The following is a 56396-nucleotide window of genomic DNA, read 5'->3' on the forward strand; positions in this document are numbered from 1 at the left end:
TGTCTCTTTGAAGGGAGTCTCCGCGCCAGTGCCGCTGATGCTGATCACCGGCCAACGTGAAGTCGATTACCGCGTGGATGTGCGCGTGGTCGGCGGGAACATCGCGCAGAAGCTTGCGGCGAGCGGAAGCGCCGGGAGCGCTGTTACGACCACGATGCTGGAGTTCATCACAGGTGCCATCCCGAAGGGCGCAAGCGCGCTGCAGACCGACAGTGCCGATGTCCAGGCCTGGTCTTACAAGGGCGCGTACTACGTCAGGACACCCTTGACGCTGTTATCGCCGGCCTATCGCAACCCGGGCAAGAGTCCCGACGGCACGAGCTACTACGAAATTCCGCCGACGCCAGTAGTAGTGGTCTCCGTCGGCGGCAGTCCGAAGCATGTAAAGATCGAGGCGCCGTGATGGCTGAGCAGCAGAGTGACATCAAACTGAGGGCCGGCAACATCGCCAGCGCGCTCAAGCACGGGCCGACCCGCCTGATCTTCATCGGCAGCATTGTTCTGTGCCTGGTCGTGGTCGTGCTTGCCTTCAGCTTCATGGGAGGCGGAAAGCCATCGGCGAGCGGGGACGTGGTGTTGGAGACGATCCCCGAGCCTACGGCTCAAAGTGGCCAACCAGGCCAAGCTCCGGTCAACACGCAGGCCTACGACGCGCTCGCGCAACAGAGCGACCTCATGGCGCTCAAGCAGGCACAGCAGACAGGCGGTACCGCGATGCCGATGCCGCGCCCTGGGCAGGCGCCTGCGGAGAGCAAGGGCGAGGTCACCATCGACGGAACGGGTGTGAACATGCAGGGCTCGCAAGAGACCGCCGCGCCAACTGCCACGGCCCAGGCCCAAAGCGCTGAAACCACAGCCAGGCTCCAGCAGCACGAAGCACAGGTCCAAGAGCGCTACAAGACCATGTCGGAGCAGTACAACAAGCTCGTCGCGCACTGGATCAGCGAGCAGACACCCAAGAGCGTTGCCGTCCCGCAGCAACGTGAGGAGGCGCAGACGTCCGCTGCGCCGACGGGTGGCACGGTTGCGAGCTCCGATTCGCCCGGGGCGGCCGCTGCGGCTGCAGGCGCTGTGAGCAACCCGATCGTGCGAGCGAACGATACCTACCTCGCGGTCACGCTCGGAGATGCCACCACCGATGACCGACTGCCCCTGGTGCGCGCGAAGCTGCTCAGTGGTCCCGCAAAGGGCAGCGTCCTGCGTGGGACGATTGAATCCAGCGAGTACGCCCCGGGTGGCTTTATCCATTTCACGAGTCTTACGCCGCCGGAAACGGCCGCGAAGCGCGACGCAGTGGAAATCGATGCAGTCGCGATCGATCCGACGACCTCGCGCGCGAGCGTCGGGAACGTAAACAAGCACACGGCATCGAAGATGGCGGCCCTGTTCTTCTCGTCAGTACTGAGTGGCGTAAGCGAGGCGCTTATCGCCGGCGGACAAGAGGAGAACGTGGTCACGAATGGACAGACGGTCGTGGTCCAGAAGGACGCATTCAGTGATCGGCAGTTGGCCCTCGTCGGGCTCGGCAAGGTTGGCACCAATGCGACTCAGATGTTGCAGCCGACCATCAACCGCAAAGCCACGGCAAGCATTTCGCAGCAGACCCAGATCGGGTTGCTCTTCTTGAGCGACGTTCCCGCTTCAGCATTCGGAAACTAGGGCCAGATCATGAACAACTTCAACCACGATGACGCCCTCCCAGGCGACGACTTCAACGACGAGCAGACGGTCTTCACCCGTGAGGGGCAGGCGCCCGGGGTACCCGCGCCGGCCGAATCGGACGGAAAGGCCAACCTAGCGAAGTACTTGATGATCGGCTTCGTGGTGGTGATCGTCGCCTTCCTGGGTTGGTTCGGCTACAAGCTGATGCACCGCGGTGGCGGTGCAGCGGACACGCTCTCCATCCCCGTACAGGACCAGTCCGCCCTGCCGATGACGGGTGCCCCGGTCCCCACGGGCAATCCCTACGACGCGCAGGCTATCGCTCAGGTCCCCAATTCGCAGGTCACCGGGCCCTCAGCACCGCCCGGCCCGTCAGCCGCTACTCCGCAACAAGCGGAACAGCAGCAGCAAGCGTCACCAGCTGTGCCGGCGCAGTCGGACCATCCCGACCAGGTGCGCACGACGATGGAGGTGGACCAGACCGCGGCCCCGTCAGGAACGGCGGAGCCAGCTGTGGCACCTGCGACGACGGTGGCCGTGTCACCGCCGAGCGGACAGACAGCGCCGTCGAGCACCGCGCGTCCGGAGTCGCAGGACGAACTGCAACAGCTCAGGGTGAGAGTGCAGGAGCTCGAAAAGCGAGTTGCCTCGCTTGCGGCGGCGGGTGGCCCCGCCCGAAGCAGCGCACCGCGCGAGGGGCGTCAAGCCGTGCGCCAGGCCGCGACCACTCCCCGGGCCAAGCCGAAGGACGGGACGGCCTCCGCACGCGTGGCCGCGGCACCAGCATCCAAGACCGAGTCTGTGGCGCCGACAGGTATCCAGTTGAAGGCTGTTCTCGAAGGTCGTGCCTGGCTGCAGCTGAAGAGCGGTGAGACGGTCTCCGTCGCACCGGGAGACGCCATTCCCGGCGCCGGCACTGTGTCGGCGATCGACGTGGAACGCAACGAAGTTCGGCTCAGCAACGGTTCTGCGCTCCGATAAGGCTCCGACGTGAATGATTTCTCTCAGATGTTGGGCAACTTTCAGGAAGTTGCGCCCTACGTCAGCGTTCTGATCCAGACCATCGCGAGCTTTCTCGGCGTGGTGTTCATCGCTCAAGGACTCTTCAAGTTCAGACAGCACAACGTGCGCGGCGAAGCACACCTCGGCTCCGCCTTCCTCTACGTCCTGTCGGGGGTCGCCTTGGTCAACCTGGCTTTGTCGACGAATGCCGCTTTCGGGCTCCTGTACGGGAACTCCGGTGCATCCGTTCAGCACCTGGTCGCCTACAAGCCGACTGCATCGATGCCCACCCAGGGCGCGATGTTGATGAAGGTGATCGTGCTGCTGCTCCAGGTTTATGGGCTGTTCTACACGGTCACTGGATGGGTGCAGCTACGCAAGCTCCACGATAACCGGTCGGGCGGAGAAGTCTCCTTCAAGTCGACGATGTTCCGAATCCTCGGTGGCGCCGCCCTTCTGAACGTCGTGCTCACCGTGAACACCCTCGCCAAACTGCTGGGTTTTGGCCGAGTTCTTTAACCAGCAAACCTTCACGTAACCAAGGAGATAGTGATGAACCGCATCAATCGCAACTGGCTCGGCACGGCAGCTCTGCTGCTGATCCTGGCGACCCTGATCACCCCGTTCGGCGCGTTGGCGCAGGACCAACTGTCGGGTGCTCCGGATCTGAAGCAGATTGCCCAGAATGGAACTGAAACCGCGAACGGCCTCTTCAACCTGATCCAGGCGCTGGTGTGCCTTGTAGGGTTTCTCATCGTGTGCTTCGGTGTGTACGGCTTCTATCGCGTGACGAAGGAAAAAGGGCAGGGCCAGGCATCCATTCCCCTCGCGCTCACCGGCTGCGTCGTGGGTGTCTTGATGGTGATGTTGCCGCTGACCGTGGGCTCGCTCGGCAAGAGTCTGTTCGGCGACCAAGCCGGCCGGCCGCAGCGCATCAACATCACGCCGCAGTAATACCGACGATGCGGGACATCCTGCTCTCTGTCGCACGTGCCTCCCAGCGGCTGGTCCCAGCCGCTGGGCATGGCTCGCGCAAAGACAAAGATCACGCAGCTTCGAGAGAAGCCATGCTCGGCCAGGCGCGCTTCGTGCGGCGCTGTGCGTTCTGTGATTTCCAGTTCGGTGGCGTTGCAGACGAATGCGAAGTGCACCATCTGGACGGCGACCATGCGAACAACAGCCCGGACAACCTCTCGCTCGCGTGCGTGCTTTGCCATGCGCCACATCACCTCGACCTGGTCAGCCGGCGCTGGCCCGACGACCCGGGCCGACTGATCTACCTGCCCGAACTGACCCAGCTGGAGCTCAGTTCACTCATGCAGGCGATTGCATTCGCATGTGCCGTCGGATCCCAGGAGATGAAGCCGGGGGAGGTCCTCACTGTCGCCGAGCAGTCTGGGCAGGAGATCTACCCCCACGTCGTCTATGCGCGTCTACTGGCGAGAGCGGCGCAGGTGGAGGGGACGAAGAATGGCGAGACACAGCGGCAGCAACTCTCTTCCCCGGCCGTCATGGCGCGAGTGCTGCAGTCGATGAGTGAGGCCGACTACGCAGCGCGGGCTCAGCTTCTGGCAGGTGTCCGATACCTTGCCCCGCTCGACCCAATCATTCAGCTGGCCAGGTCCTGGCCGGTCGATGGAAGTGCCTTCAAGAACCTGGATATGGGGAGCTGGCGTGCGATCGCTGCGGCGGCCGGAGTCGTGAATGGGCGCTAGATACTTCGGCGCGGTCCGGTTCGATATCGACGACCCGAACGCTGGCGGATGGGCGTCCGTGGAGGGCGGGGAAGCCTTCCGAATTGCCAACGCCGGCAGCCTTGATAGCTCTACCGTCTGGTGGACGAATCTGTCTTTCGACAGCATGTGGAAGGCGAATATCCACCGCATGCCGAACTTGAAGCGGACGAACTACATGCACTCGTGGCGTCGCGGCGACGGGCAAGATGCATTCTGCGAATCCTGGGGGCTGGTCCATCGGCGATACACCGAGAAATCCATCTCGGAGGCGCTGAGCGCGATCTTCGCGCAGGTCATGCGGGTCGCGGCGAGGCGCTACAAGATAGACCTGGGACAGCGCGAGGTTTTTCCGTACGACACCTTGGCCGACGAAATCCGTTCGCGGCTCCTGCCCGTCGCTGACCCGACGTTGGGGACGGAGGCGGACAGCGCCATCGGGGAGTCGCATCTGTACTACAACACCTGCATGACGCCTCACCACCGCACGGAAGACTACGTGGATGTGTGCTTCGCCAAGCCCGCGGTCGCCTATGCGAGGGAGATGACGCGGACCATCATCCCGAGCGACCAGGTCGAGTACCGTGACAGTGCTAGCCTCCCCGCGTTCGGGCAACGCCTGGACTGGGTTCTGAATGATGCTCGGCCGATCCTCGCGAGAGTATCGGTGTCGGACGTCCACCCTGACTTCGCGAATCTCATCTCGTATGGCAACGGCGGGAGGGCAGGGACGAATCGGAACTGGCTGACGCAGCCAGAGATACTCTTGCTGTCGAACTTTGCCCGTGTGGAGATCGAGTCCGCCTACGTGTTTTCCGAGTATCGGCAGATGCCGCCGCAATGCGTGCTGCCGGGCGATATCACAGATCTGCAGGCAATGACCCCGAACACCCAGATTCTCGCGACCAATCACTGGATCGGCCTATGCCGCGAGAACCCGTACCGGCTCGAACCTGGCAAAAGCAGTGAGCGCCGAACGTCGCCACGCGCCGCCTGGCTGACCTCGGTTGACCGTTTCCAGATGTTCACGAGTGCGCTAAGCCTGCACCAAGCCGGCTTCACGATCTGCTATTACGGCGCCGGCTGCGTGGTGGCTCGTGTTCCCAAGTTCAATTATCGCGATGCCTACGAGGTTGCGGTCGCTGCTGGCCTGCTTGCCCCGACCACGATGAGCGAGGACATCGACGTCCAGGAGGACCTGCAGAATGTCGGCTGACGACCAAGCACTGCATGCGCTGGAAGTGGTGCTGCGCGATTCTCGAAACATGGGAGTGATCATGGCTCTGGGGCGGCTGAGCGTGATGCCGCGGACGCAGGACGAGCTGCAGACCACCATCCGTGACATGGAGGTGGTCCGGTCGTTCATTCAGGACCGAGTGCCGGCGGGTCTTCTGGACGCCGCAACTAGGGTATTCACGGAGCACGCGGCCCGCGTGCGCGAGCAGTTCAGCGCTGCGGCAAGCAGCTGAGGGATAGGAATGAAGATTGTCGAGAAAATCGCCGACGTCGCTGAGGGCGCACTGGCCTACCTCAGCAGCTCGGTGAAGCAAAGCGTGGCGGACTATCTGGACATCGAATACACGGAGGACGAGACCACGTTCGTTCTGAAGGACGGGTCTCGTATGACGCTCCTGAGGGTGAATGGCTCTCGCCGCATGATCGGTGTCGAGGAGTTCCGGGAGATCGATGGCCGACTGACGACGTCGCTGCAGGCCTTCATGCGTGGCGGCGGTCATGCCGTGTCGTGCATCTTCGAGTCCGACCCGGACCTGGTCGAGCGAGAGGTACGGGAAGCCCAGAAGCCAATGCGGGATACCGCGGCCCGCATCGGCCTGAACCTCGAAGATCTTTTCGAGGAGGACGTGCTGATGCTGAAGGAATCCTGCAGCGCAGAGCGCTGTTGGATCGCCCTGTACACACGCCCATCGGCGTTCACCGCCGCAGAGCTCAAGCGTGACGTGTCCGCTCGTATGGAGCTGCTGAAAGAGAACCCCATACCGAGCCTGGAGGACGCTCCGAATCTCTTTCGGGTTATCGCCGGCCTCAAGAGCCGCCACGACTCCTTCGTCTCGTCCTTCATGCAGGAGCTTGCGTCTGCTGAAATCTCTCTCGTCCAACTGGAGGTCCACGACGCGTGCAGGGACATGCGGATGTCGCTGGACCGGGAGTTCACGTCGGGAGAATGGCGGCCGAGCCTTCCCGGGGACAAGATTCCCGTTCGCGAGCAACGACGTAACCCGGCAGACATGTCTGGTGCCCTGTGGCCGCGCCTGGACCGGCAGCTCGCACCGCGCGATATCCATGAGGACAACTCTACGAGCTGTACCGTCGGTGGGCTCTCCTACAAGCCGATGTATATCTTCATGCACCAGTCCGGTAACGAGACGGTGCCATTCCAAGCGCTGTTTCGCCGGGTCAGGGAAACGCGGGCACCTTGGCGGATCAAGTTCCAGATCGAGTCCGGCGGGCTGAATGCACTGGGCTTCAAGCGCATGATTACCGCAATCATCGGTTTCACAAATCCCGAGAACGGATTGATGCGCGCCGCTGCGGACAGGATCGAGCATCTTGTACGGGAGCAGAACGAGCTCGACGTGAAGCTTCGGGTCGATCTGACGTCCTGGGCACCGGCTGGTAACAAGAAGCTGCTGGAGGATCGAACCTCCAAGCTTGCGCGCGCCGTCCAAGCCTGGGGCGGGACAGACGTCAGAGAACTGTCCGGAGATCCTGTGCAGGCACTGGTCGCGACTACGCCAGGCCTGAGCTTGAATAGCCCTGCGACCGTCGCGTGCGCGGTGCTGGCCGACGTGACGCAGATGCTGAGCTTCTATCGCCCGGCTTCGCCGTGGGAGTTCGGTGCCCTGATGTTCAACTCACCGGACGGCAAGCTGTTCCCGTTTCAGCCGTCGTCGTCGGTTCAGTCAAACTGGATCAACACGGTGATAGCTGAACCACGCGCGGGCAAGTCCGTTCTGGTAAACGCGATGAACCTTGCGTTCACGCTATCGCCGGGCCTGACGGATCTTCCCTACATCGCGATCATCGATATTGGGCGATCGAGCTCCGGGTTCACCTCTCTCATTCGAGAGGCAGCGCCGGAGCAGTCGAAACACAAAGTCGTGCAGTTCCGCATGCGCATGCGCGCCGAGGATTCGGTGAATCCCTTCGATACGCAGCTGGGTTGCCGGCGGCCGTTGCCGCACGAGGAAGCGCTCGCCGTCAACTTCACTACGCTGCTGATGACGCCCCCGGGTGAATCGCATCCTGCAGACGGTATGCCTGGACTTTGCGCGGGCGTGATCGAGTACGCTTACAAGCACTTTGCCGATAACGCCCAGCCGCGCCGGTACAGTCCTCAGACGGAGGGCGCCGAGCAGGTCGACCGTGCAATCCTCGCGCACGGCCTCCACGTCGACCGGAACACGACCTGGTGGGAGGTGGTTGATCAGCTCTTTGCGCGCGGCGACATCCACGCGGCGTCGCTCGCCCAGCGCTACGCGGTCCCGACCTTGACTGACTTGGCGGCCATCAGCCGCGAGCGACAGTTCGCCGACCTGTACGGCCAAAAGCTGACGAGCTCCGGTGAGCCCCTGCTCACTGCGTTCGCGCGAATGCTGTCCGAGTCGATACGGCGATATCCAGTGCTGTCTCGCCCGACCGCATTCGACGTGGGCGATGCGAGGATCGTATCAATCGATCTTGACGAGGTCGCCAAGCAAGGCAGTGCGGTGGCGGATCATCAAACCAACGTGTGCTACATGCTGGCCAGACACGCCGCCGCGCGGAATTTTTACCTTCGCGAGGAGCATATCGATTCGTTTCCACCGGAATACAAGGGATATCACGAGAAGCGGATCCGTGAGATTCGCCAGAATCGTAAGCATCTGTGCTTTGACGAAGTGCACCGTACCTCCAAGGCGGTGGCGACCCAGAACCAGATCGAACTGGACGCCCGAGAGGGCGGAAAGTGGGGTGTCATGCTTACCTTGATCTCCCACCGTCCACACGACTTCCCTGACGCAGTCCTGTCGTTCTCGACGGGAAACTTTGTGCTGTCTCCCACCGACGAAGATGCGGCGCAACTGATGCGCGACAAGTGGCAGGCGTCGGCGACGGTTCAGTATGCAGCGAAGAAGCACATTCGGCCGCCGACTGCGAAGGATGGTTCGACGATGGTGGCGATCTTCAAGACCAAGAGCGGACCGTGCACCCAGCTGCTGAACCTCAAGATGGGAGGAATTCGGCTCTGGGCCTTCTCGACGTCGAACGAAGATTCGTACGTGCGCGATGTCCTGTACTCGCAGATCGGTGGCCAGGAGACTCGTCGTTTGCTGGCGGCGCTCTATCCCGCAGGCACGGTGTTGCCCGAGATCGAACGGCGCAAGCTCGCGCTGCAGAATCGGGGCGTGATGGTCGACAGCGAGAAGGAGGAAGGCGTGATCAATGAACTGATTCGCGAGATCAAGAGCAAGTATGACGCCGCGAGGTTGAAGGGCGTCGTTTTCGAGGGGAGCCGTGATGCGTAACGTAACGAAGGCAGCCGTCACCGGCGCTATGTGGTTTGCGGGCTTGTTGGGAGCTGCCAACGCTCAAGTCGTGAACCGGTTGGGCGCCGACGCACCCCAGCAGGCCGCGGCGGCTGGGCGGCTTCAGGCACCTCGAAGTGGCCTCAGGCCGCCGGTCACTGAGTACGCGCCGATGACGCCACCGGCAGCAAGCGTGCCTACGGTCGTATCGCCGGAGCAGGATGAGATCGCCGCTCAACTGGCATTCCTGCCGAACGAGACAAACGATGAGTACACGGCGCGCATGAAGGTGCGCTATGAGCAGGTCAAGAAGGAGGCCGACCGTATCAATGCCGAGCACGCCGCCAGGATGAGATCGCTCGTACAGGCGTGGCGTCAATAGTCTAGGAGCCGTGGGGTGTGGCCGATTTCTACGCCGGCCGAGTCGAGATCCACGCCAACTCGGCGCAGCCACATGACGTCGAGCTGGAACCGCACGCCGGATCTCTTGGCGTTGAGCTCCAGGGCGGCTCGGATTGCGGCTGCCGCCTCCCCTGGTGTGGTGCGGTTGATGTGGCAGTACCAGGCCAAGGGGCGGGCGACCTGGCCGTTGGCCAGCGCCCTGCCGATGTGCTTCACGCGATGGCAGTCTGGGCACAGGGCAACCAGCCCGTCCAGCCGCTGCAGTCTCAGGCGGTCGTCGAACGTCCAGACCTCGTGGCATTCCACAGGGTGCCTGGGCCCGACCCCGCCGCAGACAGAGCAGCGGTGCTGTGAGGCCGCGGCCGTGGAAGTCTGCAGACGATCCCACGTGAAAGCGGAGACGTTGCTGCGAACGTTCTTGTACCAGCACGAAGACGGTACGAGCTCGATCGTGAGGGGGAGGGGGCGGGTAACGGTCATTGACTTGCTTCGGCGCTCGCTAACGTGCACTATTATTGTTAGATAAAAGGCGTGTAAATGACAACGAAAGTGGCACATGACGAGGCCGAGATTGCAGTCCGCCGCCGCATGGCAGCGGCTTTAGGCTTCGTTGTTGGGACGCAGAGGTGGCAGGGCATCTCGCTGCAGAAGGTCGCTGTCGAGGCCGAAACGCACAGGAGCAACTTGTCCTCGTTTATCCGAAGTCATGGTAGCCGGCGAAACATTTCGGACGTCAAGTTGCGCGCCGTTCTGTTCGCGCTAGGGCTCCATTGGGACCTTACCTTGACGAGATCTCTGCACCGTTGGGATTTGGGGACGGAGCAGGACCTGGTCGACGGCTTGGCGGTCTTGTTGGACGTTATGGGCGATTTCTCGGTTCGGGTCATAACCACTGCCGGTCGCCGTGAGTCTTTCTTTCTGCTGATCGCGGATGGGGGAGCCGTCGCCATGTTGCGCGCAGCAGGAACGGTTGTCGCGGAGGTCGCGGATCTGCTGGGGGTCGGTGGGCGCCTGGACGAAAGCGAGAGAGCAGATTCGGAGGCCGTGCAGCGGATCTGGCTTACTCCAGATGTTGCGGTTGCGGAAGAAATGGTGCGCGGCCTGATGGCGTCGCCTGGTGAAACGAGAAAGGGTGACCGGCGGCGTGTGGAGCCAGAACGGTTATACGAGAGCAGGCAATCGGGCGCGACGGCCTAATCGGGCGGCGGCGAAGAGCTGATGTGATGGTGATGGGGTCAAAAGACTAGGAGCATTCGATGTCGAAGACGAAGATTTCAGTGAGCGGACTGGCTCACCTGCTGGCGAAGCTGTTGGGATACGACATCTACACCTTGTCGCGGGCGGCGAACATTCCGCGCGCCAACGTAGCGTCGTGGCTCGGCGGCAACATCCGTGGCCTGCGCGTGAACACGATTGTCGAGCTCATGGGCATGCTCGGCCTTCGTCTGGATGCGGGCGCATGGCGGCTTGATCCTGACCGTGTGCATTTCTGGCGCATCCAGCTCGGTGCGTTCACGAAAGCGGACGAGGCGTTGGCCGCAGTCGAGCTTCTGTCACGCTTGCTCGGAGCCAACTCCGCCGTCACCCAGGTGTTGCCGCCGAAGGGCGTACGGGTTGGCGGAGGTCTCTCGCGCACGGACTACTACATGATCGGTGGCGAAGACTGCCGTGTCGCCATATCGGTGACGCAACCTTTCTTTCGGAAGGTGCGGATCACGCCTGAGGTCGCAAAGGGCGCGGTTTGGCGGGACGACAATCGGCATCACACCATGTCCGTCCCGGCGTCCCATTGGCGGCAGCTGGTAGCGCGTGATATGACGGTGAAGGAGTTCGACCAGGCGTTCGAGCAGAGCACCGGTGCAATGGACTGGAGCGACCTTGCACTGGCCGCCCGCCAGTTCAACCTCACGCCGGAAGATTTGCTCAGCTGGGTGCGCGACCGCTACGAGCCGGACCTGGGCAGCCAAGCGGCGGCTGAAGACGTGGACGTGGGGTCGTCGCGCAACGTGATCCTGCTCGGGCGCGATTCGACGCCCCGCCGTGCGGGTTCCTACGGATGAGTGCGGCGCAGGCGAGTTGCACCGTGCAACTTACCGATCGCGCAGACGGCGGCGGCGACGGCGCTATCTCCTTCGACGCTGTCGGTTGTGCCGCACCGGCACCGGCGCCGGCAGAGCCGGTGGCTGGGCCAGCGTATGTCGCCGCTGAGCTGATGCGGCTCCGCGCTGACCCCGTGCGCTGCCGCAACATCGGTTTTGCTCTCAGGCTCGCTGACGAGGTGTCGCCTTCTCCTGCCGCCGCGCATACGGCGCTGCTGGTGCTGCGCGATCTGGTGCTCGAGCTTGCAGGGCAAAGGACCGTCGAGCAGCAGCAGCGGCACATCTCAACTTGGCGTTGACATGCTTACATCCACGGCATCTAAGGGCATGGAGCGGCAGCGACTCAACACCGTCGAGTTTCAGGTGCTGCGATCTATTGCGCGGTCCCCCTGGGAAACTCGTGGCGGGTGGATTCAGTGGCGAGTGCGGCGGAAGTGGGTCGGTCGCGACGTGCGCGGCGATCCGTTGCCCGATGCAGTATGGAGCGCGGCCTACGGCCTCGTGACAAAGGGGTTAGTCAGGGTCACCACAGTCCGCTGCTGTCCGGACTGCCACAACGAGCGAGAGGAGCTGGTTGTGAGCGAGCGCGGTCGAGCGCTTCTGGAGCGCGCGAACGTGGCACATTTGCCTGGAGAGGTGGCAATGCTGGCGCCATCGGCACAGGTCGTGCGGGAGCCAGCGCAAGCCTGGTGGCACAGAGCTGTTGCCCTGTTCACCTGGTCTGCGAGGCGAGGGCCGCGAGGTTCTGCCAGCGACAACCAGTGCTCGTAGTCGCCGGGTCGGTTGGATAAGATCGAGCTCCATAACGGAAATGGGAGCTCAGGATGTTTGAATTGGAAGGTTACACGGCAAAGCAGCTGGCCAAGCTCATTGCCCAAGTCGAAAAGCGGCAGCTCCTGCTGGCCAACAGGCCCAAAGCCGCCGCCATGCGCGCGAAGATCGACGAGTACGTTCGCAGCCACGGCTACACGATCGCTGAGCTCTACGGCAGCCGGAGCGAGCGTTCTGTAGCCAGCAGAATCAAGCGCAAGCCGACGGGGGGCAAGGCAGATGTCGGCGGCAGGCGCCGCCCTGGTCCAGTTACTGCCAAGTACCGCAATCCGAAGAACCCACAAGAGACGTGGAGCGGCCGGGGTAGCCAGCCGCGATGGCTCGCTCGCGAAGTCGCCATGGGGAAGCCGGTGCGCGCGTTCCTCATCGCCGACAGGTAACGCAAGAATACGCGGAAATACCAGAAAATACGCGCATATAGCCACTATGGACGGTAAACAGGGCTTGGATATATCCAAACGAAAGTGGTAGATTGACCCCGAGCCCATACGGGTCTCGGGCCGCTACTGAAGCAGTGCGGTCCTCCTTCGACACTTCTGGAGATCGCAATGTCCGCACTTCGTTCCCTGCGTGAGTCCAACGCCCCGAAGGGCGGTGGCCGTACGCCCAACACCTTCGCCGCCGTCCTGCAGGTGTCCACCGCCGTCCTGGAGAAGGCCGGTGACAAGGAAATCCTCAAGCTCACCGGTACCGTCCTCAACGAGGTGCCGGGCGCCGGCCGCGATCTGCCGGTGGCGGTGGAATTCCGCGGTGACGATGCCGACCGTGCCGTGAGCAACTTCGTCAAGGGCCACGGCGGCAGCCGAAAGATCTTCGACAAGGCCGAGAACGCCTCGGGCTCGGTCCTGACCCTGGAATCGTGCTACCTGACCGAGCAGGTTGTCGATGACCGCATGGTGATCAGTTCGCGCTGGGTGAATACGCTGCAGAAGGCCAACGAGGCCACGCATTCGGACCGCAGCTTCCTCGAAGGCGTGATGGCGACTTCGCCGCGGGTCAGCTTCGAGAATCCCGATTTCCGCCCCGGCAACGAAGAGCCGCGCACCATCACCATCCCGGTATCCCAGGAGAAGTTCACCGCCCGCGTCGAGACCGAGCACGGCACCTTCTCCCGCGAGTTCGATCGCGCGTGGGGTATCGAGCGCCTGAACCGCCTTCCGAAGGACGCCAAGCCCTCTGTGTTCATCGACACGGTCGAGCCGAACAACGCCAAGCTCGTCACCTCCGAAGAAGAGCTCCGCGCGGCGCTGACGGAGCAGCTGGGCCGTGGCACGCGTTCGCTGGTGCTGCTGCGCGTGACCGATGGTGAAGAGGTCATCGATCGCCTGGTGTACGGCCAGTACAAGAAGGAAGGCGACCAGTACCTGCCGGATCCGGAAGCCACCATCGAGCAGCTGTTCCAGAACAACGTCTTCCGTGACATCGCGAACGACGATCTGCTGGCCGGCCTGGCCGATGGCACGCTGAAGATCGACGCAGTGCCGGGCTACCGTCTCGGTTACGCGGGCAACCCGCTGAAGGACGACAACGCAGCGTACAAGCTGGTGTCCGACCTGAAGGCCAACAAGGTGACCCGCTACGAGATCATGTTCGGCAAGGAGCCGAACCGCTTCGCCAGCGTGGTGCTGCCGGGCGTGGCGCGCAACGACACCATCGCCGGCTTCTCGCCGATCAATGTGATCGCAGACCGCCCGGGTCGCCATGCGGCGCACGAGATCGCCACGGCTCACATCGACCCCAAGGCACCTGCGGCGGCGGCCGCTGAGCCGGAAGAAGAGCCGGCCGAAAGCCCGGCGCCGTAAGCCCGGCCGCCGCAGTAGACGACTCAGCCGCCTCCGGGCGGCTGAATCGTATTGAGCCCACGAACTTCATGAGATCTCCGATGGATGCGAACACGCCCGTCCGCTGGGTGCTGCTGGACCCCGAACAACCGCGGCTGCGCCTGGTAGGCGCTCAGTTTCCCTCCGGCTCGCGCAAGCTGGTGCTGCTTGGCGGCGAGTCGCTTGCCCCCGCCGCGCGCAGCGTTCTCGCCCAGCTGGGCTTCTACCAATCCCCGCGCGGCTTGCTTCTGCGCGATGACCTGAAATTCACCTTGGGGGAGTTGCGACGCGCCTTCCCGGCGGCCAAGCCAGTGGAGGTCCCGGTCGGCCACGTCGTAAGGGCATTGCCCCGCCGATCGAACGCGGGCGATCCGGTTAATAGTGGGGACCTGCAGATAAGCAACATCATCGGCGCCGTCCGTGAGCTCGGCCGCAACGCGGCAGGCGAACAGGTGTTCGAGAGCGAACTGGGGAGGTTCGCTCGCCGCGACAACGAGGTGGTCGCGCGGGAGGATGAACTGGACGGAAAGGCCGGCGCTTCCAGATTCCTGCGTGCCACGTCCGCGGACGACCTGGCCAAGTGCGCAGACGGATTCGTCTTGGACATGCGGCGTGGCAAGCCAATGCGCTATGCAGATCTCCGGCGGTGGGCGGCTGTTGTCAATAGCGCGACTGAGCAACAGGTCGAAACGACCCCGATGCTGCGTGAGTGGCAGGAGGCGGTGGAGGCGGCTTTGGTCAGGGCGCTGGGAGCACATGGGAACGCAGATGTTGCGGCCTTCGAGCTCGCAAAGCGCCTGGAGGAAAGGCAGCCGCCATTCAAGGCACGCACGGCCAACTCCATCATCAATCAACAGTACTCCACGACTTTGCCCCTGGCCGTAGCAGTCCAGCATATCGCCGGCGATCAGCACGGGAAGTTCGTGTTGGAGCCCACGATCGGCAACGCATCGCTGGTCTCGCTGGTCCGGGGCGCCAGTATCCATTCGTTGGATATCGACCCCGCTCGGGTCGCAACCGTGCAGCGGGACCGGCCTGACATCCATGTGGCCGTAGGCGATTTTCTAGCGGATCCGCCATCGGCGCCGACCGCCGACGGTAAGTACGACACGGTGCTGTGCAATCCCCCGTTCGGCGGGTTGGCTCGCCCGCTCATGGTCGACGGGCTCCGCGTCGGCAGACTCGATCACCACGTCCTGATCAAGTCTCTCCGCATGCGGCGGGATGACGGACTTGCCGTGTACATCATCGGCGGAGACAACGCCGTTGACAGCCGAGCAGGGGAGGTCCGCGGCGGATCTCGGCATCTATTCAACTGGCTGGCTGATCACTACCAGGTTGACGCAGTTGAGGTGGACGGCGGCCTGTATGCGAAACAGGGGGCAGGGTTTCCGGTTCGTCTGGTAGTGATCGGTCGCAAGGTGCCGAACGGCACGCCGATCCCGGACAGGCTCGATGTCCTGCAGGACCACGAATCGGTGATCGCGTGGGCACGCCAGATGCGCGAGCGTTACGCGCCGGTACCGCCCGCGCCGCTAGAAGCGGCACCAGAGGACCAGGCCGGCCCCTTCTTCGACGCCGCGCACCTGGACCTGCCCCCCGCGCAGGCAGTGACCGCAGATCCGGCCGCAAAACTTTCGTTCGATGCGATGGACCTCGACTTGCCGCGAGACCCGGAAGGGGCGGGCGGGCCCGTCCCGCTGGAGGAGGTGCAGACGGCGCCTGGTCCGATGCCGCCGGCACCCGCCGGGCATGAGGGCCCGGCGAATGTATCGGCGGTTGACGAGAACAGCTATCAGTCGCCGTACATCGCCCAGTCACGCGTCGGCGAGGCCTCGGCGATGATTCCGCGCAATTTGCAGACCGCGACGCGCTCGGCTTTGGAGCGCATCGTGGCAGAACACGGTGACATTGACGAGTTCGTGGCGAGAAATCTCCACTGGCGCGTGGAAGAAATGCGGGAGAACGAGTATCTGTCGCCCGAGCAGGTCGATGCGGTGGCTCTTTGCATCTATGCCGAGCAGTATGGCCGCGGCTGCCTGGAGGGCGACCAGACGGGGCTGGGGAAGGGACGGGTCATGGCGGCGATGGCGCGCTACGCAGCCCTCCGAGGGCGACAGACCGTGTTCCTTACGGAAACACCCACGCTGTTCACCGACTTCTGGCGCGACGTGCAGGACATTGGCTCGGCCGAGCTCTTCAAACCCCTGATCGTCAACGACGGCGTCCCTGTATATGACCCCAAATCTGGGGAGACCCTGGTGCCGGCGACACCCCGGTCGATCCTGCAGCGAGCTCTGGCCGATGACGCAATTCCGGACGAGTTCAATCTGGTGCTGGCGACCTACAGCCAGTTCAACCGCAGTGCCAGCATATCTGCCAAAGCGCGATGGATAGCAGGCGCTGCTCGGGAGTCGCAGCTGCTGCTGGACGAGGCCCACAACGCGGCCGGGGACTCCAACACGGGGCGGAACATTGCAGCCGCGATCGAAGCGTGTAGGGCAGTGACCTATAGCTCCGCCACGTCGATGAAGGGAGCGAAGAACGTTCTGATCTACAGCGCCCTGTTTCCGCAGTCGGTCGATGTCGCCGGTCTGCCTGAAACCCTTCAGACCGGTGGCGAAGTTCTGCAAGAAGTGCTGTCGGGCATGATGGCGCGCGATGGCGTCTTCATCCGCCGTGAACACGATCTCAGCGCACTCACGTTCGAGACGGTCACCGATACCCCGCGGCTGCAACGGAACATCGAGCTCTCCGACAAGCTGGCGGAAATCCTCGAACTGATGAACTTCGTCTCGGGCGATATCAACGTGATGGTCAGCGAGCGGAACAAGGAGATCGAGAAGCTGCGGGAGCAGATTCCCGAGCAGGAGCGTAAAGGCGCTCGAATGGGTGCAATCTCCATGAACTTTGGCTCACGCCTGTTTGCGATCTATCGACAGTTTCAGATGGCAATCAAGACGGACCTTGCCGTGGACCGCGCCATCGCGGCACTGGAAGGCGGGAAGAAGCCGGTCATCGTGTTGGAGAACACGATGGAGTCATTGCTGCGGGACGTCATCACCAACAGTCGCGCAGACGGATTCGACCAGTTTGACGAAGACGTGGCCAGCGCCGCGGCGGCCGCCACGGCAGAGCAGGACCTGGCGGCAGGTGTCGATATGGGGCAGGACCTCGCGTTTGCCGATGTGCTGAGAAGGATGCTCGACAAGCTTCGCTATTACAACGAAATGACGGGGTATGGCGAGGTCGTGCGGCGCGAAGTGACGAACAAGGAAACCCTGAAGCTCATCGCCAGCATCGAGAGCTTGATCGGTGAGTTCCCGCAGCTGCCGGCCTCTCCACTGGATCAGATCCGCATGCGCCTGGAACAGGCCGGCTTCTCGGTCGACGAGCTCAGCGGGAGGAGCCTGCGCATCGAACGTCGGGCTGACCCACTCACAGGTGAGTCAAAAACGGTTGCCACGATTCGGCCGGAGAGGCCTAAGGCCAGAATCGTCCGCGAGTTCAACATGGGCGAGACCGACGCGCTGCTCCTGACCCGGGCTGGATCGACCGGCATCTCGCTGCACGCGAGTGGGAAGTTCGACGATCAGCGTCAGCGCGTGCTCATCGAGCTGCAGTCGGCGGCTGACGTGAACGTACGCGTCCAGTTCTTTGGCCGCGTCAACCGGAAGGGGCAGGTAAGCAGCCCCGAGGTCGAAACGCTTTCGTCGGGCCTGATCGGCGAGGCAAGGCCGATTGCCATGCAGAATGCCAAGATGCGGAAGCTCTCGGCGAACACGACGGCTAACCAGGATTCGGCGGCGCTGGACCGGAATGTGCCGGACTTCATCAATGTGGTTGGCGACCAGGTCGCAAGGCGGTACCTCGAAAGCAATCCCACTATCGCCCACCGTCTGGATATCGACCTGGATGTGGAAGGCGATGCCTCAGGCTTCCAGCACGAGGCGTACTTCATCACCAAGCTCACAAGCCGTCTGGTGATGCTGCGCAACGCAGAGCAGGAGGCGATCTACGAGGAGATCACGAGCGAGTACAACCGTATCATCAAGGAGCTAGACGAGAAGGGTCTGAATCCCTTCAAGTCCAAGGATCTCGATCTGCGGGCCAGCGAAGTGTCGCGCACGGTTTTTGAGGGGGGCAACGCGGCGTCAGGTTCCGTCTTCGAGCAGCCGGTGTTCCTGAAGACGATCAGCTACACCGAAGAGGTAATGCCGCTGCGCGCAGAGGACGTGAGGAGCAGGTGCGAGCGGAGCGAGGCCAGGTTCGATTCAGCCTACGGCCATCCGCTACCGCGAGTGCTGAGCCGTATGTCGGGCGCCTTGGAGCGGCTGATGCCCAAGCTCTTGCAGGAAGCTGCGCAGGGGCGCAGGGAGAGTGTCGAGGAACTGCTTTCGGCTGCAGATGTCAACTCCGTGAAGAGGTTGCGTGACCGCATCGACTTCATCGTAGGCACCTTGCCGCGCTGCGTGCCGGGAGCCATCGTGACATTCGCAGGCGCGGAGAACGTCAAGACCGACGGTGTCTTGGTGGACGTTACGCTTCCAAACAACGAGAAGAAGATGCACAACCCCGGGCAGTACACCGTGCTGATCGCGGTTCCCGGCCAGTCGCAGTTGGTCGAGCGTAGCCTCTATGCGCTGATGGAGGATCCCACGTTCGCGACCAAGCCTGTTGGCGCCTATGCTCCTCGACTCTGGGAAGCGTTTGACTCTGCGCCCGCGGGCCTGATCACGCGAACCCGCTGCGTTCTGGACGGCAATCTGTTCAAGGCAGCGCAAATGGCAGCAGCCAACAAGATTGGCAGCTGCGTCATGTACACCGACGAACACGGTGCCCGCCACCGCGGCGTGATGCTCAACGCCGGGATCAAGCCCAGCCACATCAACTCGCTACGCGTCCGCGTGGAAACGCCGGCCGTGGCAGCGTGGTTGCTTCAGGAGCATCCGGATACCCGGTTGTCGACCAACAGCCAGGGGGAATACGAGCCCGACAGGCATGCGGCGGTCGAGCGCGACGGCCCGTTGCTGAAACTGACGGTACCCGGGACCAAGGCCTGGGGCGGGAAGTATTTCGGCAGCGAAGCCTTAAGGGCATTGACGGGTGAATTCGCCGGGACCCGCGCGTACATGGTGGCCAGGTTCGCGCCTGAGAAACTGGCGGACGTGCTGAAGGTGCTCACATCCGTTGGTGTATCTCTCTATGCGCCGGGCGAATCTCGCGCGGAAATCAACAATTTCATCCTGGCGAAAGATGGATATACTAACGAATGTGACAAGAGCGAGCCGGCCCTCACGCTGGCCGGATAGGAGCTGGAATGAACCTTTGGGCCCAGATATGCGAGGCGTTGCCGGTGCCGGAGGAGTTCGGCACCGGGTGCACCTACGTGCGTTTCTCCCACGTCACCGAGGACGGCGCCTCTGGTGAAGACCTGACGCTGGAGTTCCAAGAGGCCGAACCGCCGGCACCGGCCACGATCCAGCTCAGCCACAGCGAATGGCGCCTGGTCGACGGTCAGCAGCGGACAGTTCCGCTGCTGACTGTCTCGTTGGAGGCGGCCACAGGCGAGCCGCTGGACGCAACCCGCTTCCCGGGGATCAATGCGAGCCTGGCCGCAGCGCTGATGCAGGCGGCCTCATTTCGGGTTATTCGGTGAAGTCTCGTGCGCCGGCGCTCACTTCTTCGCTTTGAAGTTCGCCTCCAGGTACGTGCCCAGGGCCTTGGCCGGAATCTTGGGTCCGTACTTGCGGTGGATGAACTCCTGAATTCGTGCGAGCGGCAAATTCTCGTCGATGAAGATTTGAAGGACCGGACGCTTGGAGTCGAGCAGGTCGCGGATTCGACTGCTAAGGCCAAAGTTATGGGAAAGCGCGAAACGACGCGCTTCCTTCATCTCGGCACTGCGCGGGCTTACGGCCCCTTTGCCGCTGGCGGGCAGCGAGCTGGAAGTCGTCTCCTTGGCTGCGCTCTTCCGGACAGCCGACTTCGTCGCACTGTTCTTCGCACTGGCCTTGCGGACGCTGGCGCTCTTTGCCGGCTTTGCCTTGGTGCGGCCTGTCGTCGTCATCGTTCGAGTCCTCGGCTACGGGGACCGCTCCCCAACACCCTGATTCTACAAAACCCTTTCCCGCTTCGTCCCGCCGGATATGGAAACGAATGTGGTGGAGAACCCCATGCCTGAATTCAAATTGTACGTTGCGGAGAAGCCCTCGGTCGGCAAGGCCTTGGCTGGACAGCTTGCCAAGCGCACACCCCAGATCGCGAGGTCCGGCACCCATATCGAAGGCAAGGATTGGGCGGTTTGCTGGCTGGCCGGGCACGCATACCAGCTGGCGGAGCCTGACTACTACATCGAGCGGTCGTTCCCCGATGCGAAGCGCGGTGCGAATGGACGCTTCTCGTGGTCGTTCGATCACCTTCCTCTGTTGCCGGCGAATGACGAATGGCAGATCCTCCCGGTCCGGGACAAGGCGGAGATGATCGGAACCGTTCGGAAGCTGCTCAAGCGAGCGACAGTCGTGGTCCACGCCGGCGACATCGACCGTGAGGGCCAGCTGCTTGTCGACGAGGTCCTTGAGGACCTGGGCTGCCGTGTACCTGTGAAGCGTGTGCTGCCGAAGGCGATCGACGAAATCTCGGTACAGCGGGTGCTCGCGGATGAGCGGGACAATCGCGATTTCGCGCGCATGCGTGATGCTGCCCTTGCACGCGGGCGGGCGGATTGGCTCGTCGGTATGAACTACAGCCGGTGCGTGACGCTGCAGGCCCGAGACAGCGGATCGTCGGGGCACGTCTCAATCGGGCGCGTGCAGACGCCAGTCCTGGGTCTCATTGCGGCTCGCGAGTTGGAGATTCGCAACTTCAAGCCGATCGATTACCTGGTACTTACGGCGCAGATTGCGGTGCAGGCCGGTAGATTCCGCGCACGCTGGCGTCCGAAGGCGGGCCAGGCAGGCATCGACGAAAGCGGCCGGCTCCTGGATCCGGCCGTGGCCGCCATGGTCCACCAGCAGGTCGCCGGCAAAGTGGGCCGGATCGCTGAGTATCGAGACGAGCAGAAGAACGAGAACGCACCGTTACCGTTCTCGTTGGATGAGCTCCAACGGCTGGCGTCAAGGCGGTACGGTCTGCCGCTCGATCAAACGCTGAAGATTGTCCAGGGCCTATACGATGCCCAGCTCGTTACCTATCCCCGAACTGACTGTGCGTTCCTGCCTTCGAGTCAGCATGCGGAGGCGCCGGAAGTCGTGCGCGCGGTGCGCGAGGGCTTTCGGAACACTGAGCTGGCAGCGCAGCTGGCTCAGGTCGATACCGCTCGCAAGAGCCGAGCATTCGACGACAAGAGGGTCACCGCGCATCACGGCATCGTGCCAACGCCAAAGGTGGCGAACCTCGATTCGCTGGGGCGCGAGGAGAGGCTCCTGTACGACGAGATCTGCCGACGGTATCTGGCCCAGTTCATGCCGCCGCACACCTACCGCAAGGTCACCGTCCGTGTGGACATCGCCGGCCACGACTTCACTGCCAGCGGGCGCACGACCCTGAAGCCGGGCTGGAAGGAGTTGTATGGCAAGACCGAGCAGGCCGCGGAGGACACGAGCCCTTCCGGCGAGAAAGATGACGAAGCGAATCTGCCCGCCATGCGGCAGGACGAGCCGGCACGTTGCGATGGCCTGGATCGGGAACAGAGGAAGACGGAGCCGCCGGCGCGCTTCACCGACGACACGCTTCTGGAGGCGATGGTGAACATCCATAAGTACGTCACCACGCCGCAGGTGAAAGCGCACTTCGTCGCAATGTTGGAGAAGAGCAAGACAGGCTCGGAGGACGAAGCCCAGGGGTGCGGCATCGGCACCCCTGCGACCCGCCATACGTTCGGACCCAAGCTGATCGAGGTGGGGCTCGTTGAGCTTGTGGCTGGCAAGAAGAAGGCGAAGTTCTTCGCGCCGACGGCGGCCGGTCTCGCGTTGTACGAAGCACTGCCCAGGTCGTTGACGATTCCTGACGCTACCGCGGTGTGGGACATGGCGTTCGCCAAGATCGAGGCCGGAGAGATCACGTTGGATCAGTTCATGGCATTTCAGGCCAGGCAGATCAACGCGATGCTGGAAGAGATCCGCAAACTGCGGATCGCGCTGCCTGATTTGGGGCAGTCGCGCTCACCTTCCGCGAAGACGGGCGGGGGCAAACGGAAGACAGCCGCCAAAGGCGGCAAGAAGGGGAGCGGCGCATCTGGCGGCGAGCCGTGCGAGAAGTGCGGCAAGGGCACGATGCAGTTGAGGAATTCAACGCGAGGATCCTTCTATGGATGCAGCAACTTCCCGGTCTGTAAGCACACAGCGGCTGCTTGATGGCCTGCCGTTGTCCGCCTTCGGTTTGCGACATAGGGTGCGCGGACGGCGAGTAGAGCTGATCGATCACGAGGCGCGTGTCGTGGCGTCCGTCTCCACGCACGCAGGCGTAGAGGAGCTTGGGTCGCTCTGTGGAGCGATGCTGGCGTTGGCCCGAGGGGTAGGGCGCCGCGAGGCGCTCGCCGCCGTGCGCGCACGCCTTGACCGTGCGTCGGAACGCCGCCAATGCTGACTCAGCAGGGCCTCTCTCGGGTTATCGCGCCCATGTTCCAGCCGGTCGTGGATCTGTTTAGCGACGACACGCTGTACTTCGAGGCGCTTGCCCGATCTTCGACAAAACGAAGCCACCTGGAGCTGCTCAGGTGCGCCGAGAACTTTGGCTTCATCGAGCTGGTCGATGCCGCAATGCTTGAACTGGTGGCGCACCGGCTCGCTATCGAGCCCGACGTTTCCATCGCAGTGAACGCGTCGGTAGGTACGATCGAACGCAATTGTGGGGCTCTTGTGGCGGCGATCTTCAGCCACCTGCAGCAGGCGGACCGCCTTATCGTCGAGATCACGGAGACGGTAGCGGTACGCGATCCGCGCAGCGTGGAAATCTTCATGTCGGGCGCGCGAGCCGCTGGAGTCAGAGTCGCATTTGACGACTTCGGTGACGGTCACTTTTCCTTCGAGCACATCCTGCGCTTCAAGCCCGACATCGTGAAGCTTGCGGGGACGATGCTTGCTCGCCCGAGAGAGTTTCGTCGCGATATCAGCCGGCTGCTTTCAATGGCTGCTGCAGAGGGATTCGCGGTGGTCGCAGAGAATATCGATACCGAAGAGAAGCGGCAATCATGCGTCGCGATGGGCATCCGATACGGTCAAGGATTTCTGCTCGGGGAGCTTGCCGAGACCCCCGTGCGGACCACCGAGATGGCCCCTCTCGTGTCGCGGCGAGGCATACGGGCGGCGGCGAAGAGCTGATGTGATGGTGATGGGGTCAAAAGACTAGCCGACTCGTCGGCGCGTACGAGGGCATTTCGGATGACGAGAGAAGCAAGCTCGGCCGGCGAGGGGAGCAATGCCGCGGCCGCTATGCACCGGTCGCTATGCGATGTAGCTGTGCGTTGGCTGAGGAAGCACAATTCGGGTGGCGGACATGGTTGTTCGGTGGCGCAGTCCGAATGCTGGCCGGGCTGGCGTGGTGAGCAACCCGATGCCATAGGGTGGCGGCACGCAGGATATCAAGACGGTAGCGTCTTGGTGGAAGTCAAGGTGTCGCGGGCCGATTTTCTGGCCGACGCACGCAAGGAGCATCGACTGAAGCCGGCGCTTGGGGTCGGCCGTTGGCGCTACTTCATGTGCCCGGAAGGGCTCATTCGTGCCGACGAGTTGCCAGAGCGTTGGGGCCTGCTCTGGGTGACAAAGAGGGGAACGGTGAAGGCGATTGCGGGGGCTGCGGCGGCGCTGCGTTGCTATACGCGGTTGCCGGATCACCTGGCCTATGCGGAGGCGCTGGAACGGTATGCGTTCGCCGAACGGAACCTGGAGCGTGAGGTCGCAATGCTGGCTCGCCTCGTGGCGCGCGTGCCAGATATGGAGGCAGCCAACAACAAGATCCGGGCGGCGAACAACCGCGCCAACCACTTGGCCACCCTTCTGGAGCGTGAGCGCACGGAGAACCGAAATCGCCACGATCGGTGGATGGAACTTCGATACGGTAACGGAGAATGTGGCCGGACGGCGCAGAGTGCTTGGCAGTCCGCCGGCGCAATGGAAGAGCCGGCATGAAGGCGGCGCCGTATACGGAGTGTCGGTTGTACGTAGATGGAATACCCGGCCTGGCGGAGGGGGACTATTTGCGAACGCCAGGCGGATCCGCATATTGGGTGACATCGATTGCCGCCAGTCGCAGCCGACCGAAGCGTCGGAACCTGCGTTGCCTCAGGTGGCCCGTCGACGAGATTCCGGAATCGGCAGTCGTCCACACGATGCACTGGTATCCGCGCCGGCGCAAAGGCCGGTGACCGATGGCAAATCTCCCCTGTTCTGGGGGACGACGTGACGTCCCGGTGCACGCGATGACGTGATGGTGCTGGGAAACGCTGGAACAGCGTGAATTTCTGGCACATGTGCGGTCTCTGCATCCAGCACGCCGACTGGGACCATCGGCACCACCAGGCGTGGCGGCGGCGTGTGGCTGGCCGACCCAAACATGGGACTGCTGCCGCCGGCGCGGCCTAGCGGACCGCCACATGTGGCAGCATAAAGGCTACCTGGATAAATCAATAAAAGTGGCGCAAAATTGCAGGGCGCGGCACGCCGGGGTGGGCATTTGGCCGCGGCCCGAGAGGAATTTGCGACCATGAGCGATGCGAAGAAGCCGTCGGTTCACTACACGGTGATCAGCGCCGACGGATGCGAGCGGACCACTTCGTACGGCGCAGACAGCTGCCGGTATGAGGTGTACCACGACACCGGCTGGTCTCCGCGCGAGCCCGAGCTGCAAACGGCCAGAGTCGAGATCGAGATCTACTGGTCGGCCAGCCGACATGAGACGTTGCAGCTGGATGGCGACCAGCACCGTGACATGGAGATGTATGACCGCCTCCCCGAGTTGCTGGACGCGATCGCGTCGGGCGATGAGCCGCAGGCCGCGCTGGAAGAAGCGCTGTCCGGCGTCGCACGGCTTGCGATAGCGTGCTGAGGTGGTTATGAACGACAACCTTCAGCCCCTCTACGTTTCGAGTGCCGAGCGCGACGCGATCGCAATCGCCCTGAGTGAGTTCGGCCGCAGTGGTCGGATCACGCGCGAAAGAGCGGTGGACGCGGGCAACCACGAGCTTGCGGTGTCCTTGACAACCCAGTTGGATGCAGCTGCTGCCGCCCTGGTACGGCTGCAGTCGGCCGCGCCCGATCTGACGGACAACCTGGCCGGCCGCCTACAACTGCATGGCGGTAGCAGCGGGCTCCTGGGTGGATCTCTCGCAGAGAGTCCGCTGTGGTCGCGATCGCGCCACTCGCAGCAATGGGCTTCCGACGGCGTGGAATGGGAGGCCGACCGTCGCCGAGTGGCAGAGTCAGTGGTCGGGCACCTCAAGACGATGATCGCCGACCTTCCGGCTCCCGATGGACACCAGTGGAAGCTCTACGAACGCCACGAGTTGACGTGGTACATGGGCGGGCCGGGCAAGTCCATCAGCGCGTTCTTGGAGCCGCTGAACATGCATTCCAAGCGCGCAGAACAGTCTCACGGGGAGGTGCGCGTCTTCCTGGATGAGCCGCGGGCGACCATTTTCCTTGGGACCGGCCCTTTGGTTGAGGGACGACACCGCTCCGTGTTTGCCGAGGGGGCCGCCCATACCAGCGGCAAGACGTACCCGGAGGCCCTGCTCTTGGCCAAGACGCTCATTGCGACCAGCATGGCCGTCAATGCACACGTCGCGGCGCAGCACCCCGCACAGATGGCCGACCTGGACGAGCATTACGAAGAGGCGTTCAAGCCATGATCGTTCAGCGTATGGTGCGCGCACCAATTCCTGCCGCGACGCGCGAGCGCCTGCGAAGAAATTGCAGCACGACACAGGCGGTGGTAGAGGCGGCCGCGAGAGCGGGGCGCACCTTGCATCCACGTGACGCATACAAGGAGTTTCGGGCCGCCCAGGACTACTTCGAGCTCGGGTGCTGGCTGGTGTACTACCGGCAGCAGATGGCGAATGAGGAAGGCGGCGAGGTGCGCTGCGAGTGTGCGGAGCTCCTGCGACGGCATGGGTTGCTGGAACCGACCCGGAATTTCGAGACCGTGTTCGGATTCGACATCGATTGCTATTCGTTCGTTGTCGAAGGGCGTCCACGCGAGGCGTCAAGTGCGGTTTCCGCATGGCAGGCGGAGGTACGGGCATGCTGAGGAAGCTCCCGCCGCAAACCGCGCTGGCGGCGGCCACAAACGCCGCCGGCATGTCGTCGCCGAACAGTCCAGATGGCTTTCGGCCCCACATCCAGGTGAGCTACACAAAGCTGGGCAACAGCCGCGGGCAGCCGCGCCTGTGGCTCGAAGGCCTGAGGCTCGGTAAGTGCGGATTCCTGCCGGGATCCAAGTTCCGAGTGGAACTGGACCTGGTCAACCGTCAGGTGCGACTTAAAGTCGATGCCGCTGGCGATCGAACTGTTTCAAAGCGTGAGAAAGCACTTGACGGCGGCGAAGTTCGGCAAACGCCCATCGTCGATGTTACCGGCGGCGCCTTGTCGCAAGTTCTCGGCGAGGGAGCGCGGGTACGGGCGACGCTCGCGCCCGGCGAGATCGTGTTCGACCTGCACCCGGCCGACCTGGCCTTGGAGCGACGCGAAAAGCAGACCCGGAGGCACGTGCGAGACGGGTTCCTGACTGAAGCAACGCTGTGCGCCGGCGCCGGCGTATCGACTTTGGCGCTCAAAGAGGGCTTGGAGCGCGAGGGGCTGCGCACACGCGTGGACTGGATCGTCGACCGCGAGGGCGCCTACCTGGAGCTGGCGGCGCAAAACAACGATGCCATCGGCTCGGACACGCGCTTGTACGAGGCCTCGCTGGAGGAGATCGACGCAGCAGCGCTGTCGCATGTGGACGTGCTGCAGGTGTCGCTTCCGTGCACCGGGCACAGTCTGTCCGGAAGGGCCAAGCGGAAGCTGGAGAACGCCGAGCAGCATCCTACCGATGCGCTGTCGGTATTCGGTCTGCTGCGGATTCTTGAGGCCGTCAACCCTTCTATCGTGGTCTCGGAGAACGTCGAGCAGGCCCGTGACAGCGCCAGCTATGACCTGGTACGCGCGTACCTGGACGCGCAGGGCTATGTGATGTCCGAAGTCGTGCTTGACGCCAAGGTTGCTGGCACGATCGAGAACCGGCGACGTTGGTGGTTCTGCGCAATCAGCAAGGGCCTGGCCGGCAACTACTCGATGGCCGAGCTTCCGGCACAGCCGCGGCTCTATGAAACGCTCGGAGACGCACTGGATGCGGCCGCACACAACGAAGAATCCCGGTGGCGCGCTTACGACTACCTGGCGGAGAAGGCGGCCAGAGACGCAGCTGCGGGCAAGGGATTCAAGCGACAGCTGGTCACCCCCGAGGCGACGGAGGTCGGCACGATCGGGCGCGGTTACGCAAAAGCGCGCAGCACGGAGGCATTTCTCATCCGCGAGGACGGACTGCAGCGGCTACTGAGCCCAGTGGAACACGCGAGGGTCAAAGGTATCCCAGAGAAGCTCGTACGTGGGGCAGGCACGACGCTTGCGCACGAGGCGCTTGGGCAATCGATTCTTTTCGGACACGCCGCGGCGATTGGACAAAGCCTTGCCGCGCACCTCAAGCATCGTGCCACCGACGCCGACGCAGATGTGGCTGAAAACAGCTTCCGATTCTAGTTCACAACATAAGGAAAAACCCTATGAAGCCGCAGACGCTGACGTGCCAGAAGGACCCCCGATATACCATTGAGCTGGACTATCGCGAGGCCCACCCCGCCGACCCCGGAGTTGGCACTCCGGCCATGGTGTATGGGCCGCGCGGAACGCACGGAACGTTTGCCTGCGTCGCCGAAACGGGGTGGCTGAACGAAGGAGATCGCAACGGACACGAGCTACCGCCGTCCGTTCTCAGCTGGCTGGAGGATCGCCGCGAGCATGTAGAGCGGTATGTCAACGCTGCATTCAAATTCGCGACGAATCCACGCGCCGGCAAGGGCGATCCCTCTGACAAGCCGGTGGAGATCCTGGACATCACCGTGGAGTCCGAAGGCGATTACGTGGATGAGGTGGAGATCATCAGTTCGTCTGTAGACGACGATCAGATGGAGTTCCTGCTCCAGAGCGGCGATGGCGTGATCTACGCTCGTGACCAGAACGGCGTGGTGATCGAGATGTGGTTGGACATGGATGAACAGTCACTCGTTGCGCGACCGGTGAAGGAAACCGCGAGCGGGATGGAGCCCATGAGCGACGATGAATGGCGTGAGCATCTCCCCCCGGCGATGTCGCCGTGATGATCCGGGGGCGGCCTTACCGAGGCCACGTGGCCATGCCCGTGGCGCTGCTGGGCGAGGGCAACCAGATTGTTCATCCCGAGCGTGCGCGGTATTGCGACCTGTGGCGCGCGGATCTCGTCACCGAGGTGGATCCTTCGCTGCCGGCCGATCGCGCGGCCCACTATACCGTGATGCTCTTGTCGGATAGCCCGGACCCAGCGGGCGACGTCGATATCGATGTACTCGATGCCAGGTCGGCGGAACTCGTCGGCCAGTTGTGCGACGACCTGCATCGCGCTGAGCACTCGCTGATGCGTGCAGCGGCGGTGGGGCTGAGCGCGGAGCAGCGAGGAAGCGCGCTTCAGGTCATAGAGTCGAGCGCTCGCCGCTGGCACTATTGCAAGAGGGCAATCCCTATGACATTTGGGAGCGATAGGCAGGCCGAGCTTGCCCCCTTGGGAATGGAGGGGCGCATGCGCGCCACTGGCCAAGACGAATCTAGCTCCGCTACGGCCTACTGGTCTGCTTCGGAGCACGGCTTGGGCCCCGATCAAAGCGAACGGCTGCTGATCAACCTCGTTGATCGCGAGGACGCCAAGCTGTTTGATTTCTTGCGCGAACAGATGGCCGCGGTCCGTGAGTTCGGACTCGCGCTGGAGCCGTGGGTAACCGCCGGCGCGTCAGGAGAGCCGCCGTTGGGCCGCGGCTTCTATGAGCCGATGAACGTGGACCCACAGTCGTGGCCAGTCCCAGCCTTTGATCTGACGCCGGAAGCCTGGATTCGCACGTTTCACGAGCGTGGCCTGGACTTCGATCCGGCGAGTCCCAGGCTGGAGAAGGACCTGGCGGACGCCCGCGACGAGTATGGCGACGCGCTGGTCGGACGGCGGCTCGCCGCCCGCATTGCCTGGTCGATCGAGCACTACTGTGCGCGGCAGGGTCTGACGCGTGAGGACCTGCGAAGCGTTGCAGCGGAACTAATGCCCGCGGCCGCAGAGGCCGCTTCATTGAGGATGACCCCATGACGCCGCAGATCACAGCCGAAGACCGGCTCAACGCACGGCTGTACGCACTGAGCGCAGCGTTGGCCAACGTGCTGCCCTACGCGCTTTCTCGCGCTGAGGACCTGCACGAACTTCACGAGAGCGGGGACGCGGATTCCCAGAATCCTGACGCGCATCTGAGGGCCGGGAGGGCCTATGAAGAGGCCGAAAGCGTGTTGCATGCGGTCGCCGCCGGTGCCCTGGCGCAGCGGCTGCAGCTTCGTGATGTCGGCGCACAGCTTGCCGCCGCGCTCGACTGCTACGTGGCGGCGCCGTTTATCGGCAACCAGTACGGTGCCTATCAGCTGCGGGCGGCCCGCGAAGCCGTCCAGGCTTGGCGCCTAGCCTGCGCCGACGCCGACGTGCTCGATGACACGCTGGGCGACCTCGCCGAGCGGCTCCGCGAGTCCCTGAACGGCTATCTCGACGCCCCAGGCATCAAGCTGCAGTATGGCGAGGCGAACTATGTCCGCGCTGCGGATGCGGTGGACGCCTACTGGACGTGCCGGTTGGCTGAGCTCGGGGGGAAGATGCCTCCGCTCCGACCTGGCCCGGACATGGAACCGTCCGATGAGCTCGACGACGACATGCGGCCAGGGATGTGACGATGGGCGCGTTGGCGAAGATCCGCAAGCAAAGCCGGCCAGTCATCGCCGGCATCAGATCCGACGGCTTCCGCGTAGGCCTTTCGACGGGCTTCCATCCGGACATTGTCGCGACGCTGAAGGAGAAGGGGGCCAGCTGGTCCGCCAGCTCGCGCACCTGGGTATTGCCTGCGGACGATCGCATAGCGCCGCTCCTGGACGAGCTTGGCCATAAGGGCGGGACCCGGATGTCGTATGACCGGGCGATTGCACAGGCGCAGCTGGTCGCAGCTCTGGAAACGCCCGAGGTCGACGCGTTCGCTCCAGACCTGGACGTCAAGATCTACCCGGTCGCTGGCGATGGCGGATATGTCGTCGATACGCGCTACGACATTCTGGTCGTCGCCTGCCTGCGGGCATTGGGCGGCAGGCTGTTGAGCAGCAAAGAAGGGTGGTACATCCAGCGCAGCCTGGAGCAGCTGCTGGCGGACCTGGCCACCAAGGCCGGGGTGCTGCGCGGTCACGTGTTCATTCACGAGGGTGAGATCCGCATCGACCGCACCGGTGGCGGATACGAGGCCGAAGAGCGGCCTACGATCAACGTGTCCGGGGCCGAGGTCAAGCGGGAGCAGCGCGGGGAGGAAGAGGGAGAGGAGGGACGACTGGCGATCGTTCTGCAGCCTCTGCAGCGTCACGACGTTGACATGGAGTGGTTTGAGAAGGCCACCGCCTCAATGTCGCTGCTCGATCATCAGCCGGCGGGAATTCTGCACCTGCTCGGCGCCAACAGTGCGCTGCTCGGGGATGAGCCTGGTCTGGGGAAATCGAGACAGTCTGCCGCCGCGCTCCATCTCATGCCAGGAACTGGGTGCCGGCTTCTCATTGCACCAGCGAGCCTTTGCATCAACTGGTCGCGCGAGATCCTGGCGGTCGATCCGCGCGCGAAGGTCTCGATCTTGGATAAGGAGGGTGTGGCCGAAGAGCCCGAGTGGCTGATCGCCTCGTACGAGAAGCTGGGCGTGATCGTCCAGGCGATCACGGATGGGGTCATCGCACCTCGCGCCGTTGTGTTCGACGAAGCCCACAGCATTATTCAACCGACCGCGTCGCGTACGCTGAATGCCTTCCTCGTGGCGCAGAAGGTGCCACGGAGGTACCTGCTCACCGCTACACCGATTCTCAACCGGATTGTCGAGCTGCACACGCTTCTGCGTCTCTCGGGGCATCCCCTGGGCGACATGGATCGCGGCGAGTTTGCAAAGGAATTCGCTGGAAGCCAAGAGGCGCGCGTACTACTCGCGCAGCGGGTGTCGGAATGGATGCTCCGCAGGCCGAAGAGTGTGCTGGGCTTGGACGCGAAGGTACAAGATCCACGGTATCTGGAACTATCCGGCCCGCAGGGCGTCGAGTATCGGCGCATGGCCGCGGATCCGAGCCTGACCGCCCTTGCCAAGATCGGTCGGCTTCGCCAATACCTGGAGCGCCAGAAGGCGGACTGGCTCATCCAGACCGTCGCATCAATGGATGTGTCCGACAAGGCACTCATCATGTGCGAGTTCCAGGATACCGTGGACTATCTGGCGGAGGAGTTCGCCAAGGCGGGCATCGAGGTCGTCACGTTCCTCGGTAAGCATTCCAAAACGCGCAAACAGCAGGCGATCGACCGCTTCCAAAGCGAGCCTGGGGTCAGGTGCTTCATTGGCACTACGAAGGCCGCTGGCGTCGGCCACACGCTGACAGCCGCCAACGTCGTGTGCTTTGCCTCGCTCCCATGGACGAATGCGCTGAAGAAGCAGGCGGAAGATCGTGCTTGGCGTTACGGCCAGAAGAGGATTGTCACTGTGCTCATTCCGCTATTCGCCGGCACGATTGATGAGCAGGCGATGGCGTTGATCCAACACAAGGCCGCGATCGAGAACGATCTTCTGGAAGACCCAGCCGCAGCCATCCTGAGCTTGGGGACGGCGTCCAATGATCCGGAGGATGCCTCGGAGATATCGGTCGCCGATCCCGAGTACGCGGCGATCCTTAAGTATGCCAAGGTGGCGTAGCCGGGACGCCAGCGTCGCCTATTTGCTGTTGAACGATGCGGAGTCGCGGTCGCTCTTCGCGCGCACGGCGGCGATTTCGGACCATGCCTTACCGCGGCCAGGTTGGCGGTCAGCGACCAGGTAGGTGAGACCGTTGCGGCGCCAACCGGCACCGCACAGGGCGAGAACTTCGTCCCGTCCTCGGTGCCAGATCAGTACAGGGGCGCAGGAGCCGCGCCCAGCTCTGCGCCATTCGTCCGTCCTGAAGTCGCCATCCTCCGCGGTGGCTTCACCGAGACGTGCCACCAGCGCAGCGGCAACGGCCTGGTAGGCACCTTTGGCAAACTGGAACTCCACCGGGGTTCAGCCGACATACGTGTAAAAATGACTCGCAGAATCCAATTTCTTTTGTGAAAACATGAAGTTGCCGGATAAAACGGCGCTTCCATCGCTCATCCACTACCTCGTCCCTTTCGAGGTTCGGCACGCTGCAACTGTCTTGCGGCGACTGTGCGAGACCAGTGGTCGCAGGGTGGGTAATAGACGGATGCCGCCTGCTTCACAGCAGAGCACGCAAGGGCTATTCGGCAGTACACGCTGCCGGGATTGAGGGCCGGCAGGAATCTGCGAAAAAATTCTTTACTAACAGCAAGTTATCCCACTTTTGGCTGTTTTTTGCACGAATCCCTGCCAACCCTGACTCTTGGCTGTTTTTTACACGTCCCTGCCGACCCTCAAATTGAGCATGGTATTCATGGCGACGTCGAATCAGCCATGCGGGTTGATGTGGTGCAGACGTCCTCTGTGGACTAGGTAGCACGCTCGCAATGGCAATGTGAGCAGGGTGCCAGCGCCAACCCATTCGCGCTCCCAAACATGGCTTCGGTGAATCAACGACTTTCAGAGAGCTCTTCGCCAAACTTGCGTCCGCAGTCGTTACAAGAGATCAACCATGGGACTATGCAGCTCAAAGACGAGCGTGACAGGCTCACCTGAGCATCATGCTGCCGCTCCGCGCTTTCCACATTCTACTAACAGCCGCCCCAACTAAATTCGCGAGGGAAACATGGGCCTATGCATTACAAAATCTACTGGCGGTCAATACGGCGGAGATTCAGGATCACCCCCATCTTCCCCGAATGTTACGGCTTCTTCCTCTCATCAACCAACAGCTTCAAATGCAGGAACATTCGATGGTTTAAACGGGCGCCCGCCGGAATTGTCTCATCATCGACTGGCGAGGCGAGCTGGACAATATACGCTAAAACAAACTTCTATAGCTGACTATCAATCGGAAAGAGGACACCCTGGCAATTCAATAAAAGATCGTAGCGGATCCTTATTTCCATGGGTTCGTGTTTCTGATGTCGATGCGGACTCCAATTATAGCTTTGAGATAGATAGTTCCACCACGGTCAAGGTAGCAGGATTCAACGGTCTGACTCCTAACCATCAAGGAACACGCCACCTTTACAGCGCTGGAACAAGCCAAGTAAACATGCCAGTGGTCACCGATAATATGACTGCCTGCATTGCAGTCGCATGCGCTGCGGAAAGAATCGATCATTACACAGGCGAACGCATGCCCGGCGCGCAGGTTCGAGTATTTCATCTCCTGCCTTTTAATCACCAAGAACTCATGCCGGAAAATGTTATAGCATCCATTCGTGATTACATACATGATGTCAAGGCCAAGGGCCTGACTATGCGCGTCGCAATGTATGGCGGAGATCGAGTCGGTGATTTCTCAGTGAGCACTGCAGAGGCGCTGGGATGTCTTTTTGAAAATGAAGGCATACCCGTAGAATTCAATGAGACATGCGCCAACCGAAATTCAGAAGCGCTGCTCGGGGCCGTCATTCTAAATGACAATTCAACTCAGTTCATAAAGCATTTGGTTGCCGCCTGACATGAAGTAACTGCGTTAAACTATCCTTTTCTCGTTGGTGCAACGAAGCCATAACTGTGACGGCGAAGCATTGACGCTGAGGATGATTCATACCTTTCCCCAACTGGCTGATCACCCGCCTGCCGGCATTGCACCGGCTGCGATGGCCTGTTCGTGTTCGCCAACGGAGTGCGCTGGCCGCAGCTGCGTCAGGAGCTGTTCCAACGTGCTCAGACGTACCGTGGCACGCAAGGTGTCCGCCTCGGCGTGTTCCCGGCGCTGGCGCTCTTCGACCAGCTCGGTCCGCGCCGCAGCCAGTTCGGCGCGCACGCCTTCCAGCGCGTGGACATCTTGGGTCCAGCGCACCTGCAGGGCTTGGTGCTCGGCGGCCGTCAGGCGCAGCGCGTCGCGCTCGCGTTGCTGGGCGTCGGCCCGCTGGCGCGCCTGCGCCAGTTCTCGCTCCAGGCGGGTATGGCGTTCCAGCCACTGGCCATTGTCGCGGTTGAGCTGCATCAGGTCGTGGTTCTTGGCGGTCAGCGCCTCGTTGGCCTGCCGCAGGGCGACCTGCAACTCCTGCACTTGGTGCGCGTGCCGACGGTGCTCCTGCTCACGCTGGTCCTTGACCGAGGTGCGGTAGTGCTCAAGGGCTTCCCTGGCGTGTTCGTGCTTGTGTTCCAACGATTTCGCATGGGCGTCGTGCTCGGCCACGCGAACGGTCAGGCCAGAGATCCGCTCCTGCAGTTGGGTCAGTTCGGTGGTGCGGCTGGCCACCTCGCTCCTGGTGGCGTCGCCCGCCTCGCGCTCGGCCTGCAGGGCTATTTCTGTGCGTTGCAGTTGCGTCCTGAGCGAGTCAGCCTCGTGATGGGCCTGCTCCAGCGCTTGGGTGTGCTCCTGCAGCTGCACCTGGAAGCGCGCCTGGGCCTGCGCTACGACCGTGTCGGCCTCGGCGTGCAACCGCTCGGCGAGGCGACTGACCAGATCCTGCAGCGCGTCGCTGATGGCGACCTTGGCGCCGGGATGCTGTCCTTCCTCGTCGTCCAACTCCCGCAAATAGCGGTGGATGGTGGTCTTGGACCCCGTATTGCCCAGCGCCACCCGGACCGCGTCCACGGACGGATGCGTGCCGGTTGCGCGCAGGCCATCGCGGGCACGTTGCACATCGCTTTTGTACACCCCGGACCTTGCCATCCGTCACTCCACGTATTTCGTAACGTATTACATACCATGTAATTACATACTCCTCAACGCGCTAAAGGGGCTATCAGTGCGCATTGAGCTGACGCGGGATAATGTTGAATTATCCCGCCTTAGCTGGAATTTTCGGCTACAGTCGCCCTGCGGCCGTACGAAACGGCGTTTCGGAGCGAGGCGGTGAGCTCGGTCAAGCAGTATCTGGAAGCGGCAACCCGCGCCAACACCGAGCGCGCGTATGCAGGAGCGACCCGTCACTTCGAGGTCGAGTGGGGTGGTCATCTGCCGGCGACTGCGGAGCAGGTGGCGCGCTACTTGGCCGCCTACGCCGGGCAACTCGCGCTCAACACACTCAGGCACCGGCTCGCAGCACTGGCGCAGTGGCACCAGGTGCACGGCTTTGTCGACCCAACCCGGGCGCCAGTGGTGCGCCAAGTGCTCAAGGGCATCCAGGCGCTTCACCCGAGCGTCGAAAAACGCGCCACGCCCCTGCAACTCACCCAGCTGGGCCAGGTCACGACATGGCTGGAAGACGCGGCGGCCGCGGCCCACTCTCGCGGCGATCGCGCCGCAGAGCTGCGGCATCTGCGCGATCGCGCCTTGCTGCTGCTCGGCTTCTGGCGCGGCTTCCGCGGCGATGAACTCACCCGTCTCCAGGTGAACCACCTGCGCCTGGTGCCGGGCGAAGGCATGACCTGCTTCCTGCCGCACAGCAAGAGCGATCGCCAACACGCCGGCACCACCTACAAGGTCCCGGCGCTGTCGCGCTGGTGCCCGGTGGCTGCCACCATGGCCTGGGTCGCGGCAGCCGCCCTCCGCGAGGGGCCACTGTTTCGCGCGGTCAACCAGTGGGGCGGGATTGCCGCCGCCCCGCTCCACCCCAACAGCCTGGTGCGCCTGCTACGGCGGATCTTCCGCGAGGCCGGGCTGAGCTCTCCCAACGCCTACAGCGGCCACTCGCTGCGCCGCGGCTTCGCCGGCTGGGCCAACGCCAACGGCTGGGACGTCAAGGCCCTGATGGAATACGTCGGCTGGCGCGACGTGCAGTCGGCGATGCGCTACATCGACGGGGCCGATCCGTTCGCCCGCCAGCGCATCGAAGCCAGTCTGCCGGAAGCGCCCGCGCTGCCCAGGCCTGCAACGACCTGAGGGGCTGGATGGCGTCGATCGAACGGACCGCATACCCGCAATTCAAGCGCAACCCGGTCGTCCACGAACTGGTTGCGGCCTACACGCCAACCGACGCTGAGGTGGCCTTCGTTGCCGAGTACACCCGGCAGCCTGCGCACCGCCTGACGCTGACGATCCTGCTCAAGACCTTCCAACGGCTGGGGTACTTCCCCATGCTGGACGAAGTCCCGCCGGCGGTGGTGCGCCATATCCGCAGCGCGCTGAAACTGCGCGTGCAGGTCAAGCCAGCGAATCTTGCCAACGCCTCGCGCTATCGCTACTACCGCCGGATCCGACAATTCCTGCAGGTCCGGGCCTACAGCGACGGCGGGCTGAAGATTGCGGCACGCGCGGTATACGAAGCCGCTGCGGTGATGGATAACCCGGCGGACCTGATCAATGTAGCCATCGAACAGCTCGTGCGTGATCGCGTCGAGCTGCCGGCGTTCTCCACACTGGATCGCCTGACCCGGCGCATCCGCACGCTGGTCAACGGGCGCTATTTCGCCCAGATCGAGGCCCGACTGACCATCGACGAAAAACAGCGCCTGGAAGGCCTCATGCAGGTCGAACAGGGGCGCCAGAAGAGCCCGCTGCACGCGATCAAGCGCCTGCCCAAGCGCTCTTCGCTGCAGCATTTCCAGGAGTTGATCGACCATATCGGCGAACTGGACGAATTGGTCGGCAGCGAGTTGCACCTGGCGGGCATCCCGGAGGTCAAGCGCAAGCACTTCGCCGCCGAGGCGCGGGCATTGGATGCTTCCGAGCTGCGCAAGTTTCGGCCCGCCAAGCGCTACGCCGTACTGGTGTGCTTGATCCACCGGGCCCGGGTCCAGACGCGTGACGATCTCGCGGAGATGTTCATCAAACGCATGGGGAACATCCACAACCGGGGCCGAGAGGAACTGGAGCGGCTGAGGGCGCGCTATCGCGAGAAGACCGAAGCGATCGTGGCGACGATGTCGGATGTGGTCCGCGTCCTCGACCATCATCGCGGCGACACCGAGGCGGGGCGTGAAATCCGCCGCCTGGTCAACGCCCACGGCGGCGTGCAGACCTTGCAAGCTGACTGCAACGCCATTGCGGCGCATAGTGGCGACAATCACTTGCCGCTGCTGTGGCCGTTCTACAAAAGCCACCGCTCCACCATCCTGCGGATGGTGCGTAGGCTGGACTTGGCCTCGACCACCGAGGATCGCTTGCTGATCGACGCGATCGAGCTGATCCTGACGCAGGAACGAACCCGCAGCGATTGGTTGGATGAACCCGTCGATCTGGCATTCACCACCCAACTCTGGCGCAAGACCATCGTCCATCGCACCGAACAGAACGAAGAGCGCATCCACCGGCGCCTGTTCGAGGTTTGTGTGTTCTCATCGCTGGCCAACGAACTGAAATCGGGCGACGTGGCTGTGCGCGGATCGGAAACCTACGCCGACTACCGCGAGCAGTTGCTTCCGTGGGACCAGTGCGAACCTATGTTGGAGGATTACTGCAAGCAGGTGGGGCTGCCGGCCACGGCCGTGGGCTTCGTCAATGCATTGCAATCGCGCCTGATGCAGGTCGCCGAGCTGACCGATCAGGGCTATCTTGAGAATGGCCAGGTGGTCATCGGCGAGGATGGTATCCCGGTGCTCAAGCGCAGCAAGGCCAAGGAGATGAGCACCGGGGCCCGTGCCCTAGAAACCGCCGTCCTAGACCGCATGCGCGAACGCAGCGTCATCGAGATCCTGTGCGATGTGGCCCACTGGACGCGCTGGCCCCGGCACTTCGGTCCTCTGTCCGGCTCGGACGCCAAGATCGAGCAACCGACCGAGCGCTACGTCCTCACCGCCTTCACCTATGGGTGCAACCTCGGACCGGTCCAGGCTGCCCGACACCTGCGTGGCGCTGTCTCGGCGCACATGCTGTCGTTTGTCAACCGCCGGCATGTGGATGCCAACAAACTGGCGGCAGCTTGTCGGGACATCATCAACAGCTACGCCGGCCTGCAGCTGCCCAAATGCTGGGGCGACGGCAAGAGCGCGGCCGCCGACGGCACCAAGTACGATCTCTATGACCAGAATCTTCTCGCCTCGTACCACATCCGCTATGGAGGCTACGGCGGCATTGCCTATCATCACGTGTCCGATACCTACGTCGCGCTGTTTAGCCACTTCATTCCGTGCGGTGTCTGGGAGGCGGTCTACATCATCGATGGCCTGCTGAAGAACACCTCCGACATCCAGCCTGACACCGTCCACGCTGACACGCAGGGGCAGTCGCTGCAGGTGTTCGGCCTTTCGCATCTGTTGGGCATCCAGCTGATGCCGCGCATCCGCAACTGGCGCGAATACAAGTTCTTCCGCCCCGATGAGGACATTCGTTACGAACACATCGATGCGCTGTTCCGGGACACTGTCGACTGGGATCTGATCGAGACCCACTGGAAGGACCTGATGCAGGTCGTGCTCTCGATCAAGACCGGCAAGATCGCGGCCTCGACGTTGATGCGCAAGCTGGGCAACTACAGCCGCAAGAACCGGCTGTACCAGGCCTTCAAGGCGCTCGGTTCCGCCGTGCGCACCTTGTTCCTGCTGCAGTACATCTCCAACCCCGAGTTGCGCGAGCAGATCACCGCCTCGACCAACAAGGTGGAGGCTTACAACGGCTTCGCAAAGTATTTCTTCTTCGGCGGGGAAGGGGTGATTGCCGACAACGACCCCGTCGAGCAGGAGAAAGCCGTCAAATACAACGACCTGGTCTCCAATGCCGTCATCTTCTACAACGTGGTCGAACAGACCCGAATCATGACGTCTCTGATGCGGCAGGGGTGGAAGATCACGCGGGAGGACGTGGCGTGCCTCAGCCCGTACGTGACCAGCCATGTGAAGCGCTTCGGGGATTACCTGATTGATGTGGAGGCGGTCCCGGAACCGTATGAGACTGAACTGGCATTGGTAGGGTAGTTTTGGTGCGCCAAAATATCCGCTAACTCACTGATGTAATGGATGAAATCCAATCTTGTGAGCTACTTTTACACGTATGTCGGCTGAACCCCCCACCGACTCGATTCGGCCGGTCCTCTCGTCAAGGGCGATACGACTGTCGGTGGATAGTGCCCCGGCGATGTTGAGCGGCCGAGGCGCTTTGCATTCGACCATTGAAGGCCCTGCCTTGCAGTCAGCGAGGCCCACCTTCCGCGCGTCCTCCTTTCCCATGCCAGGGTGATATCCGGCGACAGAGGCCCAACCGGCGTCCTTCGCAGATGCGCCCGATGCCTCGCGGGCCAGGCAGACCCCCAACAGTGCGATGGCGATTGTTGCGATGGCTTGGTACAGAGGGGCTGAACGTGTGGTCATGCATGAGTCCTGTCGGGAAGCAACTAGGGGCGGGCCGCAGTCGTGGTGCTTGAGAGGTGCGTGGACGCGGCCAGGAGCCGTCGGTCCAAGGCACCGCGGCACTCTACTCGGAAAGCTGGGTGGCGAAGTGGGCCTGGTCGGCGTCTGGAAGGCGCGGGCATCGGCAGACCCACCAGGCGCTGGCAAAGTGCTCCAGCACCGAGCAGGCCGGGCGCCCGCCGACCTATCCACCGCTGGCCAGTGCCGCCGGCCGCGTGCGCGCGGCGCTGGATTGGCTGCGACGCCGAGGTCAGGGGGAGCCTTCCTTGCGCGGGGTTGAATCTACACGCGATGTATGTAAATATACATTTGATGAGGATTGCCCCCTTGAACCAGACCTTGAAAGCGCTCGGCAAACGGGGGCACTGGTGCGTGTCTGAGGCGACACTGCGCGCGTTCCACCCGGAGCCGGCAAATACGTTCCGAATTGCAATGAGCCGGCACGTACGGGAGAAGGCCGTAGAGCGGGTCGCTCCCGGCCTCTATCTCAACCCCTACACCACGCCGCCGGCATGGGCTTTGGAGCGACTGGCGAGCCGCCTGCGGCCGCAGGATGCGATGTACGTCAGTCTGGAGTCTGCCCTGCACGAGCATGGGCGGATCTCCCAGGTGCCGAGTCGCCTTACGCTGATGACTAGCGGCCGAAGCTACCTCCACGAGACACCTTTGGGGTCGATTGAGTTCGTGCACACCGCGGTATCGCCGGCGCGGTGGCGGCCGCGCACGGTGTTCGTGCCGTCGCGCAAGGTGCATGTGGCCAGCGCTGAACTGGCATTGGAGGATCTGCGCAAGGTCGGACGTAATCTGGATCTGGTCGAGGACACCGATGACGAGGACTGAATGACGGGACCACAGGTTCATGAGGTGAACGCAATGCCCAACCCGGTTAGCGACAAGAGGACAGCTTGACCATGGCTTACACCTTCGACGAGCTTCTATTGTTGGCTGAGCGTGAAGCGGGTGGCATCGACGTGCCGACTCGCCCAACGATCGTCAAAGAGCTGCTCCACTACGACATCCTGCTGGCCCTCAGCCGCAGTGAAATGGGTCGCCGGCTGGTGTTCCAGGGCGGGACCGCGCTCCGCCTCTGCTATGGCGGCCAGCGGTACAGCGAGGACCTTGATTTCGTATGTGGGCATGACGCCAGCGAGCCGTTCGAGCTCGGTGAGGTCATGTCCCTGCTGCGAGAGCATGTCGTCCAGCGATACGGGCTGGAGGTGGAGGTCAAGGCGCCGGGGCCGGATCGTGTTTTCGACGGCGAGGACGTGGTCGTCAAGCGCTGGTCGGTGAATATCCATGTGCCTGGCTTCGCCGCCAAGCAGAAAATCCACTTCGAGATCTGCAACGTTCCCGCCTACCAGGCCGAGCCCACACTCCTTCAGCCTCGCTATGAATTCCTGAGCGATGTCTACGGCGACATCGCGCTGCAGGTCGAGTCGCAATCGGAGATTTACGCCGACAAGATCGTGGCCCTCATCGGCCGCCGCCACGTGAAAGCACGGGATCTATGGGATCTTCGTTGGCTGGATCAGAGGGGGGTGTCAGCCGACATGGACATCGTGCAAAACAAACTCGACGACTACGGTTTGCAGGACGTGTCCGACCGCATTGAGCGTGCGTTGGCCACCCTTCAAGCACCAGGTGCCGCTAAGCAGTTCCACGATGAGATGGTCAGATTCGTGACGCCGACGGTTGCCCAGAGGCTGTTGGCGAGCCCCGATAGTGCCGCTCCATGGCTGGCCAATGCTCAGCGTGTCCTGGAAGCCGTTCAGCATGAGCTTCTCGACCGGCCTTCGCCGCGGTAGTCCCCCTGCAGGGGGACCAGCTGATCCTCCGCGTGGGGGTAGGAGGATCAGCTACCAGCCGATTTTCCGGGTCAGGGTTTGGTGGGGCCGCGCCTGGCCCTACCCTCGAGTACGGCAAGGAGCTGGGCTGGGGGCAACAGGCCGCCAACCTGCCGGCCGTCCTCAGCGAAGATCGCAGGGGTCGCCGTGACGCCCAAGCGCTGTCCTAAAGCGTAGTCCGCGGCTATCGGGTTGGCGCACTGCGCGGGCGGTACCTCAACGCCCCTTGTGGCCGCGGCCAATGCCTGTTTGCGATCTTCGGCACACCAGACGCTGACGGAGGTCGCGTAAGTTGGGGACTGGATGCCGCTTCGCGGATAGAGCACATACTCGATCGAAATTCCCGCCTCGTTGTAGTCGGCTATGCGATCGTGGAGCATGCGGCAGTAGCCGCAGTCCACGTCGGTGAACACCGTTACCGTGTGCTTTGGATCCTTTGCCGCATAGACGATCTTCCGCTCCGCAGGACGTTCGGACAGCATCCTCTTGTGCAGCGTGCTCGAAGCCCGTTCGGTGAGGTTGTCGTTGGTGTCCAGCTCGATGATCTGTCCCGCGAGCAGATGCTTGCCTGAATCGGACAAGTAGATGATCTGGCTGCCGTCGACGGTGACTTGCAGCAGGCCCGGCACCGCCGCCGGCGCTACGCCGGTGACAGTGGCGTGCGGCGCGATCTTGCTGATCGCCGCCTGGGCCATCTCGATCCCTGAACTGGCATGTTCGTCGGGCATCTCGCTGCACCCGGTCAGGGCCAGGGCGAGCAGGGAAAACAGAGAGTAGGGCTTCATCGTAGTCCTATGCGGCAAGGGGCGGACGCCCGGCTTCTACGTTCGCAGCAATGCGTTCCGCAGTGTCTGTGTTGGGTGCCGAGTACACGGCGAAGTCATCGCCCAGGCAGTACTGCTTGCTGAACTCGGCCGCCTCCTTGGCGTCGCACCAGTCGCCGGTTGTCCATACTGCGATTCGCATGTCAGGCCTCCTTGTTGGCTGTGGCGACAAGCTGTGCCAGCTCGTCGCGGAGATCGCGAAGTTTCAAGTGAATGTCCCTCAGTTTTCGCTGTTTCGTCTGGTGACTGAGCTGACTGTAGCCACGGCTGATATCGCCCAGAGCATCGATCTGCCTGCGCATGTCCTCGATCAACGTGTGGCCGCGCTCCGAACTTCCAGATTGCGCTGGCGGGATGTCCATGAGTCTTGCCAGTGCGCCCATGTCAGGCCTCCACCTCACTGAGTTGGAATGCCGCCTGCAGCTTGGAGAATAGGCGGCGAATCTCTCCGCTCATCAAGGCGAAGCGTGCGTCCAACTCAGCGCGGACCCCTTCTTGATCGGCGTCCTCAAGCTGTTCGAGCGCGCCGTCCAGGAACTTCAGTTTGCGGATGACCAGGTCGTCGCCCGCGACAAAGGAAAGGTGGTCGTCCACGGTCAAGGCCAGTTTGGTCACCTGCTTGCCCGCCTCCAGGTGCCGATCAATCTCATCGCTGCGGAGCTCCTGCGCGCTGCAGCGGACCGTTGCGCCCCCCTCGACCGGGTCTTTCATCTCGCACTCTTCGCCCAAGCCTAGCCCCTCGGGCAGCGGCTCGCCGGCGATCCATCCCGTCAGGATCGATCTTGGAGCCACCTCTGCATTCAGCGGCACCGCGGGAAACGAGCCCAGCAAACCCCGGATCTCCGACATGACGCTCTCAGCACACTTCCGGCTGGACGTGTCCACCGCGATGTACCCTTGGCCCAGGTCGAGAATTGCATCCGTTCGCGACGACTTCACGAAAGCACGTGGCAACAGCTCATGAAGTAAGTCGTCCTTGATGCGCTTTCGCTCGCGCCCACCGGGCTTGCGCCCCTCCTTCGCCTCGATCTCAGCAAGCTTGCGGGTCAGCGCGTCGTTCACGACCGAGCCGGGCAGGATCTTGTCTTCGCCACCGACAGTGAGCCAGAGGAAGTTGTTGATCCGATGCGAAAGCGCCTCTTCATCGCGGCCGAATGGTGACATGAAGCCGCGCGAGCTCATCTCCAGCGGACCTACCGGTTTGAGCACGGCAGACGGCAAAAGTTGCTCGACTTCTGTGAAGTCAAGCGTGGTCGGGAAGCGGAAGAACGTGAGGTTGCGGAAGAAGGCCATGTTGATTCATCCGTGGTCAGAAGGAGGGTCCAGGGACCGCCTGGGGAAAGCGATGCAGCGCCGAATGCAGGTGATCGGCGATCAGCTCGGTACACAGCCATCGCCGGCCGTTCTGTTCTGCGGCCTTGCCGGTCGTTAGCCGCCCGCCGAAGGGGTCAACAACCAGGTCGCCTGGACGGCTCAGGAAGCGCACGAGCTTGTCGGCAAGCGCGAGGGGCATAGGGGCGCCGTGAGGTTGTAGGCCGTTCTCTGCCGCGAAGCGGTTGCAGGCCTGCGACTCCGCGCAACGATGGCCATGCAGCAGGACGTTCCGCGGGATACGGCCATCGGTCGGCCGACCGTAGCTGCCCCTATGCAGGCGGTATGCGCCATCGGAATTAACCGCTTCACGCTGCTCACCGCCGCGTGCCATGAGTTTCCTGTGGCGGTCGGTGTGCGGTTCGAGGATGCGCCGGTTATCGCTGAAGCAGTTGCGCGGGTTGTTGGTCAACCAGAGCACGGGTTCCCAGCCGACGTTGAGCTGTTGACGTGTCATGCTGGCCCACCGAACGGGGCCGGGGGCTTTGCTGAGGTTTGCCCAGATCAGCGTGTCCATCTTGTGGAGCCGATAGGTGTCGCACAACGCCAGCGTCAATCGTTCGAGATAGAGCTCGCGCGAGGGAAGGCCTTGCTCGAAAATGTCGTTGGAGAGGTTCAGCGCGATGGAACCACCATCCGCAAGGTTGCGAACGATCGGCTCCAGCGTCTTCACGATGAACTCCACGTACAGATGGATCGGTGGATTTCCATAGGCACGCGGCTTGCGCAGGGGAAACGGTGGCGACGTAAGGCAAACGGAGATCGTCTCGTCCAATCGAGGAAATACCGATGCCCAGCTTCCCCAGATCGCAAGCCCGAGGTCAGTGGAGAACGCCAACAGTGCGACGCCCGGCGAGGCTTTGCCGGTGCGACGCTTGCCTTCCTCGGTCAGGCGCCAGGCACCGCGACGCCCTGGGACGCGCTCCAGCAGACCAAGACGCCTGGCGGTCTGCTGCATCCAGCGAACGCGCCGCTTCGCCACGCTGTGTTGCTGACCACTGGCGCCGATGGGCTGGCGCGCCTCCATCACTTCGGCCGGGACGCCGGCCGCGGCGCGAACGTGCTCGTAGAGTTCGCCGTTCGCCACGGGACCGCCGTCCCCGTAGGCCTGCAGCACGTGGTCCATCTGGAACAGGTCGAGTTGGGTGGCAGCGTTCCCCATCTTGCGGCTCCGGTCAGTTGACCTGGGAATGGCCGGGGGTCACCTCGATGCGATAGTCGTCGGTGCCCTCCTCGCCGGCTGCCTTGTACGTGATGACCTGAGGTGCGCCCCACGCCACAGCGGAGTTGGACTGCGTGCGGAAGCTCTCAGATTCAGGAAGGTCGATTCGACCCTGGCCTTCGCCCGCGCGGCCCATCTTCTTCAAACGGCTCAATGCCACCCGTGTTCGCAGCACGACCTTGTCGGTGGCGCCGGTGCCGGTGAGCTCGGGCGTGACCGAAATCTCCACGCCATCAAACACCGTCCCATAGGTGCGCTCCGCCGGCGGGGCCGGTAGGCCCTTGTCGGTCTTGGCACGTGCGTAGGTGGTGGTCGAGCTTACGTACTTGATGTCCTTGCCGATGCGCGCTTGCGCCTGTTCGCCAGCGGTGGTGAGCAGGGTGGTGTCAACGAGCACCTTTTGTCCGTTGGAGACCTTGACGTGCAGGGCGATGTTCTCGTTCGCGGTGGCCGGGCCAGCCATTGCCGCGATGGCAAGGGTCAGAGCGAGCAGGGTCTTTCGCATGGGTAGAGCTCCGATTTAAGCGGCGGCTGCCGCGTGAGTGGGTGTGGTGATTGCCCAGAGGCCTGGACCGACGCGTCGAAACGAGCGCTGTAGGACCTGCCGCACCTTGGCCTGCCACCACTGATTGGTGGTAGGCCGATGGCCCTCGACCTCCTTGTAGATGTCCGCAAGCGTGGCAGTGCCGCCCAGATGCTCCAGGCTGGCTTGGACCACTGCGGTCCAGACGGACCCCGTGCCTTCGTGTAGCAGTTGCCTGTAACGTCGCTGTAGCCGGTTTACGGCGTTCAATTCATCGAACAGCGCAAAGCCGATCAGGCGCCGTTGTCGATCCTTGGTGAGGACTGCGAAGCACAGCGGATGGCGCAGCCGGGGGTACAGATTGCGGGGCAGCATCGTCTGCTCGATCGACCAATCGCGCGCGATCGCCTCCAGGTTGGAGGCCGTCTGGAAGATGAAATAGGGCAGCAGCATGCCCACACGACCATGTGCCGGAAGGGCTTTATGCGCACGGGCGAGCAGCTGGTTGAAGAAGCGCACGCGGAATGGGGGGTTACCGACGATCGTGGTAATCCCTTCCGGGAATGGCGCAGTGAGCACATCACCCACCATTACGGTACGGCCAGAGGTGATCGCCGCATGCGCTGCAAGCTCAGGGTCGAGCTCCATTCCGATCGCAGGCACATGATCTGGCACTGCTCGGAGAAACGCACCGCGCCCGCAGGTGGGCTCGAACACCAGGTCCTTGGGCCCGAGATCGGGCAGAAAGCGTTCGATGCATAGCGATGCCGCCCAATCGGGGGTCATGTACTGCGAGAGCAGCCTCGTCTTGGTCATTTCCCTGGCCTCGGATCCAGGATGAGCTTGCGATTGGCAACGGACCGAGAGCGGATGGCCCGGTGCGTGGAGATCCACATCTGAAACGCGCGGCGGTTGCACCAGTGCACGAGATCCGAGCCAGTTGAGTAGCAGACCCTGTCCTCTACCAGCGCGACGACGCGGCGCATTCGCGAGCGGCCGGTGTCGCTCTTGGCGATCCAGACTTGACCCGGCTTAAGCGGCTTCGCGCGCGGCCTGGCCACGTCAGGAATGCCCCAGTACGCGCTGACGCGGTGCAGCGAAGGAGCGCGTCGCGATCGCTTCCAGAAGGAATGCATCCAGCCCGTGCTTGTGCACGCGGTCCCACTGCCGCCCATCGAGTTCCGTCTTGTCCAGGACCCTGCCCAAGCGAACCAGGCTCAGATGGATGGTTCGATCCTCGCTCTCCGCCGGGTGATGCGGACGCCAGGGCGTCTCCGTGTGGAGGCGAAGACAGCCAGCTGCGTCTGCGCGCATGACGCGGCGGAAAGCAGCGGTTGAGTGTTGTTCACCCGTGGTCAGGAAGGCGCGTCCTTGGATGTGGACCCAGATTGCATCGGCGTCCGTGTCAACAAGGGCGAGGGGAGACGGCATCGGGACGGGGATCATCGCGGCCTCGGAAAAAAAAAGCGCCCGGCGAGTGGGGATGCCCGCCGGGCGCACTGCGTCTCCGGGGGATGCGGAGAGAGCAGCAAGGAGAGAGGTATCAGTCCGTGGACTCGCCGCGCTCGCGGGGATCGTCGAGCAGGTAGAACTCGTCACCGCGAATTTCGGCGGTCTTGTCGTACTGCTGACCTTCGATCGGCCGGTATCGAAGATTGCCCTTCACGCGAACGTAGGCGCCTTTCTGGACGAGCTTGTCGACCGTCTCGGCGTACGGGCCCCAGAACGAGACGTTGTGCGCATGCGCCCGCTCCTTGCGGTTGCCCTCACCGTCCTTCCAGTACTCGTTCTCCATCACGACCAGGTTAATCACCGGCGTGCCATTGGCCTGACGCAGCTGAGGTTCATTGGCAACGAACCCCATGCAGTCGACCCGACATTCGGACTTGCGTGGCATTGCTTTCTCCGTCGGAGGTGGCTGACGGGAACGGACAATACGCCAAAAAAACAACGTGTGCAACAATCGTTAGGAAATCTTTTACGGGACGGCAATTAGCGCGTGCCAAAACTGGGAATTTCAGCTTGCATGTCGGGCACTTGCGGCCTATAACGGAAGAACAGGGGGCGTAACCAGGAGTTCGTATATATGAACAAAAGCGCTCTTGCGTCGGCCATCGCGCACCGGCATGCCATGACGATGACAGAGGCCACTTCCATTGTGGATACAGTGACAGAAGTGGTAGCGCTGATGCTCGTTGAGCACGGCCGGGTCAACATCAATCGCTTCGGCCGCTTTCGCCTACAGCACAAGCCTCCACGACAGGCGCGCAACCCGAAGACGGGTGAGACCGTGCAGGTGGGCGAACGAGTCACCGTGCAGTTCACCGCAGCCGATGAGCTGAAGCGCCGACTGCTCGAATCCAATCAGGGGCCTCGGATCGAATGAACAGGAAGGATGCACTGCGCAAGCTGCAGGCGTGCCTGCGAATGGCGGCGTCAAGCAACGCTCATGAGCAAGCTGCAGCGCTGCGTCAGGCAAGGAAGCTGATGGAAACGTATGGGCTGACCGAGGACGACGCCGCGGGTGCTGAATACGTCGGCGTTGAGGCGCCCACACGACAAAGAAAGTCGTCCACGATGCCGGAGTATTTGTCGAGGTTGGCCCATGTGGTGGGAGACAACTTCGCGTGTGCAATCGTCCTCGTTCAGCGGGGTGGTTCGGTGTCGATCGAGTTCGTCGGCAAGCCGATCGCCGCCAAGCTCGCAGGCTACGCCTTCACTGTGCTGCGCAGGCAGCTCGATCAGGACGCCGGGCGGCACATCGCACGCGTTCGGCGCGCTGATGCTCGCCGGCGGCGGCGTGAGCTATTCGCGCAAGGGTGGGTGATTGCTGTGCAGGTCCTGCTTGATCCGCCGCCCTTGTGCGAGGAAGCAGCAGCGGCAGCTCGAGCGTTCATTCGCCGGCAACATGGGGAGCTGGCCCCGGTGTCACCGCGCCAGGCCGAGAAGCCGCGCGGTCGACGTAAGATCGCGGCCGCCCTGGGAGATGTCGCAGCAGGATACAGCGCGGGACAGAGAGCCCGCTTGAATGCTGGCATTGAGAAGCATCCCGCAGCTGAGAAAGTGACTCAACTCAGCTTGGCGTGGAGCTGAGTGTTGCCGAGACGCGGCCACATTCGTTAGGATAAAAGGAAGCGCGATAAGCTGCCGTATGTGGTGGCAAGGCGTTGATCCTAAGAGGCTGCCGATGCTCATCCTTACCCGCAAGGAACGCGAATCGATTGTGATAGCGGACACCATTTTCGTGACCGTGAAGAAAGTCCGCCGAGGCCGGGTGAGCTTGGTGATAAGCGGTTCGGGTACAGCTGTATCCGGCACGTACGATCTTCGCATAGGCGCGCACCTCCAGGTGTGCGAACACGTGACGGTCACGGTTCATGAGGCGTCCGAGGGGCGGGTGAAACTGGACATCGTGGCGCCGCGGGCGGTCCCGGTGCATCGGGAAGAGGTCGCCGCCCGGATCCGTGCCGAGATGCAGGTACGCGGCCAGGCCGCACGCCTGGGCCTGCCGCTAGTTGCTGCGCTTTAGAGAGTTGGCGTGCCTGCCCCAAAACGATGGTTCACGGGATAACGCGAACGCCCCGAAGCTGCCACCCTCCATGCAATTCATCAAGAGGAGCAAGGAAATGCTGATTTTGACCCGCCGTATCGGCGAAACCCTGATGATCGGTGATTCGGTCTCAGTTACCGTTCTCGGCGTAAAGGGCAACCAAGTGCGCATCGGTATCACTGCGCCGAATGACGTTGCCGTGCATCGCGAGGAGATCTACGATCGGATCGCAGCTGCGGAGCACACTGCGACCAAGGGCAGGTCAGACGTCCAGTGATTGATCCATCTCGTGTCGCGAATGCGCGGCGTACCGTGCAGATGCGGCTCACCGCCGGTTGCGAGACACGGTCACCTGCGGCCTAGACCCGCACCGGCTGCACCTAAGCCGATCAGCTAATGATTGCAGCTCAGTCTCCGGCGATATCTTGTTAGAGCTGGCCAGATCGCCCACCCGCGTTACCAGCGTATGGCCACAACGACGACAGTGCGCGCGGATGAAGCAATTTGTCCGGTACCAGACCGGATCAAACGGCTTAGGTTTGTTGTAATTGGCGGCCATCGCGCGGCCCTTGTTGAACTAGTGCAGCAGCGAGCCTTTCGGGTGGCCTTGCAACGGCCTTGGGTGGCCAAGCGTCGAATTGCAGCCCGAGACCGAACCGCATAGCAACCCGGCAAAATTCGGGAAGCACCATCGCGCGCTTCGCGCCTCTTGGGCTATACCGAGATGGAGCCTGCCGCCGAATGCGCCGCGCATCACTTGCGCGCCCCTGATCACTTGGTTGTTCGTCATGTCCAGACTCGCTCCTTTAGCGCAATCACCGTGATGTGTGCGCGTCTCACTAGCTGCGATCCAGCCCTGGCAAAGTTCGGCTCGATCGCCGACGCCGCCGATCGAGCCGCTGGTCGATCGGCCGCTCAACGCACGTTCTCCTTCACTTCTCCTATTACGAGAATTGGTGGCGCTTCGGATGTGCTGTGGGTGAGTGTGGGCAACCTGTGGGCCGGGCGTGGACGGCTGGTGGCCGTCCACCCCGGTCCATGGGTTGTCCATCACGGTCGCGCGGCGACATCCACAGCTTAGGCCGCGAAGTTCGGCAGGCGGTTCTGGACGCGGTCTTGACATTAGGACACGTGTTTTCGGCGTGCTCTTATGACTGGGCAGCACCACGCCACTGCCACTCCAGTGGCCAGGCCGACCAGTCCCCAGGAAGATCTCTCTGCCAGACCCTCAGAGTAGAGCCTGGCAGCTAGCGTGGTGCCGGCGATCAGAAAAGCGCCCCACAGGAGTGGCTTCCAGCGTATCCGGTACAGGTTGAGATCGAGGAACGAGGAGATCACCCAATCTTCTGTTCCGAGGTGCTCAAGCTCACGCTGGCGTAGACGCTGCAGGTCAATCGGCTCTATCGAGCGTTCCCGTGTCTTCGCCTTTGCCGCGGCTTCAACCATCTCGATCTTCGGCCACTGCCCAAGCCAGCTGTAAAAGGATTCGACGCCGTAGGCATCAAGAATCACGTGTGTCAACGCCGGCAGCACAAGCGGCTCAAGCCAGCGATCGTCCAGGACGCACCAACTCTTACGCTCTGAGCCAACGTACACATGAAAGATCTTCAAGCGGTCCGGGGTCGGGTAGCCAGCGACCGCGACCGCAGAGGGGATGTACTTCACGCCTCGATCTCGCAGGAAGCGAACTCGGTTCTTGCCCTCGAACGCCACTGTAAGCCCCAGAGGAGCAACGCACGTACTCAGCGATGCGTCGCGGTTCGTGCGGAAGGCGCGATCAGGATTGGTGAGGTAGGCCTGTAACTCCTCGGCGGTGGTGGAGGTGCCGGTGCACTCGTGCCATCTCCAAGACTCGCCGATCATGGTCTCCAATGGGACCAAGGCCGGCACCTCGGGCTCTGCGTCTTGAATGAAGGGTACCACTGCCCAGAGGAAGGCTTGCCCATCCAGTGCCGAGTGCGCGCTGTTGAGGGTTTGCGAGCATAGCTGCTCAACGATCCACACGCTTCTATGGCTCCTGCAAAGATCGTCCAGTGCCGTCTTAATGCTCACCAGGCGCTGAGCTGCACGGAATACCTCAGGCGTGGCCTTCGGCGACAACGGACGCAATTCAAGGTCGCTTGCGCGTTGTTCTGTTGTGCTCATGAGCTCTGAAATCCTCAGCGGCGAGAGAGTACGTTGAAGGATGGCACTGAGTGGAGTTGTCTCATTCGTCGAGCACGCACGCGCTCAGCTTTCGCCGTTACCCAGCACTCCGCCACTCACAGCGACCGCGTCCTTGGACGCGGCGTGTGGAGAGTCGTCGCCGGCCAGGCGGCGAGATCTTTGCTTGGCACGCAGAGTTGCCATCGCGCCTTGCCCGGCCAGTGCGGTCTGGGCGTACTGCAGCACCATCCGCGGGCTCTGCCAGCCGCCGGCGAACTGGACGTCTTGCACTGACGCGCCATCCTCGATCATCTCCACGGCAGAGCCGACGCGGGCGGAGTGCCCGCTCATGGTGGCCGCGCCGGGCACGCCAGCGCGCAATGCACGACTGCGGATGATCCGTGCAACTTCTTTGGGTTGGATCGGCCGGCTGCGCGGTAGCGCGGCCGGATCCAAGTTGCGCTTGCGTCCCACCGGCAGGAACAGGAAACCCTCAGTGATCGCCGCGGCGGCGCACCAAGCATCGACCGCCGCCTTGGTCTCTTCGGCCACGTGACGCTCGGCGCCCATCTGGCTGATGCCGTGACGGTCGGTCTTGGACCGGCGCACGCGCACGGCCCAGCCCATCGTGCTGCGCTTGAAGTCCTCAACACGCAGCTGGGCCAGTTCAGACTCCCGGCAGAGTGTATCGGTAGCCAGCCTGATCAGCGCGCTATCGCGGAGCTCCAGCAGACCTTCCCCGAGTCCTTCGACGATCCTTGCCACATGCTCGCTGGTCAAAGGGGTGGCCTGGGTGGGCACTACCCGATCAAAGTCGCCCAGGCGATTCAGCACCACCTGCCAGTCCAGGGCCCAGTCTGGGTGCGCGGTCGGGCAGGGCAGGCCTGCGGCTCGGTGCAGAGTGCGGATGCTGTTGACGTAGCGCGTCAGCGTGGCCGCTTTCTTCCCCAGCACCACCTGGTCGCTCAGGTAACGCAGGAGGGTCTCTGGCGCCGCCGGCAGCGGCCACGCGCGGGCCCGGCCGCACCAATCTTTGAACTCGTTCCAGTCAGCGCGCAGCGCCTTAACCGTGTTGGGGCGTTTGGCTTTTTCGTACTTGGCTTCCCAGACCTGCAGCCGGGCTCGAATTGCCTCAAAAGCCGAGGGCGGCTGTGGCGGTGCCGGCCGCTCATTAGGCCAGCGCGGTACTGGCGCGTGCGGCGCTACCAGCTCCGGCTGCAGGCCGTCCACGACCAGCAGCGGCACCGGTACGGTAGCAAGCTCGCCGCTCATTCTGGATCTATCGCCGGCAGCTCACTGATCGCAGTGGCACCGAGTGCCGTTGGGGTCCAGTCATACCCCTCCCGCGCCAGCGCAGCGCGGATACGGGCATGGCCGTCCGCGTCGTCCAACGGCACATCGTCAACCAGCTCCCAATCTGCGGCGCCCAGCGGCGGGTCGTAGGCAAGGTAGACGTTCGCATCGGGGAACTGCTTGGACTTCCACTGCAAAATCGGCATGTGTGCGATCGGTGGGTCGAGCGCGTTCAGGCCCGCCAGCATCGCGCTCGCTTCGGCGTGGCTCTCGCTGTGGTTGGTCGTGGTGAGCAGTTCCAGGATCCGGATGGAGCCGGGATGGTGTTCATCCCCGAACAGCAGGTGCACGGCCGGGGCGTACAGCCGCAGCACACCCACGCCTGCGGTGCGCAGGCGGACAATGGCTAGCCGTTGCCGGCGCAGCTTGGCGGTGGGGAAGTGTATGACCCCGCCCGGCGTGAACACCGCATAGCGCAGCAATGCTTCCCACAGTGCGCCCTCGATGCGGTCGGCGACGTAGAACATGCCGTGGTTCCCGTCGCGTAGCGCAAAACGCGCCTTCGAGTAGGGATTGGCATCGAGCGGGCCCCAGTGTGGCGACTGCTCAACTACTCGGTACAGTTCCGTGCCGACCGGGGCAGGGAAGCGCGTGGGTGGCGTGTTGTTGGCGAACCAATCGAGTGGCGGCACCATTAGGCCTGGTCCTCAAACTCGGTGCGTGCGGCCTGCAGCACGCGACCCGGGTCGGTGCCCAGCATGTCGGCAGGCGCGGCGCCATCCAGTAGCGCGTGCGGGGTCAGGAACCACTCAACTTCCCCCCAGCCGGTGGTGCGGCGCAGGCCGTCCGGCTCGCGCTCGAACGGGCCGAAGTCGCGCAGGACCCTCAAGATCTCGGTCATGTGAGCAATGGGCTGGCCATCGGCGCGGAACTGCCAGGTCGGATAGCGGTAGCTGGGCGACGGATGACTGACATAGGCCCCCAGCAGCTGGCCATCGCGGCGCAGCTGGCTGGCGCGATGGCTGCCGTTGGCGGCCTGCGAGCCGAGCCCCGCGCTGACCTGCGCCGCGCTGAGCCATTGTGCGGCCAGGGCGTGCCGCTGGGCCGCAGCGTCTTGCAGGATTTGGCGCTCAGGCGGATGTGTGTCGGGGCGCACTGCAGCGACGTCAAAAGTTGAGGTTGCAACCTCCTGAAGCCGGAACGAAGTAACCAAAGTCGCGCTCAGGTGCGAGTAGAACCGCGCCAAATGGCGCTCGACGGCGTCGGTAGGTGCTGGATCGCTCAGCTCGATCAGTACCGAGTCGTCACCGTCGGCGGCCAGGCGCTGCCAGACGTCGAGACTTTCGGCCAGCGAGTGGCTATGCAGCTCTTGCAGTTGACCGTGACGCCAGAGGGCCATGTATGGCGCGGACAAGGCGCGCCGCGTGCGGCGGCGCTGTGCCAGTTGGAACACGCTGGCCCAGGCCGCGTGGTCGAGCTGCACGCGCACGTTGCGCGGAACCCCCGGCAACTCGCTGGCCAACTGCGCATAGACCCGCACGCGGTTGAGCGCGTCACCAAGTGAGCGATTCCGACCCGCGGCCGCGCTTTCAGTGGTCACTACCAGCTGTTCGAGCACTTCGCCGGCTGCGGTTTCAGTCAGTTCAAGCAAGGCCAAGGCCATGACGCCTCTCCGATGTCGGGATGGGGATCGCAAACACGCAGATCTCCGCAGCGACACTCTGCGTTAAACCCGTTAACTAGTCAACAACGGCAATAACGGGTAATTATTGCCGTTATGATGCGATACGAAATGCGCAGTGTAATCTCATTGCACATTGGCGAGAAAAGGCCGTAGAATGGGCGCCATGCCCATCACGTGGAAGGAGTCGAGAATGCCTAGCTACACCGCTGAGACGGCCCTGGCAGTGTTGTTTCGCCTGCCACAGCAGGACGACGGGCTCTACGTGGTGGCCACCGCGAGCACCGACATTCTGTGCCAGGTGTTCGTGGCGCAGAAGCTGCCGCAGCAAACCGGATCTGGTCCTGCGCGTTACGAGCCGCAGCTGATGACCGAGCGCGTCCGTAAGCGCCTACTCGCCTGCGGCTTCGCCGCAGAGCAGTTGATCCCATGAACGGCGCCGTCGCCTACTGGGTCGAAGCGGCCCGGGAACAACACCGCTGGGCTGCCGACACTCGGCGCGAGCTGCAGGTGTGCCGACGGACGGGGCCAGCGTCGCTGCGGAAGAAGCTGCGCAATGACCTGCTCAAATATCGTACCAGGCGCACGCTGCTCATGGTGCAGGCCCGCCGCGTGCGAGACGAGGTCGCATGTGCGGATGCCCAGCGCCTTGCCGAGTTTGCGAGTCTACCTGTCGGCATCGTTCCCGGACTGACGATCGGTGGCCACTTGGTGTTTGCCACCGGCGTCGAGGCGCAGTTGTGAGCTCGCCCATGTTGAACCAATGAGGATCTCGAAATGCTGAAGCCGCGTACCAAAGGTCCGACCACCGCTGTCCCCAAGTTCAACTGGATCGCCTTGCTCCCGCATGACGTCGAAGCGCTGCTCGGCTTGTCTCTGCAGGCGGTGTACGAGCTGGATACCGTGCTGACGCGCGGCGATAACGGCGCCATGGCCCAAGGCAAGATCGACGCCATCAAGCAGCTGCTGGCCCAACTGCGCCCGGACCTTCCCCACGATGCTTTTGAACGCCACACGAAGGCTACGCCAGGAGCAATCCCGTCCTGGGGACAGGCGGGCGAGTTCGTGATGGAGGTCGAAGGCATTCGAGTCCACGTCCAATGCGATGCTGCGGAGGTCTGGGACGGTATCCAGGTGCACCTACACTTCCAGTACAACAGTGTGGATCTGGATCGGCCGTTCTTCAGCGAAACAGGATTTCTCTCGCACTTCGTGCACTGGCCGGTGCATGAGCTCGCCGGCATGACCCAATTGGATGTGGCGCGCACCGAATACCTGCAGCTGGTCAATCCCCCTTCTCCCAAGGTCAAGCCGCTGAAGCTGCGGCCGCTCGACCTCGACAGCCGCCGGCGCCTGTCTCAATTCCCTTTGGCATCTTGGCTAGCCAACCTGAGCCCAGCCCCCAATCGGACCCCGACCACGCTTACTGACAACGGAACTGCGATGACCGACATCTCGGAAAATCAACTGCATCTGGACCTGCCCGCGGACACCTTCGACGGTGAGCTCAACCCCGGCGGCATGAAGGCCATCAAAATGAGCGCACGGCGCAGTGACGCGTTCGTGTTCCTAGCGCCGGAACGGCTGATCGTGCAGCCGAGCTTGAATGTGCGCGTGCGTAGCCAGACCTACATCGATCGCGTGCGTGGCCTGGCTGACGCAATGAAGGTCCAGGGCTTCCGCATTGACCGTCCGATCAGCTGCTATGTGGAGGCCCGCACCGACGCTGGTGGGGTGAAGGAAAACGTCGTCGTAGTGGCCGACGGCCACACACGCCTGGAGGCGGTGCATCTGGCCCGCGCTGAAGGCGCTGACTTGACCGAAATTCCGGTGTGCCTGCTGCCCGGATCCACTTCGATGGACGACGTGCTGGCCGGCCTGGTCGTTAGCAACTCCGGCTGTCCTCTCACGATGCTGGAGCAGTCTATCGTGGTCAAGCGCCTGCAGCACCGCGGCTATTCCAATGCCGAGATTGGACGAAGGGTGGGGAGCTCGGGAGCGTATGTGGACACGCTCACGGTGCTAGCCGCGGCTCCGGTGTACTTGCAGCAATTGGTGGCCAGCGAACGCATCGCAGGAACGACTGTCGTGGCGCTCATCCGGGAGGTCGGCCCAAACAAAGCGGTGGAGCGTGTTGCCGCCGAACAGGAGCGCTTGATGGCGGCCGGAAAGGCTGATGCCAAACTACGGCCCAAGCAGCTGGAAGTTCCCGGCATCAAGCCTAGTCCCGCCGTGCGCCGCGCCGCCGTG

General features: G+C 62.9%; 54 protein-coding genes and 1 pseudogene (2 of these 55 cut by a window edge). 40 read left to right on the plus strand and 15 right to left on the minus strand.

Going from position 1 to position 56396, the window contains the following annotated elements:
* From AC1POX_RS21890 to AC1POX_RS21935, 10 genes are all read left to right on the plus strand, one after another.
* A protein-coding gene (locus AC1POX_RS21890) for a DotH/IcmK family type IV secretion protein (RefSeq protein ID WP_089113730.1) crosses the window boundary here: on the plus strand, nt 1-403 show its 3' portion. It extends 533 nt beyond the left edge of the window; 403 of the gene's 936 nt are visible here — the last part of the coding sequence; the start codon falls outside the window, past its left edge; its stop codon occupies nt 401-403.
* On the plus strand, nt 403-1659 hold the full coding sequence (locus AC1POX_RS21895; RefSeq protein ID WP_481108715.1) for a DotG/IcmE/VirB10 family type IV secretion system protein: 1257 nt from the start codon (nt 403-405) through the stop codon (nt 1657-1659). Before AC1POX_RS21890 ends, AC1POX_RS21895 begins: the two co-directional genes overlap by 1 nt.
* 9 nt (nt 1660-1668) lie before the next feature.
* Entirely contained in the window at nt 1669-2643 is a 975-nt protein-coding gene (locus tag AC1POX_RS21900; RefSeq protein ID WP_481108611.1) for an IcmG-like type IV secretion system protein, read from the plus strand.
* A 9-nt stretch (nt 2644-2652) separates the two neighbouring features.
* A complete protein-coding gene (locus AC1POX_RS21905; protein WP_089113728.1) occupies nt 2653-3183 on the plus strand; it encodes an IcmC-like type IV secretion system protein in 531 nt (176 codons plus the stop codon).
* Between the two features lie 33 nt (nt 3184-3216).
* Entirely contained in the window at nt 3217-3618 is a 402-nt protein-coding gene (locus tag AC1POX_RS21910; RefSeq protein ID WP_481108612.1) for a hypothetical protein, read from the plus strand.
* Between the two features lie 113 nt (nt 3619-3731).
* Nucleotides 3732-4379 (plus strand): HNH endonuclease, encoded by a 648-nt coding sequence (locus AC1POX_RS21915; RefSeq protein WP_481108613.1) that lies wholly within the window; start codon nt 3732-3734, stop codon nt 4377-4379.
* Nucleotides 4369-5613 carry a hypothetical protein gene (locus AC1POX_RS21920; protein WP_481108614.1) on the plus strand — a complete coding sequence of 415 codons (1245 nt, stop codon included), beginning with the start codon at nt 4369-4371 and terminating at the stop codon, nt 5611-5613. Before AC1POX_RS21915 ends, AC1POX_RS21920 begins: the two co-directional genes overlap by 11 nt.
* Nucleotides 5603-5866 carry a hypothetical protein gene (locus AC1POX_RS21925; RefSeq protein ID WP_481108615.1) on the plus strand — a complete coding sequence of 88 codons (264 nt, stop codon included), beginning with the start codon at nt 5603-5605 and terminating at the stop codon, nt 5864-5866. Before AC1POX_RS21920 ends, AC1POX_RS21925 begins: the two co-directional genes overlap by 11 nt.
* A 9-nt stretch (nt 5867-5875) precedes the next feature.
* Entirely contained in the window at nt 5876-8923 is a 3048-nt protein-coding gene (locus tag AC1POX_RS21930; RefSeq protein WP_481108616.1) for a type IV secretion protein IcmB, read from the plus strand.
* Entirely contained in the window at nt 8916-9305 is a 390-nt protein-coding gene (locus AC1POX_RS21935) for a hypothetical protein (protein WP_481108617.1), read from the plus strand. The genes AC1POX_RS21930 and AC1POX_RS21935 overlap by 8 nt, the downstream gene beginning before the upstream one ends.
* On the opposite strand, the gene AC1POX_RS21940 is transcribed toward AC1POX_RS21935, so the two are convergent.
* Nucleotides 9299-9805 (minus strand): hypothetical protein, encoded by a 507-nt coding sequence (locus AC1POX_RS21940; RefSeq protein WP_481108618.1) that lies wholly within the window; start codon nt 9803-9805, stop codon nt 9299-9301. The genes AC1POX_RS21935 and AC1POX_RS21940 overlap by 7 nt on opposite strands.
* Nucleotides 9806-9862: 57 nt before the next feature.
* Here AC1POX_RS21940 and AC1POX_RS21945 point away from each other — a divergent pair, with 57 nt between their 5' ends.
* The 7 genes from AC1POX_RS21945 (at nt 9863) to AC1POX_RS21975 (ending at nt 19734) form a co-directional block, all read left to right on the plus strand.
* Complete coding sequence (locus AC1POX_RS21945) at nt 9863-10522, plus strand: hypothetical protein (protein ID WP_481108619.1); 660 nt, start codon at nt 9863-9865, stop codon at nt 10520-10522.
* 59 nt (nt 10523-10581) lie between these two features.
* Complete coding sequence (locus tag AC1POX_RS21950; RefSeq protein ID WP_481108620.1) at nt 10582-11385, plus strand: SPOR domain-containing protein; 804 nt, start codon at nt 10582-10584, stop codon at nt 11383-11385.
* A 23-nt stretch (nt 11386-11408) separates the two neighbouring features.
* A complete protein-coding gene (locus AC1POX_RS21955) occupies nt 11409-11723 on the plus strand; it encodes a hypothetical protein (RefSeq protein WP_481108621.1) in 315 nt (104 codons plus the stop codon).
* A gap of 525 nt (nt 11724-12248) precedes the next feature.
* Entirely contained in the window at nt 12249-12635 is a 387-nt protein-coding gene (locus AC1POX_RS21960; RefSeq protein WP_481108622.1) for an H-NS histone family protein, read from the plus strand.
* 168 nt (nt 12636-12803) lie between these two features.
* A complete protein-coding gene (locus AC1POX_RS21965; protein WP_481108623.1) occupies nt 12804-14057 on the plus strand; it encodes a hypothetical protein in 1254 nt (417 codons plus the stop codon).
* 80 nt (nt 14058-14137) lie between these two features.
* A complete protein-coding gene (locus AC1POX_RS21970) occupies nt 14138-19387 on the plus strand; it encodes a strawberry notch C-terminal domain-containing protein (RefSeq protein ID WP_481108624.1) in 5250 nt (1749 codons plus the stop codon).
* 8 nt (nt 19388-19395) lie between these two features.
* Complete coding sequence (locus tag AC1POX_RS21975; protein WP_481108625.1) at nt 19396-19734, plus strand: hypothetical protein; 339 nt, start codon at nt 19396-19398, stop codon at nt 19732-19734.
* Nucleotides 19735-19752: 18 nt separating this feature from the next.
* On the opposite strand, the gene AC1POX_RS21980 is transcribed toward AC1POX_RS21975, so the two are convergent.
* A complete protein-coding gene (locus tag AC1POX_RS21980; protein WP_481108626.1) occupies nt 19753-20145 on the minus strand; it encodes a hypothetical protein in 393 nt (130 codons plus the stop codon).
* A gap of 106 nt (nt 20146-20251) precedes the next feature.
* On the opposite strand from AC1POX_RS21980, the gene AC1POX_RS21985 reads away from it, so the two are divergent.
* The 12 genes from AC1POX_RS21985 (at nt 20252) to xopAF (ending at nt 33973) form a co-directional block, all read left to right on the plus strand.
* On the plus strand, nt 20252-22429 hold the full coding sequence (locus AC1POX_RS21985; protein WP_481108627.1) for a DNA topoisomerase: 2178 nt from the start codon (nt 20252-20254) through the stop codon (nt 22427-22429).
* 225 nt (nt 22430-22654) lie between these two features.
* The gene (locus tag AC1POX_RS21990; RefSeq protein ID WP_481108628.1) at nt 22655-23395 is read left to right on the plus strand and encodes an EAL domain-containing protein; all 741 of its coding nucleotides are present in this window, start codon (nt 22655-22657) and stop codon (nt 23393-23395) included.
* Between the two features lie 276 nt (nt 23396-23671).
* Nucleotides 23672-24202, plus strand: coding sequence for a hypothetical protein (locus tag AC1POX_RS21995; RefSeq protein WP_481108629.1), 531 nt, complete (start codon nt 23672-23674; stop codon nt 24200-24202).
* 574 nt (nt 24203-24776) lie between these two features.
* Nucleotides 24777-25118 carry a hypothetical protein gene (locus AC1POX_RS22000; RefSeq protein ID WP_481108630.1) on the plus strand — a complete coding sequence of 114 codons (342 nt, stop codon included), beginning with the start codon at nt 24777-24779 and terminating at the stop codon, nt 25116-25118.
* Between the two features lie 7 nt (nt 25119-25125).
* Entirely contained in the window at nt 25126-25920 is a 795-nt protein-coding gene (locus tag AC1POX_RS22005) for a hypothetical protein (protein ID WP_481108631.1), read from the plus strand.
* A complete protein-coding gene (locus AC1POX_RS22010) occupies nt 25917-26318 on the plus strand; it encodes a hypothetical protein (RefSeq protein WP_481108632.1) in 402 nt (133 codons plus the stop codon). Before AC1POX_RS22005 ends, AC1POX_RS22010 begins: the two co-directional genes overlap by 4 nt.
* Entirely contained in the window at nt 26312-27808 is a 1497-nt protein-coding gene (locus tag AC1POX_RS22015; RefSeq protein ID WP_481108633.1) for a DNA cytosine methyltransferase, read from the plus strand. The genes AC1POX_RS22010 and AC1POX_RS22015 overlap by 7 nt, the downstream gene beginning before the upstream one ends.
* Before the next feature lie 23 nt (nt 27809-27831).
* Nucleotides 27832-28425 carry a hypothetical protein gene (locus tag AC1POX_RS22020; RefSeq protein ID WP_481108634.1) on the plus strand — a complete coding sequence of 198 codons (594 nt, stop codon included), beginning with the start codon at nt 27832-27834 and terminating at the stop codon, nt 28423-28425.
* Nucleotides 28426-28460: 35 nt separating this feature from the next.
* Nucleotides 28461-29432, plus strand: a complete 972-nt coding sequence (locus AC1POX_RS22025) for a hypothetical protein (RefSeq protein ID WP_481108717.1) — start codon at nt 28461-28463, stop codon at nt 29430-29432.
* Entirely contained in the window at nt 29429-30055 is a 627-nt protein-coding gene (locus AC1POX_RS22030; RefSeq protein ID WP_481108635.1) for a hypothetical protein, read from the plus strand. The genes AC1POX_RS22025 and AC1POX_RS22030 overlap by 4 nt, the downstream gene beginning before the upstream one ends.
* 2 nt (nt 30056-30057) lie before the next feature.
* Nucleotides 30058-32085 (plus strand): DEAD/DEAH box helicase, encoded by a 2028-nt coding sequence (locus AC1POX_RS22035; protein ID WP_481108636.1) that lies wholly within the window; start codon nt 30058-30060, stop codon nt 32083-32085.
* Nucleotides 32086-33130: 1045 nt separating this feature from the next.
* On the plus strand, nt 33131-33973 hold the full coding sequence (gene xopAF / locus AC1POX_RS22040) for a XopAF/AvrXv3 family type III secretion system effector (RefSeq protein WP_481108637.1): 843 nt from the start codon (nt 33131-33133) through the stop codon (nt 33971-33973).
* A gap of 111 nt (nt 33974-34084) precedes the next feature.
* Here xopAF and AC1POX_RS22045 read toward each other — a convergent pair whose 3' ends face one another.
* On the minus strand, nt 34085-35140 hold the full coding sequence (locus AC1POX_RS22045) for a DNA-binding protein (protein ID WP_481108638.1): 1056 nt from the start codon (nt 35138-35140) through the stop codon (nt 34085-34087).
* A gap of 183 nt (nt 35141-35323) precedes the next feature.
* On the opposite strand from AC1POX_RS22045, the pseudogene AC1POX_RS22050 reads away from it, so the two are divergent.
* The 4 genes and pseudogenes from AC1POX_RS22050 to AC1POX_RS22065 all read left to right on the plus strand — a co-directional run.
* Nucleotides 35324-36280, plus strand: a pseudogene (locus AC1POX_RS22050) (tyrosine-type recombinase/integrase); the annotation flags it as partial.
* Nucleotides 36281-36300: 20 nt separating this feature from the next.
* Entirely contained in the window at nt 36301-39261 is a 2961-nt protein-coding gene (locus tag AC1POX_RS22055) for a Tn3 family transposase (protein ID WP_481108639.1), read from the plus strand.
* Between the two features lie 759 nt (nt 39262-40020).
* The gene (abiEi, locus tag AC1POX_RS22060) at nt 40021-40533 is read left to right on the plus strand and encodes a type IV toxin-antitoxin system AbiEi family antitoxin (protein WP_481108640.1); all 513 of its coding nucleotides are present in this window, start codon (nt 40021-40023) and stop codon (nt 40531-40533) included.
* A 71-nt stretch (nt 40534-40604) separates the two neighbouring features.
* Nucleotides 40605-41498, plus strand: coding sequence for a nucleotidyl transferase AbiEii/AbiGii toxin family protein (locus AC1POX_RS22065; RefSeq protein ID WP_481108641.1), 894 nt, complete (start codon nt 40605-40607; stop codon nt 41496-41498).
* A gap of 71 nt (nt 41499-41569) precedes the next feature.
* Here AC1POX_RS22065 and AC1POX_RS22070 read toward each other — a convergent pair whose 3' ends face one another.
* The 8 genes from AC1POX_RS22070 to AC1POX_RS22105 form a co-directional block, all read right to left on the minus strand.
* A complete protein-coding gene (locus tag AC1POX_RS22070; protein ID WP_481108642.1) occupies nt 41570-42322 on the minus strand; it encodes a DsbC family protein in 753 nt (250 codons plus the stop codon).
* 182 nt (nt 42323-42504) lie between these two features.
* Nucleotides 42505-42744: a hypothetical protein gene (locus tag AC1POX_RS22075; protein ID WP_481108643.1), complete on the minus strand. Its 240-nt coding sequence runs from the start codon at nt 42742-42744 to the stop codon at nt 42505-42507.
* 1 nt (nt 42745) lies between these two features.
* Nucleotides 42746-43654 carry a recombination-associated protein RdgC gene (locus tag AC1POX_RS22080; RefSeq protein ID WP_481108644.1) on the minus strand — a complete coding sequence of 303 codons (909 nt, stop codon included), beginning with the start codon at nt 43652-43654 and terminating at the stop codon, nt 42746-42748.
* 16 nt (nt 43655-43670) lie between these two features.
* On the minus strand, nt 43671-44894 hold the full coding sequence (locus tag AC1POX_RS22085; protein ID WP_481108645.1) for a DNA methyltransferase: 1224 nt from the start codon (nt 44892-44894) through the stop codon (nt 43671-43673).
* Between the two features lie 13 nt (nt 44895-44907).
* Nucleotides 44908-45459 carry a hypothetical protein gene (locus AC1POX_RS22090; RefSeq protein WP_481108646.1) on the minus strand — a complete coding sequence of 184 codons (552 nt, stop codon included), beginning with the start codon at nt 45457-45459 and terminating at the stop codon, nt 44908-44910.
* A 15-nt stretch (nt 45460-45474) separates the two neighbouring features.
* Nucleotides 45475-46263 (minus strand): class I SAM-dependent methyltransferase, encoded by a 789-nt coding sequence (locus AC1POX_RS22095; protein WP_481108647.1) that lies wholly within the window; start codon nt 46261-46263, stop codon nt 45475-45477.
* 276 nt (nt 46264-46539) lie between these two features.
* Nucleotides 46540-46923, minus strand: a complete 384-nt coding sequence (locus AC1POX_RS22100; protein ID WP_481108648.1) for a hypothetical protein — start codon at nt 46921-46923, stop codon at nt 46540-46542.
* Between the two features lie 97 nt (nt 46924-47020).
* On the minus strand, nt 47021-47374 hold the full coding sequence (locus AC1POX_RS22105; RefSeq protein ID WP_089113776.1) for a single-stranded DNA-binding protein: 354 nt from the start codon (nt 47372-47374) through the stop codon (nt 47021-47023).
* Between the two features lie 189 nt (nt 47375-47563).
* Here AC1POX_RS22105 and AC1POX_RS22110 point away from each other — a divergent pair, with 189 nt between their 5' ends.
* The 4 genes from AC1POX_RS22110 to csrA all read left to right on the plus strand — a co-directional run bounded on the left by AC1POX_RS22110 (nt 47564) and on the right by csrA (nt 49304).
* Nucleotides 47564-47863, plus strand: a complete 300-nt coding sequence (locus AC1POX_RS22110) for an HU family DNA-binding protein (protein ID WP_089113799.1) — start codon at nt 47564-47566, stop codon at nt 47861-47863.
* Nucleotides 47860-48570 carry a DUF2786 domain-containing protein gene (locus AC1POX_RS22115; protein WP_481108649.1) on the plus strand — a complete coding sequence of 237 codons (711 nt, stop codon included), beginning with the start codon at nt 47860-47862 and terminating at the stop codon, nt 48568-48570. The genes AC1POX_RS22110 and AC1POX_RS22115 overlap by 4 nt, the downstream gene beginning before the upstream one ends.
* A 94-nt stretch (nt 48571-48664) precedes the next feature.
* Nucleotides 48665-49006 (plus strand): carbon storage regulator, encoded by a 342-nt coding sequence (locus tag AC1POX_RS22120; RefSeq protein WP_481108650.1) that lies wholly within the window; start codon nt 48665-48667, stop codon nt 49004-49006.
* A gap of 97 nt (nt 49007-49103) precedes the next feature.
* Nucleotides 49104-49304, plus strand: a complete 201-nt coding sequence (gene csrA, locus AC1POX_RS22125; RefSeq protein WP_481108651.1) for a carbon storage regulator CsrA — start codon at nt 49104-49106, stop codon at nt 49302-49304.
* Between the two features lie 845 nt (nt 49305-50149).
* Here the strand turns inward: csrA and AC1POX_RS22130 are convergent.
* The 4 genes from AC1POX_RS22130 to AC1POX_RS22145 all read right to left on the minus strand — a co-directional run bounded on the left by AC1POX_RS22130 (nt 50150) and on the right by AC1POX_RS22145 (nt 54128).
* Entirely contained in the window at nt 50150-51172 is a 1023-nt protein-coding gene (locus tag AC1POX_RS22130) for a hypothetical protein (RefSeq protein WP_481108652.1), read from the minus strand.
* 84 nt (nt 51173-51256) lie between these two features.
* A complete protein-coding gene (locus tag AC1POX_RS22135) occupies nt 51257-52444 on the minus strand; it encodes a tyrosine-type recombinase/integrase (RefSeq protein WP_481108653.1) in 1188 nt (395 codons plus the stop codon).
* Nucleotides 52441-53160, minus strand: a complete 720-nt coding sequence (locus AC1POX_RS22140; protein WP_481108654.1) for a hypothetical protein — start codon at nt 53158-53160, stop codon at nt 52441-52443. The genes AC1POX_RS22135 and AC1POX_RS22140 overlap by 4 nt, the downstream gene beginning before the upstream one ends.
* Nucleotides 53160-54128, minus strand: a complete 969-nt coding sequence (locus tag AC1POX_RS22145; RefSeq protein WP_481108655.1) for a hypothetical protein — start codon at nt 54126-54128, stop codon at nt 53160-53162. Before AC1POX_RS22145 ends, AC1POX_RS22140 begins: the two co-directional genes overlap by 1 nt.
* A 211-nt stretch (nt 54129-54339) precedes the next feature.
* Between AC1POX_RS22145 and AC1POX_RS22150 the strand changes: the two genes are divergently transcribed.
* The 3 genes in view from AC1POX_RS22150 to AC1POX_RS22160 are tightly spaced (at most 33 nt apart) and all read left to right on the plus strand, a layout consistent with a single transcriptional unit that may run on beyond the window.
* The gene (locus AC1POX_RS22150) at nt 54340-54579 is read left to right on the plus strand and encodes a hypothetical protein (protein ID WP_481108656.1); all 240 of its coding nucleotides are present in this window, start codon (nt 54340-54342) and stop codon (nt 54577-54579) included.
* Nucleotides 54576-54890 carry a hypothetical protein gene (locus tag AC1POX_RS22155; protein ID WP_481108657.1) on the plus strand — a complete coding sequence of 105 codons (315 nt, stop codon included), beginning with the start codon at nt 54576-54578 and terminating at the stop codon, nt 54888-54890. Before AC1POX_RS22150 ends, AC1POX_RS22155 begins: the two co-directional genes overlap by 4 nt.
* 33 nt (nt 54891-54923) lie before the next feature.
* Nucleotides 54924-56396 carry the 5' portion of a hypothetical protein gene (locus tag AC1POX_RS22160; RefSeq protein WP_481108658.1) on the plus strand. It continues 201 nt past the right edge of the window, so the window shows 1473 of its 1674 coding nt (coding positions 1-1473); it begins with the start codon at nt 54924-54926; its stop codon lies beyond the right edge, outside the window.

This window comes from Xanthomonas sp. NCPPB 3442 (assembly GCF_056725145.1).

Excerpts from the sequence above, each read along its gene's own strand:
- AC1POX_RS21895 (WP_481108715.1), top strand. The coding sequence starts at position 403 with ATGGCTGAGCAGCAGAGTGACATCAAACTGAGGGCCGGCAACATCGCC.
- AC1POX_RS21900 (WP_481108611.1), top strand. The coding sequence starts at position 1,669 with ATGAACAACTTCAACCACGATGACGCCCTCCCAGGCGACGACTTCAAC.
- AC1POX_RS21910 (WP_481108612.1), top strand. The coding sequence starts at position 3,217 with ATGAACCGCATCAATCGCAACTGGCTCGGCACGGCAGCTCTGCTGCTG.
- AC1POX_RS21915 (WP_481108613.1), top strand. The coding sequence starts at position 3,732 with ATGCTCGGCCAGGCGCGCTTCGTGCGGCGCTGTGCGTTCTGTGATTTC.
- AC1POX_RS21920 (WP_481108614.1), top strand. The coding sequence starts at position 4,369 with ATGGGCGCTAGATACTTCGGCGCGGTCCGGTTCGATATCGACGACCCG.
- AC1POX_RS21925 (WP_481108615.1), top strand. The coding sequence starts at position 5,603 with ATGTCGGCTGACGACCAAGCACTGCATGCGCTGGAAGTGGTGCTGCGC.
- AC1POX_RS21930 (WP_481108616.1), top strand. The coding sequence starts at position 5,876 with ATGAAGATTGTCGAGAAAATCGCCGACGTCGCTGAGGGCGCACTGGCC.
- AC1POX_RS21935 (WP_481108617.1), top strand. The coding sequence starts at position 8,916 with ATGCGTAACGTAACGAAGGCAGCCGTCACCGGCGCTATGTGGTTTGCG.
- AC1POX_RS21940 (WP_481108618.1), bottom strand. The coding sequence starts at position 9,805 with ATGACCGTTACCCGCCCCCTCCCCCTCACGATCGAGCTCGTACCGTCT.
- AC1POX_RS21945 (WP_481108619.1), top strand. The coding sequence starts at position 9,863 with ATGACAACGAAAGTGGCACATGACGAGGCCGAGATTGCAGTCCGCCGC.
- AC1POX_RS21950 (WP_481108620.1), top strand. The coding sequence starts at position 10,582 with ATGTCGAAGACGAAGATTTCAGTGAGCGGACTGGCTCACCTGCTGGCG.
- AC1POX_RS21960 (WP_481108622.1), top strand. The coding sequence starts at position 12,249 with ATGTTTGAATTGGAAGGTTACACGGCAAAGCAGCTGGCCAAGCTCATT.
- AC1POX_RS21965 (WP_481108623.1), top strand. The coding sequence starts at position 12,804 with ATGTCCGCACTTCGTTCCCTGCGTGAGTCCAACGCCCCGAAGGGCGGT.
- AC1POX_RS21970 (WP_481108624.1), top strand. The coding sequence starts at position 14,138 with ATGGATGCGAACACGCCCGTCCGCTGGGTGCTGCTGGACCCCGAACAA.
- AC1POX_RS21975 (WP_481108625.1), top strand. The coding sequence starts at position 19,396 with ATGAACCTTTGGGCCCAGATATGCGAGGCGTTGCCGGTGCCGGAGGAG.
- AC1POX_RS21980 (WP_481108626.1), bottom strand. The coding sequence starts at position 20,145 with ATGACGACGACAGGCCGCACCAAGGCAAAGCCGGCAAAGAGCGCCAGC.
- AC1POX_RS21985 (WP_481108627.1), top strand. The coding sequence starts at position 20,252 with ATGCCTGAATTCAAATTGTACGTTGCGGAGAAGCCCTCGGTCGGCAAG.
- AC1POX_RS21990 (WP_481108628.1), top strand. The coding sequence starts at position 22,655 with ATGCTGACTCAGCAGGGCCTCTCTCGGGTTATCGCGCCCATGTTCCAG.
- AC1POX_RS22000 (WP_481108630.1), top strand. The coding sequence starts at position 24,777 with ATGAGCGATGCGAAGAAGCCGTCGGTTCACTACACGGTGATCAGCGCC.
- AC1POX_RS22005 (WP_481108631.1), top strand. The coding sequence starts at position 25,126 with ATGAACGACAACCTTCAGCCCCTCTACGTTTCGAGTGCCGAGCGCGAC.
- AC1POX_RS22010 (WP_481108632.1), top strand. The coding sequence starts at position 25,917 with ATGATCGTTCAGCGTATGGTGCGCGCACCAATTCCTGCCGCGACGCGC.
- AC1POX_RS22015 (WP_481108633.1), top strand. The coding sequence starts at position 26,312 with ATGCTGAGGAAGCTCCCGCCGCAAACCGCGCTGGCGGCGGCCACAAAC.
- AC1POX_RS22020 (WP_481108634.1), top strand. The coding sequence starts at position 27,832 with ATGAAGCCGCAGACGCTGACGTGCCAGAAGGACCCCCGATATACCATT.
- AC1POX_RS22025 (WP_481108717.1), top strand. The coding sequence starts at position 28,461 with ATGCCCGTGGCGCTGCTGGGCGAGGGCAACCAGATTGTTCATCCCGAG.
- AC1POX_RS22030 (WP_481108635.1), top strand. The coding sequence starts at position 29,429 with ATGACGCCGCAGATCACAGCCGAAGACCGGCTCAACGCACGGCTGTAC.
- AC1POX_RS22035 (WP_481108636.1), top strand. The coding sequence starts at position 30,058 with ATGGGCGCGTTGGCGAAGATCCGCAAGCAAAGCCGGCCAGTCATCGCC.
- xopAF (WP_481108637.1), top strand. The coding sequence starts at position 33,131 with ATGGGCCTATGCATTACAAAATCTACTGGCGGTCAATACGGCGGAGAT.
- AC1POX_RS22045 (WP_481108638.1), bottom strand. The coding sequence starts at position 35,140 with ATGGCAAGGTCCGGGGTGTACAAAAGCGATGTGCAACGTGCCCGCGAT.
- AC1POX_RS22055 (WP_481108639.1), top strand. The coding sequence starts at position 36,301 with ATGGCGTCGATCGAACGGACCGCATACCCGCAATTCAAGCGCAACCCG.
- AC1POX_RS22065 (WP_481108641.1), top strand. The coding sequence starts at position 40,605 with ATGGCTTACACCTTCGACGAGCTTCTATTGTTGGCTGAGCGTGAAGCG.
- AC1POX_RS22070 (WP_481108642.1), bottom strand. The coding sequence starts at position 42,322 with ATGAAGCCCTACTCTCTGTTTTCCCTGCTCGCCCTGGCCCTGACCGGG.
- AC1POX_RS22075 (WP_481108643.1), bottom strand. The coding sequence starts at position 42,744 with ATGGGCGCACTGGCAAGACTCATGGACATCCCGCCAGCGCAATCTGGA.
- AC1POX_RS22080 (WP_481108644.1), bottom strand. The coding sequence starts at position 43,654 with ATGGCCTTCTTCCGCAACCTCACGTTCTTCCGCTTCCCGACCACGCTT.
- AC1POX_RS22085 (WP_481108645.1), bottom strand. The coding sequence starts at position 44,894 with ATGGGGAACGCTGCCACCCAACTCGACCTGTTCCAGATGGACCACGTG.
- AC1POX_RS22090 (WP_481108646.1), bottom strand. The coding sequence starts at position 45,459 with ATGCGAAAGACCCTGCTCGCTCTGACCCTTGCCATCGCGGCAATGGCT.
- AC1POX_RS22095 (WP_481108647.1), bottom strand. The coding sequence starts at position 46,263 with ATGACCCCCGATTGGGCGGCATCGCTATGCATCGAACGCTTTCTGCCC.
- AC1POX_RS22100 (WP_481108648.1), bottom strand. The coding sequence starts at position 46,923 with ATGATCCCCGTCCCGATGCCGTCTCCCCTCGCCCTTGTTGACACGGAC.
- AC1POX_RS22105 (WP_089113776.1), bottom strand. The coding sequence starts at position 47,374 with ATGCCACGCAAGTCCGAATGTCGGGTCGACTGCATGGGGTTCGTTGCC.
- AC1POX_RS22110 (WP_089113799.1), top strand. The coding sequence starts at position 47,564 with ATGAACAAAAGCGCTCTTGCGTCGGCCATCGCGCACCGGCATGCCATG.
- AC1POX_RS22115 (WP_481108649.1), top strand. The coding sequence starts at position 47,860 with ATGAACAGGAAGGATGCACTGCGCAAGCTGCAGGCGTGCCTGCGAATG.
- AC1POX_RS22120 (WP_481108650.1), top strand. The coding sequence starts at position 48,665 with ATGCTCATCCTTACCCGCAAGGAACGCGAATCGATTGTGATAGCGGAC.
- csrA (WP_481108651.1), top strand. The coding sequence starts at position 49,104 with ATGCTGATTTTGACCCGCCGTATCGGCGAAACCCTGATGATCGGTGAT.
- AC1POX_RS22130 (WP_481108652.1), bottom strand. The coding sequence starts at position 51,172 with ATGAGCACAACAGAACAACGCGCAAGCGACCTTGAATTGCGTCCGTTG.
- AC1POX_RS22135 (WP_481108653.1), bottom strand. The coding sequence starts at position 52,444 with ATGAGCGGCGAGCTTGCTACCGTACCGGTGCCGCTGCTGGTCGTGGAC.
- AC1POX_RS22140 (WP_481108654.1), bottom strand. The coding sequence starts at position 53,160 with ATGGTGCCGCCACTCGATTGGTTCGCCAACAACACGCCACCCACGCGC.
- AC1POX_RS22145 (WP_481108655.1), bottom strand. The coding sequence starts at position 54,128 with ATGGCCTTGGCCTTGCTTGAACTGACTGAAACCGCAGCCGGCGAAGTG.
- AC1POX_RS22150 (WP_481108656.1), top strand. The coding sequence starts at position 54,340 with ATGCCTAGCTACACCGCTGAGACGGCCCTGGCAGTGTTGTTTCGCCTG.
- AC1POX_RS22155 (WP_481108657.1), top strand. The coding sequence starts at position 54,576 with ATGAACGGCGCCGTCGCCTACTGGGTCGAAGCGGCCCGGGAACAACAC.